Origin of the sequence: Dietzia cinnamea NBRC 102147, assembly GCF_001571065.1 — a bacterium.
Taxonomy (GTDB): domain Bacteria; phylum Actinomycetota; class Actinomycetes; order Mycobacteriales; family Mycobacteriaceae; genus Dietzia; species Dietzia cinnamea.
This window is the reverse complement of sequence record NZ_BCSW01000025.1, coordinates 1-44,738: the sequence shown is the minus strand read 5'-3', so window position 1 is coordinate 44,738 and position 44,738 is coordinate 1. Positions and strand designations below refer to the sequence as shown.

Here is a 44,738-nt window from a genome sequence, read left to right as displayed (position 1 = left end):
GAGGCAGTCGCCACGGCGGGTGAGCCGCCGGTTACCGCCCTCACCAGCGGCGGATGAGGGATGGTGAAGTCATGACAGAGATCCCGATCGAGCCCTCCGCCCATTCACTGGCCGATGTCATGCCGTCTGTCGCTGCGTCGCTGGGCTCCGGCCACCACAACCCGCTCGGGATCGCACCGGCTCACGACGCAGTCCTGGTCCTCGTCGACGGCCTCGGCGCCGAGCTGATCCGTCGGTACGCCACCGACGCCCCGACTCTCGCCGCCATGTCCTCCCGGATGATCTCCGCGGGCTTCCCGGCGACGACCGCGACCAGCCTGACGAGCCTCGCCGTAGGCGCTCCGTGTTCCAAGCATGGGATTGTGGGGTACAGCTTCCGAATCTCGGACGACGCCGACAACACCGCCGTCTCGTTCAATCCGTTGCGCTGGACCCTCGACTCGGCGGGCGGGCCGTCGGCGATGGATCGCTTCCCACCGCGGAGAATCCAGCAACGGTCGAGCCTGCTCGAACATCTCGCCTCAGACGGCATCGACGTCACCTACGTGATGCGTGAGGAGTTCCGCGAATCAGGACTGACCCGGGCGGCCTTCCGGGCGGACGGGGACTTTCGCTCTGCTGTCTCCCTCGACGAGGTGAAGCAGGGAGTGATCGACGCTGTGGGCCGCCCCTCGCGATCCAGGCGCTTCGTCTACGCGTACTACGGCGACCTCGACCTCATCGGACACATCCACGGCCCCGGCTCTCCGGAGTGGCTGGAGTCGCTCCGCGCTGTCGACGCCTTCATCGCCGACCTCGCCACCGATCTCCCCCGCGACTGCAGACTCATCGTCACCGCGGACCACGGAATGGTCAACGCCGAGACCGTCGTCGATATCGACCACACGCCCGCACTCCTCGCCGATGTCGAGATCGTCGCCGGCGAAGCTCGCGTCCGTCACGCGTACGCCCGCCCGGGCGCAGCGGACGACGTCCTCCACGCGTGGCGAGCCGAACTGGCCGGTCACGCCCGCGTGATCAGCCGCGAGCAGGCCTTTGACGAGCGTCTCTTCGGCCCCGATCGCACCTACGCCGACCGGCTCGGTGATGTCATCGCCATCGCGAGCGGCGGCGTCATCCTCTCGCGGTCGGAGCACGAGCCGATGGAGTCGTCCCTCCTGGGCCACCACGGCGCCAACACCGCGGCGGAGCAACACATCCCGCTCATCCTCCGGTGATCCCGGCGTCGGCGCACCACGCCGGCGTCAGCAGGTGACGAGAACAGACGGATCGCTGGTGATGTCCAGCCACCGACCGTAGGCCGGGGGCCCCGCCGCGCGGACATCCGCGCACAGTTCCTGCCGGGTGTAACCCGACGCCCGATAGACCGCGTAGATGACGTTGCCGTTCTCGTCGCGCGGCCGCAGTGACGGGCACGCCATGTCCGTGCGTAGGTAGGACGCTCCCGGATACCTGGCCAAGGCCGAGGCGATCTCCTGGGCGTACGCGCCCGGGGTGACCGCCGAATAGAGGACGACGATCCCCCGGCCGTCACACGCCGGTCGAGACATGGGCGTGTCGAGTCCCAGATCACCGACGGTCACGGCGGGTTCCGGCGCGGCCGACGCCCCCGGTGCCACCGGCGCCGCCTGTGGAGTCGGCGCGAGCGGCGAGCTGGGGGCCTCCGTCGACGGGACGACCGGACTCTCCGTCGCCACGGAAGCAGCGATGGGAGTCGCGCCGGGTGCAGCGGCGGGCTGATCGTCCCGCGCCGCGACCAGGTAGCCGACCCCCGCTGCGAGCACGAGGAGCAGTACCACGACGATCCCGCCCAGGATCCATACCGCGGTGTTCCGACGCGGCTCCCGGGTGTCGTTGAACGGCGCGTATCGCCAGTCATCGGTGTCCCAGCCGTTCCCGGGCGATCTCGTCATGTCCACCACCGTCGCCAGGGCCGTGTAACCGGCCACTCCCGCCTGAATGACGATCACTTTATCCACGGTGAAGCGGCGACACTTCGTTTTCGCGTCCGCGCAGGCGTGGAACCGAACCGGCGATCCCGCGCGTCGAACAGGGTGCACGGATAGGTCGCACAGAACCGCAGCAACAGCGACACCGACAGCAACAGAGACGTCACCACGACCAGCGAGGCGGAGATGAGAACGCAGGTATGAGTACGACGACGACGAGCGCCACCACAGCACCAGGCCGCTTCCACCGGGATACGCGGGCCCGTCAGGGGGAATCGGCGCGGCCGGTGGTCGAACCCACGGTGGGGCGACGATGACCGGGCCTCTCGATGTCACGCCGGCGGAACTGACGAATCTCGCCCGGCGCGTGGACGGATTCGGCGACCAGATCGGCGGGATCACCCCGGAGGGCGACCTCTCCACGCTGGCGAATGTTCTGAGGGGCAGCAGGGTCGCGGCTATCGCGAGCACGCTCGGCGCGCGGCTGAGTCAGTCGGCCGACAGGCTGAGCTCCGACCTGTTGGAGGAGGCGGGCCGCCTCCGGACCGCTACCGGGGTCATCGTCACGGCGGACGGCCACAACGCCGCGATGTTCGGCGGGAGGTGAACCGGTGCCGATACGAGTCAGCGACGCACTAGCGTGGCAGGTGGACGACGCCGAATCGCGCCTCAGCGCGGTCCGCGCGGGAATCACCGTGACGAATGACGTCGCGGCCCGCCTGCGCGACGATGCGGAGCGGGTGCTGGACGGGATGGAGGGTCAGTCCGTCGACGCGGCGCGCTCATCGGTTCAGGATCTGCGTCGGCGCACATTCGCACTCGGCGACGACCTGCGCAGCACCGCGAATCCCCTGTCGTCGTTCGCTCGATCCGTCGCCATCCACCGGGATCGGCTGAGGGCGGGCGTCGAGGCGGTACTCCGACAGGGGGCGACCCTCGCGGAGGACGGAAGCGTGGTGTGTCCTCCCGACATGGAGGCGACCCGATCGCGAGAACTCCGAGAGCTCGAAGTGACCATCAAGGACGCGCTCCGTGCGATCGACTCTCTGGACGTCGAGACTGCGGACACGCTCACCCGCCTCTATGAGACCATCGCCGACCACAGCAACAACGTCGACGCCAAGACGATCACCGTGGGCGTGGTGAACTCGGTGATGACGGAACCACTGGCCGCCGCGATCGCGGCCGGCGACGACGGACTGCGCAGCACCCGAGTCGTCGCCAAGGGGCTCGGCCCGTTCGGGTCGGCGCTGAGCTTCGTGGCCGGGGTGTACGGCGCGCCGGAGGACGAGCCGTTGACGGAGACGCTCGCCGCCGAGGGCGCCGGTCTCGGAGCGGGGCTCGCGGCGAGCATCGTCGGTTCCGCCGTAGCGGGTGGCGTGGCCGGAAGCATCGTTCCCGGCGCGGGGACGGTGGCCGGCGTACTCGGGGGCATCGTCCTCGGCACGTTTGCGAGCGCCAGGGCGTCCGCGCACGTCCGCGACCGATTCGACGACCAGCGGCAAGGCGGGTGAGGGTGATGTCCCAACCGGCACCGGACTCTGCCGCCCGGACCATCGAGTGGACCTACCGCGTCGCCCAGAACCCTCGGTGGCTGCTGGCGTTCGCGGCCCTGTGTTGGTACGCCGGGCAGGTCGTATGGGCTGCCACGTCGATCGACGTCTGGTGGTTTCTGGGTGTCATCACCCCGGTGCGCGCCGCGTACTCCGAGCGGCCCGACCTCGTGGAGCTCGCGTATCTTGGGTCCAGTGCGATGGTCGCCGTGCTCGTTCCGACCGTCACAGGTTTCGTCCACCTCAGGACTCCACCCCGGATCGATGAACCCCGAACACCGATTCCCGCATACGGGCACTGGCGCCTCCACATTCCCTTCGTGGTCGGGATCGCGCTGGGCTCATGGATGCTGATCCGCTGGTTCTCCGATCCCGACTACGACAACCTCTGGTCTCAGGTCTCGGCCTACGTGGCCCTGGCGATCGGGTGGGCGGGCATCGCCTTGGTCGGCTGGTCCCTCGTCGCCGGAGGTCACCGTCGCGCGCTCGTCTTCACACCCGGGGCGCTGCACTACACGCGCGGGTACTTCCAGGCCGCCATCCCGTGGGACTCCGTCACCGCACTCCGATCCGTGTGCGACGCCAACATCAAGAACGGGGGCCCCGGCGAGATTCACCGGCCCTCCCACCGCAATCTCCGCGCGGGGGTCCAGATGTTCGTTCGCGAAGGAGTGGAGACCAGAAGGAAGACCATGCTCTTCCGCATCGACGATCAGGACGTGATCGGCGTGGACTGCTCCGGTTACAAGATCGAGCCGAACACGCTTATCAACGCCATCTACCTCCTCGTGGAGAACCCCGGGCTCCGGCCACTGCTGGACACTCCCGAGTGCGCCGAGTTCTTCGTGGGTCCGGACTGGAACACGCGTCGGACGATGCGCGTCGGCGATCGTTGGGATCGGTCCACGGGCGAAATCGTCCGCGCCGACGACAAGGACACGCCATGACGACGCTCGCAGAGTTCCTCGAGGCCGGTGACCGCGTCCTCGAGCCGCTGGATGACGCCTCACTCGCCGGGCTCGACCCGGGTGCCGGCTGGCGACTGGTCGAACAGGCCGTGCCGGTGGGCAACGTCGCGATCTGGGCACATCCCGGGTTGTACCGCCAAGGATTCCAACCGACCGTTGTCCTCTCGCTCGCGCGGATCAGTCCCGCGATCGACCTCGGAACGCTGCTGGACCGGCTCGACGACACGGCTGCGACGCTCGAACGCTGGCGGGTGCGGGCCACCGACAGGGTGGTGGACGACCGGGGTCGACTGGTCTCGGACACCCTCGGCGAGTTCCGCGTGGGCCCTCACGAGCTCACCGCGTCGACGATCGCCACCGTGTGGCAGGACGGCGGCGCCACGGTGCTGCGTCAGGTGGTGGTCACGACCTTCACCGACCAGGTGACGACGCACTCGGACGTCCTGCGGGCGCTGGGCTGACAGTGATGATGTGTGTAGTGGTTCTTCGGGCGGGTCTGACTCACGGGCTGACCGTCGCGGTGGCTGACTAGAAGCGGATTTGTCGGCCCGCTCGGGGGATCGCTACGCACGCGACCGGACGGGCGTTTGTGACCTCATAGGAGCTTGGTTCAGAAGCCCCGCCACTGTCTTGTCCGCCCGCCTGGCCGGCGCGTGCTGCCCCACCGGGATCAACGAGAAAGGCAGCAGTGACCATGATGTCCGATCAGCACGTGCATGTCATCGCCGGAGTGGATACGCATGGCCAGACCCATCACGCGGCGGTGATCGACTCCCTCGGGCGGCATCTGGCCGACCGAGAGTTCCCGGCCACGGGTTCCGGGTACCGGCAGCTACTTTCATGGCTCGGCGGCCACGGCACCGTGCAGGCCGTTGGGGTCGAGGGCACCGGAGCCTACGGCGCCGAGCTGTCTCGGGTGCTGGCCCGGGCCGGACTACCGGTGGTCGAAGTCGACCGACCCGACCGCAAGACCCGGCGGATGAAGGGCAAGTCCGACCCGATAGACGCCTATGCCGCTGCTACCGCGGTCGCCTCCGGGCGTGCCACTGGCGTGCCGAAGACCCGCGACGGGATCGTGGAGGCCGTCCGGGCCTTGCGTGTGCCTCGGCGCTCCGCGGTCAAGGCCCGCACCCAAGCGATCAACCAGGCCAGGCAGCTGGTGATCACCGCTCCGGAGGAATTGCGAGCCCAGTTGCGTGGCCTGCCCGCCCGCGAGCTGGCCGCAGTCTGCGCCCGGTTCCGTCCCAGCGACCTCGCTAGTCCCCTCGGCGCGACCAAGGCGGCACTACGCATTCTGAGCCGCCGGATCCTGGCACTGAGTGAGGAGATCGCCGACCTCGACGTCGAGCTGAAAGCCCTGACCGCGCAGACGGCTCCGACCCTGATGAACCGCATGGGCGTGGGACCTGACGTCGCCGGGCAGCTTCTGGCCACCGCGGGCGACAACCCAGACAGGCTGCGCTCCGAAGCGGCGTTCGCGCACCTGTGCGGCGTGGCCCCGATCCCTGCCTCTTCAGGACGACGAGACCGACACCGACTCAACCGCGGTGGCGACCGGGCCGCGAACCACGCCCTGCATACCATCGCACTGAGCCGCATGCGATGGGACGAACGCACCCGCTCCTACGTTGACCGACGAACCGCGCAAGGCCTGTCCAAGAAAGACATCATGCGCTGCCTCAAACGCCACATCGCGCGCGAGATCTACCATGCCCTGATCAACGACCTACAGGCTCGCGACCCCGCCACCAAAGCACCGACCACCGCCGACCTCGACAAAGCCGCTTGACATCCATAGGAGCATCCGGGCGCGTCCACCGGATGCGGGCCGACGGGGTCGTTACTACGGTCGGGAGTATGCGTGAAGGCGCATAGCACGACCAGAGAGGAGCCCTAATATGAAGGCAGTCACCTGGCACGGCAAGCGCGACGTCCGCGTCGAGGACGTCCCCGATCCCAGGATCCAGGAGCCCACCGACGCGATCGTCAAGATCACCAGCACCAACATCTGCGGTTCCGACCTGCATCTGTACGAGGTCCTCGGGCCGTTCATGCACGAGGGCGACATCCTCGGCCACGAGCCCATGGGGATCGTCGAGGAGGTCGGCGCCGAGGTGACCGGCCTCAAGCCCGGCGACCGCGTGGTCATGCCGTTCCAGATCTCGTGCGGGCACTGCTACATGTGCGACAAGGGACTGAACACCCAGTGCGAGACCACCCAGGTCCGTGATCAGGGCATGGGTGCGATGCTGTTCGGGTACTCCGAGTTGTACGGCAGCGTTTCCGGCGGCCAGGCCGAGTACCTGCGGGTCCCGCAGGCGCAGAACACGACCATCAAGGTGCCGCACGAGCACGCCGACGACCGCTACCTCTACCTCTCGGACGTCCTGCCCACCGCGTGGCAGGCGGTGGACTACGCCGAGATTCCCGACGGCGGGACGGTCGTCGTGTTGGGACTCGGTCCCATCGGAGACATGGCGGCCCGGATCGCCGCCCACCACGGACACCGCGTCATCGGCGTCGATCCCGTCGCGGAGCGACGCGCACGCCAGGCGCACCGCGGCGTCGAGGTGATCGACCCGACCGACGTTCCCGGAGAGCTGGGCGACGTCATCCGCGACATGACCGACGGCCGCGGCCCGGACTCGGTGGTGGACGCCGTGGGCATGGAGGCGCACGGTTCCCCGGCCGCCAGTGCCGCACACGCGGCCGTGGGGATGCTGCCCAAGTTCCTCGGCAAGAAGGTGATGGAGAACGCCGGCGTCGACCGGCTCGACGCGTTCTACTCGGCGATCGACATCGTGCGCCGCGGCGGGACCATCTCGCTCTCCGGCGTGTACGGCGGCAGCGCCGATCCCCTGCCCATGCTGACGCTGTTCGACAAGCAGATCACGCTGAAGATGGGCCAGGCCAACGTCAAGCGGTGGGTGCCCGACATCATGCCGCTGCTGACCGACGAGGACCCGCTGGGCGTCGACGACTTCGCCACCCACCGGCTGCCGCTGGCGGACGCCCCGCGCGCGTACGAGATGTTCCAGAAGAAGCAGGACGGCGCGGTGAAGGTGGTCCTCGAACCGTGACAGAACTCGCGCGGCTCCTGCTGATCCGCCACGGACAGAGCATCGGCAACGTCGCCGACGACCGAGCCCGCGCCGCTGGCGCCCACCGCCTCGACCTGGACTACCGCGACGCCGACACCCCGCTGTCGGAGGCCGGGGTCGGCCAGGCCCGCGCGGTGGGCGCCTGGCTCGGCGAGCTGCCGGAGGAGCTCCGGCCCACCGTGTGGTTGACCTCGCCGTACCGCCGGGCGGCCGACACCGCGTCCCTCACACTCGAGGCGGCGGGCGGGGCGGCGGGCGCGCCGACTCTGCTCACCGACGAGCGCCTGCGGGAGCGCGATCTGGGGATCCTGGACGGTTACACCGGTGGGGGGATCCGAGAGCGTTATCCGGAGGAGGCCGAGCGGCGGGACCGGATCGGCAAGTTCTACTACCGGCCGCCCGGTGGCGAGAGCTGGACCGACGTGCTGCTGCGTGTGCGCTACCTGCTCACCGACCTGCGCCAGCAATACGCCGGCGAGCGGGTATGCGTGTTCAGCCACCAGGCGGTCATCATGTGCTTCCGCGTGGCCCTCGAGCGGATGGCCGAGCACGACGTGCTGACGATCGACCGCGAGGACCCGCTGCCCAACTGCTCGGTGACGACCTACCGGCGCGCCGACGACCAACTCACACTCGAGCACTACGCTGACACGACAGCTGTAGAGCGCGCGGATGCGCCGACGACGCATGAGACGCCGACGACGCAGGAGGAGGCGGCGACATGACGGGCGGCGACATGACGGGCGGCGGATCCGGTGGTGCGAGCGGGGCCGAGACGGTCCTCACGCCTCACCTCCTGCGGGACTGGCCACTGCCCGCGCCCGGCGGGGGCAAGGAGGGCCGCGGACGGGTGATCGTCGTGGGCGGCAGTCGGGCCACCCCGGGGGCGGTGAGACTGGCCGGCGAGGGCGCGCTTCGCAGCGGCGCGGGCAAGTTGCAGATCGTCACGGCCGAGTCGGTCGCGCCCGGACTGGCGATCCACATCCCCGAATCCAAGGCCGTCGGGCTGCCCGAACGCGAGGACGGGGAGCTCGCGGCGGTGGGCGCCGAGACGATCATCGGGCTCGCGAAGTCCTGCGACGCCGTGGTCCTCGGCCCCGGCATCGGGGACACGACCGCCGCGACAGACCTACTCGAAGAGGTGCTCCCCCGGCTGGAGACCACCCTGGTGCTGGACGCGCTCGGCATGGCGTACATCACCGAGCACCCCGACGGCCTCGAGCACCTCGGCGGCCGCGTGGTCCTCAGTCCGAACCCCAAGGAGCTCTCTCGCACCCTGGGGGTCGACCAGGACGACGTGGAGGCCGACACGCCCGCGCACGTCACCGAACTCGCGCAACGCGCCCGCGCGGTCGTCGTGTCCGGCACCTCGACCTCGTGGATCGCCGCCCCGGACGGCCGTCTCTGGCGGGACGAGTCAGGATCGTTCGGACTCGGCGTCTCCGGCTCCGGTGACGTCAAGGCCGGCATCATCGCCGGGCTGTTGGCCCGAGGGGCGGATCCGGCACAGGCCGCCGCGTGGGCCACCTACAGTCACGGCCGGGCCGGAGAGCGCCTGTCCGCCCGGACCGGCCCCACCGGCTTCCTCGCCCGCGAGCTGCTCCCCGAGGTGCCGGGGATCCTGGTGGAACTCTCGTCCTGAGCAGGACGTCGGGAGGGTGTCAGTCATGCAGGTCCGGCAGCGCGGGTTCCCGGTCGGCCGGTCGCGCCGGGTCGGGGGTCGGAACGCGCTCGTCGTCGTATACCTCCTCGCCCTCACCGGCGCCCTGACCGCCGCGTGCGGCGGACCGTTCCCCAGGGATACCGACGGCAGCCTCGACCGGATCACCGGGGGCGTGCTACGCGTGGGCGTGTCGGAGAACCCGCCGTGGACCGAGGTGTACGACGACGGGCGCGTCGCCGGGCGGGAGGTCGACCTGGTGCGTGGGTTCGCCACCGAGCACGGAGCCGACGTGGAATGGATCCCCGGTGCGGAGAGCGAACTCGTGATGGCGATGGTCCGCGGCGATCTCGACGTGGTCGTCGGCGGGCTGACGTCCGATACGCCGTGGGAGTCCGAGGCGGCGGTGACCCGACCCTACGCCGATGAGGTCACACCGGACGGCGACACCGAGCAGATGGTGATGGCCACGCCGCTCGGCGAGAACGCCCTGCTCGTGGCGTTGGAGACGTACCTCGCCGGCACCGGGGAGGCGTCGTGAGCGGGGAAGCGTCATGAGCGGGAAGACGGCGCTCGGAGGTCGGGACCTACCCGAGGAGCAGCAGGCCGCACTGCGACGCGCGATCCGGCTGGAGTGGGTGACCCTCGCCGTTCTCGCCGTGACGGTCGCGGCCGTGTACGCGGTGTCGGGCCAGTCGCAGGCGATGAAGGCGGCGTGGATCGAGGACTCGCTGTCCTTCCTGCCGCCGATCGCGTTCCTCGTGGCCGTACGCGTGTCCAGGATCCCGCCGAGCGCGCGGTTCCCGTACGGGCATCACCGGGCGGTCGACATCGGGCACCTCGTGGCCGGCGTGTCGCTTCTGGTCATGGGCGTGTTCCTCATCGTCGACTCGGGCACCGGGCTGATCACCGGCGAGCGTCCCCCGCTGGGGGTGGTGGAACCGGCGGGCACGTCATCTGGTCCGGGTGGCTGATGGTGGTGGTGATGGCGCTGTCGGTCATCGGGCCGTTCATCCTCGGCCGGATGAAGCTCGCACCGGCCGAGGCGCTGCACGACAAGGTGCTCTACGCCGACGCCGCCATGAACCGCGCCGACTGGAAGACCGGTCTGGCCACGATCGTCGGGGTGTTCGGGATCGGCCTGGGGCTGTGGTGGGCGGACGCGGTCGCGGCGCTAGTGGTGAGCGTGTCGATCGTCAGCGACGGCTGGTCCAACCTGCGCGGCGCGATCGAGGGGCTGGCCGACGCGCGCCCCACCCGCTTCGACGGCACCGACCCCCACCCGCTCGTCTACGAGATCGACGGACTGCTGGCCGAGGTCGACTGGGCGGTGGACCGCGGCGCGCGCGTGCGTGACGAGGGGCACGTCTTCCACGTGGAGGCCTTCCTCGTCCCCGCCGAGGGCCGGGAGGTCACCGTCGAGCGGCTGTCGGAGGTCCGGCGGGGGCTGGCGGCGCTGAGCTGGAAGATCGAGGACGTCGTGGTCACGGTCGTGCCGGAGGTACTGGACGCGCACCGGCCGTGCTGACGCGCGCACCGGCCGCGCACCGGCCGTGTACCGGCTGCGGATCGCCGTGCGGGCTGGCACTCTCGGGGCATGCCCACTCTCGACGACATCCGGACCGCCATCGACGCCGCCACCGATCCCGAGCAGCCCGCGTTGGAGCGGGCCCGCATGATCATTGTGGACAAGCTCGGCGAGCGCGACAGCCTGGGACTCGACGAGCTGATCGAGTCGGTGTGCGAGGCGTACGACGCCCACTCGGGCGAGCCGCTGCGGCTGGTCGACGTCGACCCGTCCGCCCCCGAGACCGACACGCCCGCCCTGCGGAACCTGCGCTATGCCCGCGCCGCGCGCATGGCGATCATCGCGCTGCTCGACGAGGGGACGATCGTGGCGGTCGAACCGCTGCCCGGCGACGGTGAGATGGTTCGCGCCACTGGCGAGGGGGACCCTGCGGGAGACCAGGACGACGACGAGGTCACCGCCGCCAAGGAGACCACCGACGCGGCGGCCGCGAAGGCCGGGGCCGAGGAGGTCGTCGTCGCGACGGGCCCGCAGCCGGAGGGGCGGCGGTTCTCGCTCGCCGACCGCTGACCGCCCCCGCCGGCGGAACCGAAACCTGCGGGGTGCTTTACAGGGTGACGGTCTCGTCCGGGTGGTCGGTGTCCTTGAGCGGCTTCTGCGCCCCGCCGGACAGGGTCGCCTCCCCGAGGCGGGCCTCCCTGTACCGCTCGGCCTGCGCCTGGGTGATGGGTTCGCGGGAACCGTCCTTGGCGTAGCACACCGGCAACCAGGCGCCCTCGTCGTCCAGGCGGGCGACGATCCGCTGGCGGAGGCGGAACGGCTGGATGGAGTCCGACCACGCGACCAGCAGGTCGAGGTTCCCGCCGCGGGCGTCGGGCGTCGAGTCGGTGATGCAGAAGTGCTGCACACTGCGCCACACCGCGAACTGCGCGCCGGACACCGACAGGGGATCGACGGTCGCGGCCTTCGGCGCGCGGGCGGACCGGGTGCGGGAGGCCTTGGCGGGCGCGGCGGGCGGGGGCGGTGAGGTGTTCTCCCCGGCCTCGACGCGGCGCCGGGCCTCCTCCATCCGCTGCAGTCGTCGCTCCGCCGCCGTGCTCTTCTCGCCTGAGTCCCAGAACCCCGTCATGGCAGACGACTTTACGCGGCCTGCCGTCTCGCGCCCGAGCCCGAACGCCCCCGTGGGGCGGACCTCACAGGTCCAGGCCGAGGTCCAGCACAGCGACAGAATGGGTAAGCCCCCCGACCGCGAGATAGTCGACGCCGCAGCGTGCGTAGTCGGCGGCCACGTCGAGAGCGAGCCCGCCGCTGGACTCCAGTCGGGTCCTCGGCGAGACCTTGTCGCGGCGCTGCACCGCGATCTGCGTCTGCCACACCGGGAAGTTGTCCAGCAGCACCAGGTCGACGCCCGCGGCCAGCATCTGGTCGAGCTGCTCCAGGGAGTCCACCTCGACCTCGCACGGTAGCTCCGGGAAGCGCTCGCGGACCGCCGTCAGCGCCGGGAGGACCCCACCGGCGGCGACGACGTGGTTGTCCTTGACCAGTACCGCGTCGCCCAGGCCCAGGCGGTGGTTGACCCCGCCGCCGCACCGCATCGCGTACTTCTGCAGCAGCCGCATTCCGGGCATCGTCTTACGCGTGTCGCGGACCGCGCAGTTCGTTCCGGCGAGTTCGTCGGCCCACGCGCGGGTGGCGGTGGCGACCCCGGACAGGTGGCACACCAGGTTGAGCACCGTGCGCTCGGCGGTGAGCAGCCCGAGGGTGGGCGCGCTGATCTCGGCCACGACGTCGCCGGCCGCCACGCGGTCGCCGTCGCGGGCGTGGAGGGTCACGGAGAACCCGGGGCCGCTCTCGCCGGACGAGCCGCCCGTGCCCCGGCCGATCACCTCGTCCAACACCATCTCGATCAGCGGCAGGCCCGCCACGACGCCGTCTGCGCGAGTCGCCAGCCGCGCGGTCGCCCGGGCATCGGCCGGCACCGTGGCCAGCGAGGTGGCGTCCGGGCCGTATCGCAGGTCCTCCTCGAGCGCGCGACGGATCGCGAGCACCGCGTCCGCACGGGTGTCGGGGTCGAAGAACTCGTCGTCGTCGACCCCGGCTGCACCGCTCGCCACCGTTCCGCGGTCCGACACGCCGCCCGACACGCCCGGGCGGCTCACTCCCCGGACCCCGGGTTGCCGATCGCGATCATCCGCTCGACCGACCCGCGCGCGGCCTCGGCGGTCACGGGGTCGACGTGGACCTCGTCGGCGCCCTCGACGAGGGCGCGTAGCAACGCGGCCGGGGTGATCATCTTCATGTACGGGCAGCTGGCCTGGTCGTTGACCGGCAGGAAGTCGATCTCCGGGGCGGCCTTGCGCAGCTGGTGGATCATGCCGACCTCCGTCGCCACGAGCACCTCGCGGGCGCCCGAGGCACGGGCGGCGTCGATCATGCCGCCGGTGGACAGGATCTTGACCTGATCGGCGGGCACCGCGCCCTCGGTGGCCAGGTGCAGCGCGCTGGTCGCGCAGCCGCACTCGGGGTGGACGAAGAGCTCCGCGCCCGGGTGGGCGCCGGCCTTGGCCGTGAGCTGGTCGCCGTTGATCGCGGCGTGGACGTGGCACTCGCCCGCCCACACGAGGACGTTGTCGCGACCGGTCTTGCGCCGCACGTGCGCGCCGAGGAACTGGTCTGGCAGGAAGAGCACCTCGCGGTCGGGGTCGATCGAGGCGACCACGTCCACGGCGTTGGAGCTGGTGCAGCAGATGTCGGTGAGCGCTTTGACCGCCGCGGTGGTGTTGACGTAGGAGACCACGACGGCGTCCGGGTGCTCGGACTTCCACTCGGCCAGCTGCTCGGCGGTGATGGAGTCGGCCAGCGAGCAGCCCGCGGCCTCGTCAGGGATGAGGACGGTCTTGTCGGGCGAGAGGATCTTGGCGGTCTCGGCCATGAAGTGCACGCCGCAGAACACGATCGTCGACTGCTCGACGGCCGCCGCGATCCGCGACAGGGCCAGCGAGTCACCGACGTGGTGGGCGATGTCCTGGATGGCGGGGATCTCGTAGTTGTGCGCGAGGATCACCGCGTCCCGCTCGGCGGCGAGGCGGCGGATCTCCGAGGCCCACTCGGCGTCCGGCTCGACGCCCGTGTACACGGAGCCGTCGTGACGGATCCTCGCGGCGAGCGGCGAGTCGAGCCGCCCGATCGTGGTGCCGGGCCGCGGCGCGACCGTCGTGCTGTGTCCTGTGGCAGTGCTCAACGCTGCCCCCTCCCGGGTGAAGTCTCACGGCGCCCTCCGGCAACCGCCCGGGGACGTTTTCGACTTATGATCGAATACATGAAGGAGTGTAACACCGGTCACGAGGTGCTCGTCGTGGTGAGCCAGGTGCGGCCGGTCTCCGAGGCCTCGACACCCGCCCTCCACGTGCTGCTCTGGCAACACTCCCTGGGGCCCGCCGCCGGCCGGTGGGCGCTCCCGGGCGGCGAGGTCCGTGACGACGAGGACCTGCGCGCCTCCGCCACCCGGCAGCTCGCCGAGAAGGTCGACGTGCGGTCACTGAGCCACCTCGAACCGGTCGCCGATTTCTCCGACCCGGCCCGCGTCCCCGGCCGGCGCGTGTTCGCCTCCGGCTTCCTCGGCGTGCTGCCCTGCGACGCCGCGCCGGCCCTGCCCGACGACACCGCGTGGTTCCGCGTGGACGAGCTGCCCGACACGGTCTACGACCACGCGGGCATCGTCGCACTGGCCCGCGACCGCCTGGCGGCCAAACTGTCCTACTCCAACCTCGGCTTCGCCCTCGCGCCCGAGGAGTTCACGCTGTCCTTCCTCGCGCAGCTCTACGCGGCCGCGCTCGGGCACCCGGTGGACCCGACCAACCTCCAGCGCGTCCTGACCCGCCGCCGCGAGCTCGAGGCGTGCGGGCGCAGCGCTCCCCCGGGCCCGTCGGGCGGGCGGCCGGCGGGGCTGTACCGGTTCGCCGAGAGGCGACTGCGCATCACCGACCAGTTCGCCACCCTGCGCCCGCCGACCGGCAGCGGGTGGTGAGTCCCGTCAGTCGGCGTGCAGGTCCGCCGACGGGTCGAGGTACGCCAGGGCGGCGACCGTGAACGCCGCGATCATCGTCCCCAGGGCCAGCCAGCCGACGCCGGGAGGGAACCAGTCCCACGCCGGGCCGGACAGGCCGTAGATCATCCGGTCGTAGAAGAGCTCCCCCGCCGCCGGGGCCTGACGCACCACCTGCCCGTACGGGGCGTCCTCCGGCGGCGCCGCGAGCACCCCGGCCACCGGGGACGCGGACATCGCGGCCGTCGTCGCCGCCAGCCCGGGCACGAGCGCGAGCGCGGGCACGCCTCCCGGCCGCCGCAGGCGGGGATGTCGGTGCCAGAGCACGAGCACCGCGCACACCGTGGCGGAGCCGGTGAGCACGACGAGCGTGAGCAACTGGCTGCCACCGTCCGCCCCCGAATCGGTCAGCCGCAGGCCGCGTCCGCCGCCGACGGACAGAAGCTCCGAGCGGGGGGCCGCGACGGCCCACAGCGTCAATGCCGCGAGAAACGGGGCGACGACGCCCAAGAGTGTGCCCGCCGCGCGTGGGGCGGTGCCGGGCGTGCGGTCGGACGAACGCACGACACCTGACGACGACGGGCCGGTCATGCGGCCCGACTGTACCAACGGCGGTGACGCCGACCCGCTGTGGTGTAATCGGACCCGGCTCCGCTCCCCCCGGCGTGGCGCCCGGATGCCGGGCCGGGGCCATCCGCGACCCCCGGACAAGACGTCAGGAAGTATCAGCCAGTGGCCTCCACCCCTGCTCCCGCGCCCGCCCCCCGGCGCCGCGGGACGAAGGCCTACCGGCACGACATCGACGGCCTGCGCGGCCTCGCGATCGCACTGGTCGTGGTGTTCCACATCTGGATGGGCCGCGTCTCCGGCGGCGTCGACGTGTTCCTCACCCTGTCCGGGTTCTTCTTCCTCGGCTCGCTCCTGCGCGGCGCCGGCGACCCGGACACGCCCCTCAACCCGCTGCCGCACCTCAAGCGCCTGGTCCGCAGGCTGTACCCGGCGCTGGTGGTGACGGTCGCCGCGACCGTCCTCGGCACCGTGCTCGTCAAGCCGCCCACCCAGTGGTCGGCGATCTTCGAGCAGACCGTGGCCTCGCTGCTGTACTACCAGAACTGGGAACTGGCGCTCACCGCCTCGGACTACGCGGCCGCCGACGCGACCATCTCGCCACTGCAGCACCTGTGGTCGATGTCCGTCCAGGGCCAGTTCTACCTGGTGGCCCTGGTGGTGGTCCTCGGCGTGAGCCTGCTGTGGCGTCGGCTCGTCCGCCGCGGCACCCCCAAGTGGGTCCTCGTCGGCATCGTGGCCGCGGGCACCGCCACATCGGCGTGGTGGGCCGTGCTCGGACAGTCCGCCAACCAGTCGTGGAACTACTACGACACCGGCGCCCGCATGTGGGAGCTGCTCGTCGGCGGCCTGGCGGCGATCGTCCTGGCCGGGATCGTCCTGCCCTGGCCCCTCCGCCTGCTCACCACCGCCACCGGCCTCTTCCTGGTGGTGAGCACCGGATTCCTCTTCGACGGCGCGGGCCACTTCCCCGGCCCGCTGGCCTGGTACCCCATCGGCGGCGCGCTGCTCATCATCCTCGGCGGCAACCTCCCGCCCGGCCTGCGCGCCACCCCGGCCCGGGACCCCATCACCTGGCTGCTGTCCGGCCGGCTGTTCCGGCGCCTCGGGGACATCTCCTACTCGCTCTACCTGTGGCACTGGCCGCTGCTCATCCTGTGGCTCTCCCACGACCGCGAGGCCGAGATCACGCTCGCCTCCGGCCTGGTGATCATCGCCGTGTCGATCGTGCTGGCGCTTCTCACGGAGAAATACATCGAGCGACCGGTGCGGATGGCCAGCCGGGCCCGGGGACGCACCACCCCGGCGGCCGCCGCCCGCGACCGGCTCCGGGGCGGCCCGGAACGCTCGCCCCGGGAGCAGAGACTGTTCGTCCGCGCGAGCGTCCTCGTCGTCGTCGCCGCCGTCGCCAGCGTGGCCACCGTCGGCTGGTGGGGCGCCACCTCCGGTTCCCGCTCGGCCGTCCCCTACGTCGACTCCCTCACCGACCCGGACCACCCCGGCGCGCGGGCGTTCCTCGAGGGAGTCCCCGCGCCCGACGACGTCGCGTACGTCCCCTCCCTGCTCCAGGTGGGCAACGACCTGCCCGCCAGCACCATGGACGGCTGCATCTCGACCTTCGAGTCCTCCGAGGTGGAGATGTGCGTCTACGGCGACGTCACCTCGCCCCGCACCATCGCGCTCACCGGCGGCTCCCACGCCGAGCACTGGATCAGCGGCCTCGACGAGGTCGGTCGGCACTACGGCTTCCGCGTGGTCACCGTCCTCAAGATGGGCTGCCCCCTCACCCTGGACGCCACGGTCTCCGACGGCGGCGAACAGCTCTACGAGAGCTGCGCCGAGTGGACCCCCGAGGCGCTGGCGGCGCTCGTCGGGCTGGACCCGGACTTCGTCTTCACCACCGCCACCCGACCCGTCGGCGTCGTGGGACCCGACGTCACCCCCCGCCAGTACGTCGACCTGTGGCGCGCGCTCGGCGAGCAGGGCATCGGGGTCATCGCCATCCGCGACACCCCGTGGCTCAACCGCGGCCGCGGCCCGATCCGCGCCTCCGACTGCCTCGGCGACGGCGGCACCCCGGCCGAGTGCGGCATGCCTCGCGAGCGCTCCATCTCCCCCGTCAACCCCGCCGCGCTCGCCGGCGCCGGCCTCGACTCCGTGCGACTGCTCGACCTCACCGACGGGCTGTGTGATCCCGAGGTCTGCCCCGCCGTGGTGGGCAACGTGATCGTCTACCACGACTCCCACCACCTGTCCGGCTCCTGGGTGCGCTCCGCGTCCGGCGAACTGGCCCGTCAGATGGGGCCCGCCACCGGCTGGTGGTGACCGGGACCTTCGCGTACGAGGGCCTCGCCGGGTACCGATAGGCACTACCCTTGGGCAGCGTGACCCAAGATGACGTGACGCAAGCCGCCCCGGAGCTCATCCGCGCCTGGCCGGGAACCCCTTACCCGCTGGGGGCCACCTACGACGGCACCGGCACGAACTTCTCCCTGTTCTCCGAGGTCGCGGAGCGCGTCGAGCTCTGCCTGATCGACGACGACGGCAGCGAACAGCGAGTCGAACTCGAGGAGGTCGACTACCACATCTGGCACTGCTACCTGTTCGGAGTGACCCCGGGTCAGCGGTACGGATTCCGCGTCCACGGGCCGTACGAGCCGGAGAACGGACTGCGGTGCGACCCGTCCAAGCTGCTGCTCGACCCGTACGGCAAGGCGTTCGACGGCAGCTTCGACGGCCACCCGAGCCTGCACAGCTACGACCTCGACAACCCGGACGAGCGCAACACCGACGACTCGCTCGGGCACACCATGACCACCGTCGTGATCAACCCCTACTTCGACTGGGGCAATGACCGGGCGCCCGGCCACGAGTACCACAACACGGTGATCTACGAGGCCCACGTCAAGGGCATGACGGCCACCCATCCCGACATCCCCGCCGAGATGCGCGGGACCTATGCGGGCATGAGCCACCCCGCGATCATCGACTACCTCACCGAACTGGGCGTCACCGCGATCGAGCTCATGCCCGTGCACCAGTTCATGCACGACCAGCCGCTCATCGACAAGGGCCTGCGCAACTACTGGGGCTACAACAGCTTCGGGTTCCTCGCCCCCCACAACGAGTACGCCTTCTCCCGCCAGCCCGGCGACGCCGTGAGCGAGTTCAAGGCCATGGTCAAGGCCTTCCACGAGGCGAACATCGAGGTGATCCTCGACGTGGTCTACAACCACACCGCCGAGGGCAACCACCTGGGGCCCACCATCGGCTTCCGCGGTATCGACAACCAGGCCTACTACCGGCTCGTCGAGGGCGACAAGCAGTTCTACATGGACTACACGGGGACCGGCAACACCCTCAACGTCCGGCACCCGCACTCGCTGCAGCTCATCATGGACTCGCTGCGCTACTGGATCCTCGACATGCACGTCGACGGCTTCCGCTTCGACCTCGCCTCGTCGCTCGCCCGCGGCCTGCACGAGGTCGACCGGCTGTCCTCGTTCTTCGATCTCGTCCAGCAGGACCCGGTGGTCAGCCAGGTCAAGCTCATCGCCGAGCCGTGGGACGTCGGTGAGGGCGGCTACCAGGTGGGCAACTTCCCGCCCCTGTGGACGGAGTGGAACGGCCAGTTCCGCGACACGGTGCGCGACTTCTGGCGCGGCGAGCCCGCCACCCTGGGCGAGTTCGCCTCCCGCCTCACCGGCTCCTCCGACCTGTACGAGGCCACCGGCAGGCGCCCCACTGCGTCGATCAACTTCGTCACCGCGCACGACGGTTTCACCCTCAACGACCTCGTGACCTACAACGAGAAACACAACGAGGCCAACGGGGAGGACAACAACGACGGCGAGAGCCACAACCGCTCCTGGAACTGCGGCGTCGAGGGGCCCACCGACGACCCCGAGATCCTCGCCCTGCGCCGCCGTCAGAAGCGCAACCTGCTCACGACCCTCATCCTCTCGCAGGGCACGCCGATGATCGCCCACGGTGACGAGATCGCGCGCACCCAGCACGGCAACAACAACGTCTACTGCCAGGACAACGAGACGTCGTGGATGAACTGGGACCTCGACGAGGAGCAGGAGGACCTGCTCGCCTTCACCCGCGAGCTCGTCCAACTGCGGAAGAACCACCCCGTGTTCCGGCGTCGACGCTTCTTCGGCACCCCGGTGCGCGGCGAGGAGGACCCGCAGGACATCGCGTGGTTCGCCCCCGACGGCTCGGAGATGACGAGCAAGGACTGGGACTCCGGCTTCGGCAAGTCCCTGGCCGTCTACCTCAACGGCGAGGGCATCCGCGAGCCGGACGAGCGTGGGCAGCGGATCATCGACGACTCGTTCCTCATGCTGTTCAACGCCCACCACGAGCCCATCGACTTCTCGTTGCTCGGCCCCGAGTACGCCGAGGCGTGGGAGATCGTCCTCGACACCACCCGGCCCGCCGGCGACCACAACGGGGACCTGCCCTCCGACGGCACCCTGGTCGTGGCCGGCCGCGGCACGGCCGTCCTACGGAAGCTGCGCTGATGGGCGACGCCGCGAACGGCGCGGGGTCGGGCCTGCGGGCCCGGGTCGACGCTCTCTCCAGCACCTACCGCCTCCAGCTGCGCACCCCCGCCTCCGACCCCGACGGCCGCGGCTTCACCCTGGCCGACGCCGAGCAGCTCGTGCCCTACCTCGCCGACCTCGGGGTGGGCGCGGTGTACCTCTCGCCCGTCCTGACCGCCACGCCCGGCTCGACCCATGGTTACGACGTCGTCGACCCCACCGAGGTCTCGCCCGAGCTCGGTGGGATCGACGCCCTGCGGTCCCTGCGCGCGGCGTGCCGCGCCCACGGGCTGGGGCTGATCGCCGACATCGTGCCCAACCACCTCGGCGTGGACGAGCCGGCCGCCAACCCCTGGTGGTGGGACGCGCTGCGGCGGGGCCCCGACTCGGAGTATCACCGCTTCTTCGACTTCGACACCGAGAAGGCCAACGGGGCCGACGGCAGGATCGCGATACCCGTCCTGGGCTCTCCGGAGGACGTGGCCGACCTCGTCGTCGTCGCCCCCGAGGACTCCCCGAGCGGCGAGGCCGAGCTCCACTTTTACGACCACCGCTTCCCCGTGGCGCCCGGCACCGGGGACGGCACCGCGCAGGAGGTGCACGACCGCCAGCACTACCGGCTCACCCACTGGCGCGAGCCGCTGCTCGGCTACCGTCGCTTCTTCACCGTCACCGGCCTGGCCGGACTCCGCCAGGAGGACCCCGAGGTCTTCGACGCCACCCACGCCGAGGTGCGCCGCTGGTGCGAGGAGGACCTCGTCGACGGCATCCGCGTCGACCACCCGGACGGGTTGTCCGACCCGGTGGGCTACGCGCACCGACTGCGGGACCTCGTCGGACCGGACCGGCTCGTGCTGGTGGAGAAGATCCTCGCGCCCGACGAGGTCCTCGAGCCCGCCATGGGGGTCGACGGCACCACCGGTTACGACGCCCTGCGGCTCATCGATCAGCTGCTCGTCGACGCCTCCGGCGAGGCCCGGTTGTCCGAGCTCGCCGCGCGGTACAGCGGTGACCCGGGCGACGAGGACCGGATCCACGCGCAGTCCGCCGAGCTCAAGAGACAGATCGCCGCCGAGGATCTCGCCCCCGAGTTGGCGCGGCTCGCCCGCGTCGTGCGCCACGAGGCCGCCGCCGGGCACGGGGGGTCGACGAGCGACGACGTCGAGGAGCGCGATCTCCGCGAGGCCCTGATCTCGGTGATCGCGCGTACGCCGTTCTACCGGGCCGACTATCCCGTCCTGCGGGGCACCCTCCCGGCCATCGTCGACGGCCTGCGCCGCGACCGGCCCGAGCTCGCGCCCGCACTGCGCCTCGTGGCCGGTGCACTCGCGCGCGGCGGCGAGGCGTCCACGCGGCTCGCGCAGGTCACCGGCGCCGCCACCGCGAAGGCCGAGGAGGATCGGCTCTTCTACCGCCTCGGGCGGCTCGTCTCGCTCAACGAGGTCGGCGGCTCACCCGGGCGAATGGGCATGGCCGTCGAGGCGTTCCACCTGGCGATGGCCGAACGCGCCCGCGCCACACCGCTGGCCATGACCGCGCTGAGCACCCACGACACCAAGCGCGGCGAGGACGTCCGCGCCCGGATCTCGGTGCTGTCCCAGGTCCCGGACGCGTGGGCCGACCTGGTCTCGCGCGTGTTCGAGGCCCATCCCCCGCCGGCCGAGGACGCCGGGTACTTCCTGCTGCAGATCGTCGTGGGCGTGTGGCCGGAACCGGGCGGGCCGACCGACGAGCTGCGTTCGCGTCTGCACGACTATGCCGACAAGGCCCTGCGGGAGGCCGCGGTCCACACAAGATGGACCGATCAGAACGCGGAGTTCGAGTCCGCCGCGCACGAGTGGATCGACACCCTACTCGGCTCCGGTTCCGCGCTCATCGGCCCGTTCGTCGAGCGCATCGCCCCGGCCGGACGCGACAACGCACTCGTCGCCAAGGCCGTGCAGCTGCTCTCCCCCGGCGTGCCGGACGTCTACCAGGGCACCGAGGTGTGGGAGGACTCACTCGTCGACCCGGACAACCGGCGGTTCGTGGATTACGGTCCGCTCCGCTCGGGCGCCGTCGCCCGTGCCGGCCATCCGAAGTTCGCACTGGTCCGCGAAGTGCTCAGGATACGCCGGTCGCACCCGGCGGACCTCGTCGGCGGGGCACACGTGCCGCTACCCGTGCACGGTCCCGCGGCCGCGGACGTCGTCGCGTTCACGCGGTCGGTCGACGGCCGCGCGGCGGTCGGGCTGATCGCCCGGCGGCGGACGGCGGTCCTCAGCGCCGGCGATCTTGGAGGCACCACCGCCCTGCTGCCGGAGGGGACGTGGGCGGTGCGGCCCGGCGGGGCTCCGATCTCCGGCCGCGTCGACCTGGGCGAGTTGCTCAGCGCCTTCCCCGTCGTGGTGATCGTTCGCGAGGACTGAGGCGGGTCGACTGGCGTGTCGGGTCCGTCCGGTCGGGCTGGGTGGGGTCGAGCTGGGCCGGGTGGGCTGGGTCAGCCGCGGCCCAGCAGCCTGTCGGTCTCCCGCCGCTCGCGCTTGGTGGGCCGGCCCGCGCCGCGGTCCCGTCGCGGTTGGGAGGCCAGGACCTCCTTGGGCGGCGGCGGGGGCGAGTGGTCGATATAGCAGGTCGCCGCCACCGGAGCCCCGACCCGCTTGCTCACCGTCTCGACCACCTCGAGAATGCGAATCCGGCCGAGCGTGCCCGTCACCTGGACCCGGTCGCCGGGCACGACGTTCTTCGACGGTTGCACCGCCTCGCCGTTGACCTTGACGTGGCCACCCCGACAGGCGGCCGCCGCCTTGGTCCGCGACGGGAACAACCGCACCGACCACGTCCACGCGTCCACCCGCACACCCATGGCCCGAGGATAACCGCGCCCGAAGCCTCCACGCGGCCCGCGCAGTCTCATGACGGCGTTACGCCCTTCGATCGGTGATCCGCCCCTCGGATGACGATCTGCACTCGGAGTTCCTAGGGCAAATCGATCTGCGGAGGGCGGATCGAGGTTCGAGGGGCGGATTGTGACGGTCAGCCGCCGTAGTCAGGCGGCGGCCGGGTACATCACGCTCCGAAGGCGCTGCACCAGGAGCCGAGGCTTGTCGAGATCCGCCCAGCGCCAGTGGAGCACCCGGTAGCCCAGAGCCATGAGCGCGGCATCTCGATCTTTCTCCACACCCAGTCGGCGCCGGGCCTCTGTCGCATCCACGCCATCGAGGTACTTGCCGAAACCGTCGCATTCGCCGATCAGACCGAGCTCCGGCCAGAGAAAGTCCACGCGAGCGACGAAGTTGCCGTGGGTATCGAAGATGTCGACCTGTGTCTGAGGCTCAGGAAGACCGTAGTCCGCGAAGATCAGGCGACTGCGGGTCTCCGCGACGCTCTCGCTGCGGGCATCGACTCGCGCCAGCGCGGCCCGCGCGCGTTTGACACCGGATTTACCGGCCGCGCGGCTCAGCGCGTCGTCCACCGACGCCGCAGTGACCGCCTCCGCCTTGAAGGCCGCATCTGCGACTGCCACGCTCGCCGGTGGTGCGCACGCCCTGGCCACGTCCACGATGGTGCGTTTTGGGCGGGTCACGCGGAGCCCGTCGACCACGTGGACGTCGTCTTCCGCCAACGGGGTCACGTCATGCCTGGTCAGCCTGGTGGTACGGGATCTCTGGGCGTACCCGGCGCGGGACAACGACACGGTTCCGAGTGGCAGATCCCAGCCCGGCAATCCGAGGACGAGTGCTGCCGACCAGTGGGTGAACACCGGGCATCCGAGGGCGCGGTCCGCCGCCAGCACCATGAGCAGGTGCCGCTCCTCTCGCCCGAGCTCTCGCGTGGACCGGTCGACGTAGAAGCCGGGCCGCAGGCGGATGAGATCGCCCGAGGTGACCGCTCTACCGAGCGACTGGGTGCTGAAGCCGGCCGCCATCAACTGCTCAGTCGTGTGGAGAAGTGCTCGCAGGTCATCGAAAGTAGCCATGGTCAGATCCTCGGTGCTCATCTGGCCGGTTCCGGCTCATCCCGGTGCTCGACTCGTTCTCCTGTGGATCACGCCGGCGACTGTGACTGCGTGCTCGCAGCCAACTGACCTGCCTCATCGCCGCTGTCGGGGCGGCGAGTGGACGAGTTCCCGCCGGGCGATCCGGATCCTCACGACTTGCTTCCGACGGCCGAAAGTCCCGTCAGAGTGGACATCCAGCCGTAGCCGGCGTGAGCCTCCGATGCGGCCGTGGGCGTTCTGCCCCTCGGATCGCGAGTTGCTCCAGGAGTTCCTAGGGCAGGTGACGATCCGAGGGGCAGATCGTCGGGGGGCCCGAGCCGGGGCGCCATGGGAGACTGGGATCACACCACCCCGCAGCTCGCTGGAGGACCCATGACCGACGCCGCCTCGATCGCTCCGGCGACACTCGACGCCGCCGCCACGCTCGAGCGGATCCTCGACGAGCGCTACAGTTGCCGCGGCTTCACCTCGGAGCCGGTGCCTGAGGAGACGATCGAGCAGATCCTGCGGATGGCCCAGCGCACGGCATCGTGGTGCAACTCGCAGGCCTGGCAGGTCGACCTCGTGACCGGGGACGCGACGGCCGCGTTCAGCACGCACCTCACCGAGCACGTGTTGGCCAACGACATGCGCTCGGATTTCCCGGCGCCGGAGCGGTACGACGGCGTCTATGGGGACCGCCGGCGGGCCAGTGGCTACGGCCTCTATACCGCGCTGGGCATCGAGCGGTCGGACCAGGAGGCGCGACTGCGCCAGATGCTGGAGAACTACCGCTTCTTCGGCGCCCCCCACGTCGCGATCATCACCTCGGACGCGGGCCTGGGCACCTATGGGGCAGTCGACTGCGGCGGGTACGTCTCGACGTTCCTGGCCGCGGCCACCTCACTCGGCGTGGCGACGTGCGCGCAGGCCGCGATCGCCCTGTATTCCGACGCTGTCCGCGAGCACCTGTCGATCCCGGCCGACCGGCTCATCGTGTGCGGGATCGCCTTCGGCTACGCGGACGAGAACCACCCGGCCAACACGTTCCGCGCCGAGCGCGCGGACCTGGGCGACGTCGTGCGCCGCCACGGTTAACCTGCATCCAGCCGTTCGGGCCGGCGAGCGGCTGGCGACGGCTCAGTACAGCTCGCGCTTCTGGTCCGGCTTGCCGGAGATCGCCTTGCGGACCTTGTTGCCGTGGTAGATCGTCAGAATCCCGGCGATGATCGCCACCAGCGTAAAGAACGAGCTCGCGAACAACGCGATCGGCAGCGACACCACAGTCACACCCAGCGCGATCGCCGTGTTCCGCGCATCCTTACGGACCTGCTGCTTCTGGGCCTCGATCGAGTTCGGCTGGTAGGGCTGCATGCTCATACGTTCAGGATTCCATATCCGGGCGTGTCGCCGCGGTCTCGGTGGTCGCGACCCCCGCCTCTGACCACTCGGCGCCCCCGGACGTGCGGGCGGCGAGGATCGGCCCGATCACCCCGAACTCCCCCGCCACCGTCAGCCCGACTCGACGGCCGTAGTCCACGTCGAGCACGCGGACGCCGGCCGAGCGCAGCGCCGCCTCGAGTCCACCGGCGACGGAGTGGTCGACCACGGCCTTCCACGCGGGGGTCCGGGTCACCTCCACGACGCGCCCGTCGGTCCACGCCTGCTCGACGGCATCGCTCACCGCGGCGGAGTAGGCGCGGGCGAGGCCGCCGGTGCCGAGCTTGGTGCCGCCGAACCACCGGACGACCACCGCGCACACGCCGGTCAGCCCGCTTCCCCGCAGGACGTCCAGCATGGGGGTCCCGGCGGTGCCGGAGGGTTCGCCGTCGTCGTTGGTCCGCTCGATCGGGCCGGCCCCGGGGTCGCCCACGATGAAGGCACTGCAGTGGTGGCGAGCCGCCGGATGCGCGGAGCGGAGGTCGGCGATCAGGGCGCGGGCGTCCTCCTCGTCGTCGCACCGTCTCAACACCGCCACGAACCTGGAGCGCTTCTCCTCGTACTCCCCCGTCACGTCCGGACCGGCGGAGAGCCTGAGCACGGGCGGCAATGCGGTCATGCCCCCAGTATCGCGCCCGGTGGCGGTGACGCGGCGCGGCGGTCCGACCCGACCCCTCACCACGGGCACCGGTTTTCCCTACGCTGGGTGATGTGACCTCTCCGAGCGCATCGACCTCGTCCACAACCACCGGCGCCGACATGTTCTCCGTGTGGGCGCCGGAGGCACGCGCGGTGGGGCTGGTGCTGGACCACCCCGACGCCGATCCCGTCCCCATGCGGCGTGCCGCGGACGGCTGGTGGACGTGCGGCGTTGCCCGGGAACAGGGCAGGGACTACGGGTTCGTGGTGACCGGCGACGACGACGAGGTCGGTCCGCCGCGTCCCGACCCGCGGTCGACGCGTCAGCCGGACGGGGTGCACGGGCTGTCGCGGGTCCACCGCCTCGACCCGTCCCGCTGGACGGACGCGGCGTGGACCGGCCGGCAGCTGGCCGGGTCGGTGATCTACGAGATGCACGTGGGCACCTTCTCGACCGGCGGGACGCTGATCAGTGCGATCGAGCACCTCGACGAGCTGGTCGAGCTGGGCGTGGACATGGTCGAGGTGATGCCCCTGGGCGCGTTCAACGGCGAGTACGGCTGGGGTTACGACGGCGTGGCGTGGTTCGCCGTGCACGAGCCGTACGGCGGGCCGGACGCGTTTCAGCAGTTCGTGGACGCCTGCCACGCGCGCGGCCTGGCGGTGTGCCTGGACGTGGTCTACAACCATCTGGGCCCGTCGGGGAACTACCTCCCGGAGTTCGGGCCGTATCTCTCGGCCGCGGACGGGCCGTGGGGGTCGGGACTGAACCTCGACGGCGAGCACTCGGGCGAGGTGCGGCGCTACATCATCGACAACGCGCTGCGCTGGTTCGACGAGTTCCACGTCGACGCACTGCGTCTCGACGCCGTGCACGCGCTGCACGACGCGTCGGCCGTGCACCTGCTGGAGCAGCTGGTGGTGGAGGTCGAGTCGCTGTCCACCCATCTCGGGCGGCCGCTGTCGCTCATCGCGGAGTCCGACCAGAACGATCCGCGGACCGTCACCGCGCGGGAGGCCGGCGGGCTCGGACTGGACGGGCAGTGGGTCGACGACGTGCACCATGCCGTCCACGCCGCGGTCTCCGGAGAGCGACAGGGCTATTACGTGGACTTCGGGTCGCTCGAGTCGTTGCGGCAGGTGCTCACGGGCGCGTTCCTGCATGCGGGAACCTATTCGACCTTCCGGGGTCGTGTGCACGGGCGGCCGCTGGACGTGGATCGGGTGCCGGGTAGTCGGTTCGTCGCCTACACGCTGACCCACGACCAGGTGGGTAATCGCGCGGCGGGCGATCGGCCGTCGATGAATCTCACGCCGCAGCAGCAGCTGGCCAAGGCCGCGATCGTGCTGTGTTCGCCGTTCACGCCGATGTTGTTCCAGGGCGAGGAGTGGGGTGCGCGGACGCCGTTCTGCTTCTTCACCTCGCATCCCGAGCCGGAGCTGGCCGAGGCGGTGCGGCAGGGACGGACGCGCGAGTTCGCGGCGATGGGTTGGGATCCCGACACGGTGGCGGACCCGCAGGATCCGGAGACGTTCCGCCGCTCGGTGCTCGACCGCTCGGAGCAGGCAGCCTATGAGCACGCTGAGATCCTGCGCGTCTACCGCGCGCTGATCGCCCTGCGCAAGGCCGAGCCGGAGCTGAGCGATCCGTGGCTCGCGCCGGTCCGTGTGGAGTGCGGTGTGGAGGCCGACGACGACCGCTGGCTGGTGGTCCATCGTGGATCGTTGGCGTTGGTGGTGAACCTGGGCACCGAGCCGTGCCGGGTCCCGCTGGCCGGCGAGGCGGTGCTGGCCTCTGCTGCGGTGGTCGACGCCGAGTCGGTGTTCTGCCAGGCGTTCGGGTTCGCGGTGGTGCGGACACGCTGACGCCCGGTCGGGTCAGGTCAGGTATTCGTACGCCGCAGTACCTGGCTCGAGACGCTCGCAGTCGATGCGGGAGGCGTCCATGCGCTCGAGCAGTGAGTGCAGACTGGTGGCCGACCCGAGCTCGATACCCACCAGCGCCGCACCGAACTCGCGGTTGTTGCGCTTGAGGTACTCGAACTGCGTGATGTCGTCCTCGGGCCCCAGAACCTCGTCGAGGAAGCGACGCAGCTGGCCCGGCTCCTGCGGGAACTTGACCAGGAAATAGTGCTTGAGGCCCTTGTGGACCAGGGACCGCTCGATGATCTCGCTGTACCGCGAGACGTCGTTGTTCCCGCCCGAGACGATGCAGACGACAGTGGCGCCCTCGTCGATATCGAGCTGGTGGAGGGCCGTCACCGCCAGCGCGCCGGCGGGCTCACAGATGATCCCCTCGTTCTGGTACAGCTCCAACATCTCCGTGCACACCGCGCCCTCGTCCACCGTGAGGACCTGGATTTGCTCGGTCATCGAGGAGATGACGCTGAACGGGAAGTCACCGAGCCGGGCGACGGAGGCGCCGTCGACGAAGGTGTCGACCGTGTCGAGGGTGACGGGCTCCCCCGCTTCCAGAGCCCTCGTCAGCGACGGGGCGCCAGCGGGCTCGACGGCGATGATCTTGCAGTCCGGCGCGTACTCGGCCAGATAGGTCGCGATGCCCCCGGCCAGCCCGCCCCCACCGACCGGGACCACCACGGCGTCGGGGACCTCGTCGAGCTGCGCGAGGACCTCGGCGGCGATCGTGCCCTGCCCGGCCATCGTGTCGGGGTGGTCGAACGGCGGCACCATGGTCGCTCCGGTGCGCGTGGCGTCCGCGCGGGCAGCCGCCTGGGCGGCGTCGAAGTTGGCCCCCGTCACCACGAGCTCGACCCAGCTGCGGCCGTGGGCCAGGATTCGGTCGCGCTTCTGCTTGGGCGTGTTGGTCGGCACGTAGATGCGGCCGTTGATCCCGAGGACCCGGCAGGCGAACGCCACGCCCTGGGCGTGGTTGCCGGCGCTGGCGGTGACCACGCCCGCGCTGCGTTCGTCGCCGGTCAGCTGCGCCATGAGGTTGTACGCACCGCGGATCTTGTAGGAGCGAACCGCCTGCTGGTCCTCCCTCTTGAGCAGGATGCGCGCGCCGGTCTGCTCGCTGAGCCGCTCGCTGACCTGCAGGTCGGTCGACCGGATGACGTCGCCGATCCGGCGGGCTGCGGCGTCGATGTCGTCGGTGGTCACGACCTGGGTGGGCGCGGGTTCGGTGGCGGTCACAGCCACCAGTGTCCCACCGCCTCCGCGATCACCGCCAACCGGTCACCGCGTGGCCACCCGGCGAAGCACGCGTGCACCGCGGTCCGGTCAGCCCGCGAGGCAGCCGGCGCCGAGTAGCGCCTTGAGGTCCCCCATGAGGGAGGACGACGTCTCGACCCGCAGTTGATCGTCGAGCCGCAGGACTGTCGAGGAGCTGCCGTTGACCAACCGCAGATGGACGTCGGAGGGGCCGGGGTGGCGGACGAGGACCTGCTTGAGCGCGGTGACCGTCTCGATGGTGCACATCCGCGTCTGCAGCGTCAGCGCGAGGGGCGCGCCGTTGCCGCCGACGACCAGGTCCGGCACCTCGAGGGTGTCGCCGAAGACCGACACGCGGTCCTCACGGATGTTGATCCTCGCTTTGACCAGCACGACCGCGTCCTCGGCGATGTCCAGTGCAGCGATCCGGTAGGTCTTGGGGAAGAACAGCACCTCGACGCTGCCGTTGAAGTCCTCGATCGTCACGATCGCCCACGGCTCGCCGTTCTTGTTCACCCGCCGGTCGACCCCGGAGATGATCCCGCCGATCGTCACGGCGGTGCCGTGGGCCAGCTCGCCCTCATGGATCGTGGCGATGTTCGTGTCGGTCTTGGCCTCCAGTGCGGCCTCGAGCCCGTCGAGCGGGTGGCCGGAGACGTACAGGCCCAACATCTCGCGCTCGAGGGCCAGTTTCTGCTTGGTGTCCCACTCCTCATCGGGCACGCGGACGGCGAACACGTCACCGAAGCCGGCGTCGGCCGCGGTGTCGTCTCCCCCACCGAAGAGGTCGAACTGGCCGACGGCCTCGGCCTTCTTGGTGGACATCACCGATTCCACGGCGTCGGCGTGGACCAGGAACAGGCCCTTGCGCGGATGGCCGAGCGAGTCGAAGGCGCCGGCCTTGATGAGCGACTCGGTGACCTTCTTGGTGCAGGCGGTCTGGTCGATCTTGGCGAGGTAGTCCGAGAAGTCGGTGAACTCGCCCTTGGCCTCACGCCCGGCGACGATCGAGTCCACGACCTGTGCGCCGACGTTGCGCACGGCACCCAGGCCGAAGCGGATGTCCTCGCCGACGGAGGCGAAGTTGGTCAGCGACTCGTTGACCGACGGCGGGAGCACCCTGATGCCCATCTGCCGGCAGTTGGACAGGTACAGGGCGGCCTTGTCCTTGTCGTCCCCGACGGAGGTGAGCAGCGCGGCCATGTACTCGGCCGGGTAGTTGGCCTTGAGGTAACCGGTCCAGAAAGACACGAGGCCGTAGCCGGCGGCGTGCGACTTGTTGAACGCGTACGAGGCGAAGGGCTCGATGGTGCCCCACAGCGCGTCGACGGCCTCCTTGGAGAACCCGCGCTCGAACATACCGCCCGAGAACTTCTCGTACTCCGCGGCCAGGACCTCGGCCTTCTTCTTACCCATGGCCTTACGGAAGCCGTCGGCCTCACCGGCCGTGTATCCCGCGAGCTCGCGGGAGATGGCCATGATCTGCTCCTGGTAGACGATCAGGCCGTGGGTCTCCCCGAGGATCTCCTTGAGCGGCTCCTCCAGCTCAGGGTGGATGGGCACCAGTTCCTGCTTGCCGTTCTTGCGGTCGGCGTAGTTCCAGTGCGTACCCATGCCCATGGGGCCGGGCCGGTACAGCGCGAGGGCGGCCACGATGTCGTTGAAGCCGGTGGGCTTCATCCGCTTGAGCAGCTCGCGCATGCCGCCGGAGTCGAGCTGGAACACGCCCAGGGTGTCACCGCGGGCGAGCAGATCGTACGTCGCCTGGTCGTCCGTGCTCAGCGTGTCGAGGTCGATCTCCTCGCCACGGTTGAGCTTGATGTTCTCCAGGCAGTCACCGATCACCGTGAGGTTGCGCAGGCCCAGGAAATCCATCTTGAGCAGGCCGATGTCCTCACACGACGGGTAGTCCCAGCCGGTGATGAGGGCTCCGTCCTGCGCGCGCTTCCACATGGGGATCACGTCGAGCAGCGGCTCGGAGGACATGATCACCGCACACGCGTGAACGCCGGCCTGACGGACCATGCCCTCCAGCCCGCGGGCCGTGTCGTAGATCCGCTTGACGTCGGGGTCGGTCTCGAGGAGTTGGCGCACCTCGGCGGCCTCGCCGTACCGCTCGTGCTTGGGGTCGGTGATCCCGGACAGCGGGATGTCCTTGGCCATGATCGGCGGCGGCAGCGCCTTGGTGATGCGGTCGGCGATCGCGTACCCGGGCTGGCCGAAGTTGACGCGGGCGGCGTCCTTGATGGCGGCCTTGGTCTTGATGGTGCCGAAGGTGATGACCTGGGCGATCTTGTCGGCGCCCCACTTGTCGGACGCGTAGCGGATCATCTCGCCGCGACGCCGGTCGTCGAAGTCGATATCGATATCGGGCGCGGACGGCCGCTCGGGGTTGAGGAACCTCTCGAACAGCAGTCCGTGCTCGATGGGGTCGATGTTGGTGATCTTCAGCGCGTACGCCACCAGCGCGCCGGCGGCGGAGCCTCGGCCGGGGCCGACCTTGATGCCGATCGAGCGGGCGTGCTCGATGAGGTCGCCGACCACGAGGAAGTAGCCGGGGTAGCCCTTGCCCTTGATGACCTCGAGCTCGAAGTTCGCACGCTCGATGTACTCCTGCGGCACCCCGTCGGGGAAGCGCCACTGCAGACCCTTGTGGACCTCCTTGGCCAACCAGGTGTCCTCCGTCTCGCCCTCGGGTACGGGGAACTTGGGCATCCGGTCGCGCGGGGTCCAGATGTCGTCGTACGGCTGGACACGCTCGGCGATCCACAGCGTGTTGTCGCAGGCGCCGGGGACCTCGGAGTCCCACTGGGCGCGCATCTCCTCGGCGGACTTGAGGAAGTAGCCGTCCCCGTCGAACTTGAAGCGGTTCTCGTCGGCCAGCGTCTTGCCGGTCTGGACGCAGAGCATGGCCTCGTGGGCGTGGGCCTGCTCGCGGGTGACGTAGTGGCAGTCGTTGGTCACGAGCGGCGGCATGCCCAGGTCCCTACCGAGCTTGAGCAGGTCCTCGCGGACCCGACGCTCGATGTCGATCCCGTGGTCCATGAGCTCGAGGAAGAAGTTGTCCTTGCCGAAGATCGACTGCCACTTCTCGGCGGCCTCGTAGGCCTCCTTGATGTGGCCGAGGCGCAGGCGGGTCTGGATCTCGCCGGAGGGGCAGCCGGAGGTGGCGATGATCCCCTCGGAGTACTCGGCGAGGATCTCCGCGTCCATGCGCGCCCACTTGCCCAGCTGCCCCTCGTACGAGGCCAGCGAGGACAGCCGGAACAGGTTGCGCAGGCCGGTGGCGTTCTCGGCGACCATCGTCATGTGCGTGTAGGCGCCGGAGCCGGCGACGTCGTCACTCTTCTGGTGCTTCTCGCCCCACAGGATGCGCTTCTTCTCGAACCGCGACTCCGGGGCGACGTACGCCTCGATCCCGATGATGGGCTTGACCCCGGTCTTCTTGGCCTGCTTGTAGAAGTCCGAGGCGCCGTACATGTTGCCGTGGTCGGTCATCCCAACGGCCGGCATACCCAGACGTGACGCCTCCGCGAACAGCGGGTCGATCTGCGCCATCCCGTCGAGCATCGAGAACTCGGTGTGATTGTGCAGATGCACGAACTGATCGCCCACGAAAGCACTCCTCCTACGGACTCGTCCGCCACAGTCTAGGTCGGATCACCGACAGTCCTCGAACCCCCAGGACGGGCCGCGCGCGGCGTGCGACCGGCCAGCGTGAACGCGATGACGGCGGTCCAGATGAGCGCGAAGCCCACCCACTGGACGGCGTCGAGTCGCTCGCCCACGACGAGCAGTCCCCACGCCATCTGCAGCACCGGGACGATGTACTGCAGCATGCCGACGGTGGCCAGCGGGATGCGCTGCGCGGCGACGGCGAACAGCAGCAGCGGCACCACGGTGACGAGGCCGGAGGCGGCCAGCAGCGCGGAATGCCCCGCACCGTGCCCGGTGAAGGTGCCCGCGCCGGACGCGCCCAGCCAGACCAGGAAGGCCACCGCGACGGGCGTCGTCACCGCGACCTCGCCGAGCATCCCGGTCACCGGATCCACGCGCAGCTTCTTCTTGAACACGCCGTACAGACCGAAACTCACGGCGAGGATCACCGACAGGTACGGGAAGTGACCGTATCCGGCGGTGAGGACCCCGACGGCGACGACGGCGAGGGCCACCGCGAGCCACTGTGGGCGGGTGAGCCGTTCGCGGAAGACGATCACGCCCAGCAGCACGCTGACCAGCGGGTTGATCGTGTACCCCAGTGCCGCCTCGGTGACCCGCTCGGAGTTGACCGCGTACACGTAGACGCCCCAGTTGGCCGAGACGAAGGCGGCCGCACCCCCGATGCGGGCCCAGGAGGTGCGGTCCATGGCGCGCACCCGCCCCCAGCCGCGCAGCAGCGTGACCACGATGGCCATGACGACGAACGACCACACGATCCGGTGCGCGAGGATCTCGACCGCCCCGGCGGGCTCGAGCAGCGGGAAGAAGGCGGGGAAGAAGCCCCAGAGCGTGTACGCCGCGACGCCGGCCGCCATGCCGACGGCGACCGTCCTGTCCTTCTCCCCTGCCGCCTCACCGTTCACCGGCGCAACCCTAGCGCCGGTCGCCCGCGGTGGCCGGTCAGGCGGGGGGTACGGGGGCGGCGTCCGGGAGCGGCAGGGCCGAGTCGACCTGCTGAGGCAGCAGGGGCCGGACGGCGAAGCGCCCGTACACCGCGTCGGGGGGCAGCGCCTCCACCGCCCGCACACCGCGGTGGTCGGCCACCGCGCGCAGCTGTCCGGTCGTGCCGCGCACGAGCAGGCCGATGATCGCGGGCTCCCCCGCCCGGATGCGGGACGCGGTGAGCGCGGCGGCCGCGGCGGCCCGGTCCGATCCCGCCGGGGCCGGATCGAGCCGCGCGGCCGCCTGCTCGAGGCCCCGGCCGAACACCGCCTCGCGCCCGGCCTCCCCCGCCACCGGCTCGGCCAGCGCCACGTCGGAAACGGGCATCGCGACCCCCTCGACCGGCACCTGCACGGACAGCCCCGAGACGCGCGGCAGACCCCGCACCGCGCCGGCGGCCTCGGCGACCGACCACGCCTCACCCGCGCTGACGAGGGCCCAGCGGTGGGCGTCGGGGTCGCGGGCGCGGCCCTCGTCGTCGTCGCCATCATCACCGGATCCCCCCGGGACGTCCGTCCCGCCGCCCACGGTGACCAGTGAGGCGGCCGCGCGGTCGAGGTAGTCGCCGACGCGCTCGCCGGGGTCGGGGCCCAGGGCGTCGCTCATCACCCCCGGGCTCCGCGGGAGCTCGGTGCGCAGCGCGGTGAGGATCGTCACCAGCGCCAGGACGACCACCACCCCCACGCCGGCGGCCCGCAGCAGCCGCGCGGCGCCGGTCATGCGTCGCGGAGGACGTCGATCGCGTGCTGCAGGTCGTCGGGGTACCGGCTCGCGAAGTCCACGCGCGCCCCCGTGCCCGGATGCTCGAAGCCCAGGCCCACCGCGTGCAGCCACTGCCGCTCGAGCCCCAGCCGCCGCGCGAGGACCGGGTCCGCGCCGTACGTGAGGTCACCCGCACACGGGTGGTGCAGCGCCGAGAAGTGCACGCGGATCTGATGGGTGCGCCCCGTCTCGAGCTTCACCTCGACCAACGTCGCCGCCTGGTGCGCCTCGAGGGTGTCGTAGTGCGTGATCGACGGCTTGCCGTCGGAGGTGACCGCGAAGCGCCAGTCGTTCGACGTGTGCCGGCCGATCGGCGCGTCGATCGTCCCCGAGAGCGGATCGGGGTGGCCCTGCACCAGCGCGTGGTAGGTCTTGTCGACAGTCCGGTCGCGGAACGCCCGCTTGAGCAGCGTGTACGCCCGCTCCGACGCCGCCACCACCATGAGGCCGGAGGTCCCCACGTCGAGGCGGTGGACGATCCCCTTGCGCTCCGGCGGTCCCGAGGTCGAGATGCGGTACCCGGCGGCGGCCAGGCCGCCGATCACCGTGGGACCGGTCCACCCGACCGAGGCGTGCGCGGCCACACCGACGGGCTTGTCGACGACGACGATGTCCGCGTCCGAGTACACGACCGCCATCCCCTCGACCGGCTCGGCGACCACCGCCGGCTCGGCCCGCGGCTCCGGCATCTCTACCTCGATCCAGGACATCCCGGTGAGCTTGTCGGACTTGCCCACGGTGCGGCCGTCGAGCAGAACCTTGCCCTCGCCGGCCAGGTCCGCCACCGCGGTGCGCGAGATGCCCAACAGCCGGGAGACGCCGGCGTCGACGCGCATGCCGTCGAGACCGTCCGGCACGGGGAAGTTACGCAGCTCACCCATCGGCCGGGTCCCCCTTGGCGACGGGGGCGGCGTCGTCCGACACGCGCGAGCCGTCGAAGTCGATGTTGCGCAGGACCGCCACCGCCACCACGATCACACCGGCGACCAAGCAGGAGTCCGCCACGTTGAACACCGGCCACCAGCCCACGGACAGGAAGTCCACGACGTGGCCCTGCAGGATCCCGGGCGCCCGGAAGTAGCGGTCCACGAGATTGCCGGCGGCGCCGCCGAGGATGAGGCCCAGCCCCCACGCCCACCATGTGGAGTGGACGCGGCGGGAGAACCACAGCAGCCCCAGCACCACGACCGTGGCGACGACGCTGAGCACGACCGTCGACTCCGTACCCATCGAGAACGCGGCGCCGGGATTGCGCAGCAGCACCAACCGCACCGTGTCACCCACGAGCTCGATCGGGCGGGCGTTCTCCAGGTTGGCCACCGCGAGCACCTTGGTGACCTGATCGATCAGGACCACCACGCCCGCGATCGCCAGCATGACCGCCGGCCCCGCGCGGAAGTACCCGGGCGCGGTGGCCCGAGGTCCGGGTGTGCTCGCTCCCGCGGCGTCAGGCCGCGTGCCGTCGGTCTCCGTCATGCCGCCCAGTATCCCTGATGATGTCGCCGACCCGACGGCTGCGGGTGGGCGACCCTCTAGGCTCGGGGCGTGGACCCGCGATCGACCGTCATCCCCGGCCCCTCCCGAACCACCCGCCGCGAGCGTGGCGGCGACCGAGGACGGGGTGGCCGCGGCGGCTCCGGTCGACGTCTCCTCGCGGCCGCGCTCGCGGCCACCCTCGTAGTCGGTACCGCCGGGTGCGCCGACGACGACGCCTCTGACCCCGCCGCCTCGGGGCAGGCGACGACCACCGGGGCGGGCGCCGCTGCGGACCCGGACGCGCAGGCGCTCGAGCCCGAGGTGAGCGTCGACCCCGGACCCGCCCCCACCGTGGAGCTGGTGGACGCCGGGCAGGGCGAGCGGCGGGTACTCGCCTACGCCCCGTCGCTCGAACCGGCGGTCGTGGCCGTGACCCGTGCAGCCACGTCCCGCACCGAGGTCCCGGGTTCCGAGCCGAGGGTCGACGACACTCCGGAACAGACACTCACCCTGGAAGGGCGTTCCGAACCGGACGTCGACGGCGCCCAGCGGGCGACCGTCACCGCGCGCGAGTTCACCTCCGTCGACGACCGCCGGTCCGCGCAGTTCGCCACCGCGCCCGGTTTCACCGTCACCTGGACCCGCAGCGCCGACGGCGTCATCCGCGAGCTCTCACTGGCGGCACCGGCGGGTGCGACCGACGCCGCTCGCGCCGGCGTCGAGATCACCGCCAACGCGATCTCGGACGCGACCGTCGCGTTCCCCACCGAGGAGATCGGCGTGGGCGCCCGGTGGACGGTCACCCGGCAGGTCGACGACGCGGTCGCCCCGACCCGGGTCACCACCTACGAGCTGGTGGACCTCGACGGCGACGTCGCCACCGTCCGGTCACGCACCGAGGCCCCCGATCCGCAGGACACCCTCACCGCACCCGCGCCCGACGGCGGGCCGGGCGTCACCCTGGACGTGGAGTCCTACGACGTCTCCGGCTCCGGCGAGCTGACGGTCGACCTCCGGGCCGCCCTGCCGGTGGGCGGGACGACCGAGTCCTCCACGCGGACCGCCTACGTCGACCCGGATTCCGGACGACGGTCGACCTACGAGGAGGACTCGGAACTGAGCTTCCGCACGGTGGACTGACCGCCGGCGCGGCGCCCGGCGGTCGCCCGGATCAGGCCGCGGCGCAGGTGGCCGGCGGCTGGAGCCCGGCGTTGGTGATCAGCGCGCAGGCGAAGGACTTCTGCAGCTGCCACTGGCCGTTCTGGTTGATGAACTGCGCCTGGACGTTGATGTCCTCCTGGCCCGGCTGGGTGATCACCGCGTTGGCGATGAGCGTGCCCGGGATGTCGCCCTCCGCCACGCCGGTGATCGTCACGCCGGCACCCTGCTCGGCCTTGAGGGCGGCGATCTGGTCGAAGATCTCGGGCGCCTCGGCACCCCCCTCGACGAGGTCGACCTTCTCCTCCACCGGAACGGCGGGATCGGACGCCCGGTCGAGGAGCCCGGTCAGCTCCGCGGCGGTGGGCACGGCGGCGGTCTCCTGCGCACTCGTGGTGGGCGCGGGTGCGGTCTCGCGCTCATCGCCTCCACCCCCACAGGCGGCGAGGCCACCCATGGCGAAAGCGGACAGGGAGAGAGCGGCGATGGTCCGTCGAAGACTCACGCGGGGGTCCTTTCGTCGAGATGTGGGGCACCGGGCATCCGGCGCCGAGCCGGTCCCGGCTCCGAACCGTGTCACCGGCCCAACGAACACTGGTCGGTCATTGTTCCATCGTCGGCGGCCCGGGTGTTTGACGACGAGCCGCCCGCACAGCACTGTGGACCGGGTGACCAGCGGCCAGACCAGCACCGATACCCCCCACATCGTGATCTGCACCACCGGCGGCACGATCACCGCCTCCACGACGCCCGAGGGCGCGGTGGTGGCCGGGGACTCCGATCCGGCCACGGCGGCGATGCTCGACGCGCTCCGCGCCGTGCTGCCCGGCGAGATACGGGTGAGCGCCCGCGCCGTCCTCGACGCCGACTCCTCCACCTTCGGACCCGCCGAGTGGGACCTGATCGTCGACACCGTCGCGGACGTCCTGGCCGACCCGGAGGTCTCCGGGGTGGTCGTGACCCACGGGACGGACACCCTCGAGGAGACCGCCATCGCGCTGGACCTGCATCACGCGGACCCGCGGCCCGTGGCGCTCACGGGCGCGCAGCGTGCCGCCGACCACCCCGAGGCCGACGGGCCCGCGAACCTGCTCGACGCGGTGCTGTTGGCCGCCGACCCGGTCTCCCGCGATCTGGGGGTGCTGGTGGTGCTCGGGCGGGCGATCCTTCAGGCCCGCGGGGTGCGCAAGTGGCACACGACCGATTCCGTCGCCTTCGCCCGAAACTCCCCCGAGCACCCGGTGGAGGACCTGCCGCCGGAGCTCGAGCGCCCCACGCTGACCGGGCGGGCCCGGTTCGCCGACACCCGGGTGGACGTGGTCGCCTGCCCGCCGGGCTCCGACGCCGCGGCGGTGAACGCCTGCGTCGACGCCCGCGCGCGCGGGCTGGTCCTGGAGGGTTCGGGGTCGGGCAACCTCCCGCCCCTGGTCGCCGACGCGGTGGCCCGGCTCGCCGAGGACCGGCCCGACATCGTGGTGGTGGCCTCCAGCCGGGTGCCGCGGGGCGAGGTGACCGCGACGTACGGCGGCCGGGGCGGCGGTGCCGAGCTCGCGGCCCGCGGGGTGCTCTCCGCCGGCTACCTGCGCTCGGGGCAGGCCCGTGTCCTGCTGGCCGCTCTCCTGTCCGTCGCGGAGGGGGCGGAGGCCGACGTCGACGTCGACGCTGACGCTGACGCCGAGACCCGCGCCGACACTGATGTCGATGCCGCGGCGCGGGTCCGCCGCGAGTGGTCGAGGTTCCACCTCTACAACTGACGAGCAGGCCCCGAGCAGCCCGAAAACCCCTCACCGCCGCGGGCCGTTGGCGGCGCGGGCCGAGCGGGAGAACAGCCGCCCGTCGCCATGGCGTCTCGCGCGCACCGCGGTGGGGGCGAGACGCCATGCCGGGGGGCGGCTGAGTCCGGGGCGAGCATGCGCGAACGCGAGGCGCCATCGGCAGGAGCGGCTGCGAACCGGGGCGCGCACGCGCGAACGCGAGACGCCATCGCCGGGAGCGGCTGCGAACCGGGGCGGGCATTCGCGGGCGCGAGACGCCATCGCCGCGAGCGGCTGCAGCTGGGCCGGGCGGCTGGCGTGCGAGGGGTGTCACCAGCCCAGGGAGTCCAGGGGGTCCGCGGGCTCGAGCGCCGGATCGTCCTCGGCGAAGGTGCGCATCCGGCCCGGCCCGGTCACCGCTGTCTCGAACCGCACAGAGACCCGCCCGTGCCCCGAGCCCTGCACCCAGCCGTGTCCGAACTCCGGGTGACGCACGTCCGCGCCGGTCTCGAACCGACGGTCCTCGCCCCGACGCCACGCCCCGATCGCCGGGAGTTCCCCCGCGCCCGTTTCCGCGGCAGCCCCCGCGCCCGCGGGCCCCGACCCGGCATCGGCCGGCTCGGACTCCTCCGTGGTCACGGTGGTGCCCACACCGACGATGTCTGGCAGGTCCTCGTCGTCGTCGACCCCCGCCCCCGGCCGCACGCCCAGGGTGAACTCCTGCTCGAACAGCGCGTCCTGGTGGAAGTCCGTCAGGCCCGCCACCCCCACGCCCAGAAGGCGGATCGCACCGAAGTCCACCGGATCCGGCGCCAGGGACCTGGCCACCGCGATGATCGTCTCGAGCGAGGTCGTGCCCTCCGGCAGCGTGTACGAGCGGCTAATCGACGTGAAGTCCGAGCGCTTGACCTTCACCGTCACCGTGCGGGCGGCACGCCCGTCGCGCAGCAGCCGCCGGTGCGCGGCCTCCGCCGCCCGTCGTACCGCCGCGGTGACCTGACCGGGCGTGGTCAGGTCGGCGGCGAACGTGCTCTCCGCGCTGATCTGCTTGGCCTCGGCCCGCTCGTGCACCGGCCGGTCGTCGTACCCGCGGGCGATCCGGGCGATCGCCGGGCCCACCGTCTTGCCAAGCGCGTGGGCCACGTCGTCGTCGTCCATCGCGGCCAGGTCGCCGATCGTCGTCACCCCGAACTGCGCGAGCCGCTCCCCCGCCACCGGGCCCACGCCCCACAGACTCCGGACCGGCAGCGGGTGCAGCACCCGCTCGTGATCGCGGCGCGCGACCACCGCGACCCCGTCCGGCTTGGCCAGCTCGGACGCGATCTTGGCGTACTGCTTGCCCGCCCCCGCACCGACCGAGGCCGGCAGCCCGGTGGCCTCGCGGATCGCCGCCCGCAGATCCTGCGCCCACCGCCGGGTGCGGTCCACGTCCGCGCCCCGCAGCCCGGGCGGCTCGAGGAACGCCTCGTCCACCGACACCTGCTCGACCACCGGCGCGTGCTCGGCGAACACCTCGAACACCCGGCGGCTCAACGCGCGATACACCGGCATCCGCGGCGAGACGAACACCGCCGACGGGCCGACGAGACGCCGGGCCTGGTGCGACGGCATCGCCGATCGCGCCCCGAACGCCCGCGCCTCGTACGAACACCCCGCCACCACGCCGCGGCCGCCCTGCCCGCCCACGAGCACCGGCCGACCCCGCAGGGTCGGCCGGGTGAGCTGCTCGCAGGAGGCGAAGAACGCGTCCATGTCGACGTGCAAAACCCAGCGGTCCTGTCCGTCGGTCACCGCCGCCTCCGTCGGCTCACGATCGCGTCCGTCAGGGGTCGGGTCCGGGCCGATCAGACCCGCGCCAGCGTCATCCGGACGCCCTCGGCGAGCTCCACCGCGTCCCCCTCGGCCGCGTCCAGGCCGTCCACCACCGCGAAGTCGGTCGCCAACACCTCGGCGGCGATGAGCTGCGCGTGCCGATCGGCCCACTCCCGGCGATCGGCCGGCACCGCCATCCGCACACGGATGCGGTCGGAGATGTCGAACCCGGCCGCGCGGCGCGCCTCCTGGATCTCGCGGATGCGGTCCTTGGCCCAGCCCTCCGCCTCGAGCTCCTCGGTCACCGTCAGGTCCAGCACCACCAGGCCGGTGCCGCCGGGCAGCGCGGCAGTCGACTCGGGATCGGCGGCGACGAGGCGGTGCTCGTACTCGCCCTCCTGCAGCTCGATGCCGCCGGCGGTGACCACCCCGTCGACCTCGGTCCAGTCGCCGGTCTTGGCGGCCTTGATGCAGGTCTGGACCTGCTTGCCGAGCCGCGGGCCGGCGGCTCGGGCGTTGACCGCCAGCTCCATCCGGCCGTGCGCGGCCACGTCGCTGGTCAAGTGGACATCACGGACGTTCACCTCGTCGGCGATGATGCCGGTGAACGGCTCGAGCCGCTGCGCGTCCGGCATCGCCACGGTGAGCGAGTTCAGCGGCAGACGCACCCGCAGGTGCTTGGCCTTACGGATCGAGGACACGGTCGAGCACACGTCGCGCACGGCCTCCATCGCCTCGACCAGCGCGGCGTCGCGGGGCAGCTCGTCCGCGGCCGGCCAGTCCACGAGGTGCACCGACTCCTCGCCGGTGAGCCCGGTCCACACGACCTCGCTCATCAGCGGCAGCAGCGGCGCAGCGAGCCGCATGGTCGTCTCGAGCACCGTGTACAGCGTGTCGAACGCGTCGCGAGAGTCCCGCCCGCTGTCCTCGCCCGCCCAGAACCGGGACCGCGACCGACGCACGTACCAGTTGGTCAGCGCGTCGGCGAACAGGCGCAGTTCGTCGCACGCGGCGGCGATGTCCGTGGCGTCCAGTGCCTCGGTCATGGCGTCGCGGGTCGAGGCCAACCGGGACAGGATGTAGCGGTCCAGCACGTGCTGGGAGTCCGTCCGCCACGTCGCCCGGCGGGAGGCGTACAGCTGGAAGAAGCTGTACGAGTTCCACAGCGGGAGCATGGCCTGGCGGACGCCCTCGCGGATCCCCTGCTCGGTCACCACGAGGTTGCCTCCGCGCAGGATCGGCGAGCTCATGAGGAACCACCGCATGGCGTCCGAGCCGTCACGGGCGAACACCTCGTTGACGTCCGGGTAGTTGCCCTTGGACTTGCTCATCTTGAGCCCGTCGTTGCCCAGGACGATGCCGTGGGCGGCGACGTGCGTGAACGCCGGGCGGTCGAACAGGGCGGTGGCCAGCACGTGCAGGGTGTAGAACCAGCCGCGGGTCTGCCCGTTGTACTCGACGATGAAGTCGCCCGGGTTGTGGGTCTCGAACCACTCCTTGTTCTCGAACGGGTAGTGGACCTGCGCGAACGGCATCGACCCGGACTCGAACCAGCAGTCGAAGACGTCGGCGACGCGCCGCATGGTCGACTTGCCCGTCGGGTCGTCCGGGTTGGGTCGGGTCAGGTCGTCGATGTACGGCCGGTGCAGGTCCGTGGGCCGGACGCCGAAGTCCCGCTCGAGCTCGTCCAGCGAGCCGTACACGTCCACGCGCGGGTAGGCCGGGTCGTCGGACTCCCACACCGGGATGGGCGCGCCCCAGTAGCGGTTGCGGTTGATGTTCCAGTCACGCGCCCCCTCGAGCCACTTGCCGAACTGGCCGTCGCGGACGTGCTCGGGCATCCACGTGATGTGCTCGCGGTTGAGCTCCACCATGCGGTCCCGGAACGCGGAGACCTTGACGAACCACGCGGGCAGCGCCATGTAGATGAGCGGCTGGCCCGAGCGCCACGAGTGCGGGTAGGAGTGCTCGATGGTCTCGTGGCGGATCAGTCGGCCCGCCGATCGCAGGTCGCGGGAGATGGGCGCGTTGGCGTCAAAGACCAGCTGCCCCGCGTACGGCGGCACCTCCGAGGTGAACTTGCCGTCCGGGCCCACCGGGATCACCAGCTCGATGCCCGCGGCGTCGCAGGCGTCCTTGTCCTCCTCACCGAAGGCCGGGGCCAGGTGGACGATGCCGGTGCCGGACTCGGTGGAGACGTAGTCGGCCGAGAGCACGACGTGCGCGTTCGGGTGTCCGGCGAAGAAGTCGAACGGCGGAGTGTAGCGCAGGCCCACCAGCTCGGAGCCCTTGACGACGGTCTCGACCTCGGCGTCGTCACCGAACTCGGCCGCGTAGACGCCGCGGCGCGCCTCGGCCAGTACGAATACACGGCCGGCGAAGGGCCCCGAATTGACCCGCACGACCGAGTAGTCGATCTCGGGGTGCACGGCGGCGGCGAGGTTGGACGGCAGGGTCCACGGCGTGGTGGTCCACACGAGGGCCTCGGCCCCGTGGAACGGGCTGTCCTGCGGCGCCTCGAGCGGCAGCCCCACGGTGACGGCCGGGTCCTGGCGCATCTTGTAGGCGTCGTCGAGCCGGGTCTCCTGGTTGGACAGCGGCGTCTGCTCGTACCAGGAGTACGGCAGGACGCGGAAGCCCTTGTAGACGAGGCCCTTGTCGTACAGCTGCTTGAAGGCCCACAGGACGGACTCGGTGAAGTCGATGTCGAGCGTCTTGTATTCGTTCTCGAAGTCCACCCAGCGCGCCTGGCGGTGGACGTACTCCTCCCACTCGTCGGTGTACTGCAGCACCGACTTCTCGCAGGCGGCGTTGAACTCGGCCAGACCCATCTCGAGGATCTGGGACTTCTCGGTGATCCCGAGCTGCTTCTCGGCCTCGAGCTCAGCGGGCAGTCCGTGGCAGTCCCAGCCGAAGCGGCGCTCCACCTTGTAGCCGCGCATGGTGCGGTAGCGCGGGATGACGTCCTTGACGTAGCCGGTGAGCAGGTGGCCGTAGTGGGGCAGGCCGTTGGCGAAGGGCGGGCCGTCGTAGAAGACGTACTCCTCCGCGTTCGCCCGGTTGCGGATGGACTCGCGGAAGGTGTCTCGCTCGTCCCAGCGGGCGAGGACCGTCTCCTCGAGGGCCGGGAACGAGGGGGTCTGTGACGTGGTACCACCGGTGAGGTCGACGATCGGGTACGCGCTGCCGGTGACACCGGCCTCGCCGGACGCCGGGTCGGCGGATTCGCGGTTCACGGGCTCGGTGCTCATGGTGGGGCGGACTCCTCACATAGGGGGCCCGCACGAGTTCGCATCCGTGGGGCCGGTCAGGCCTGCGCTCGGGGACGATCCGGCGGCGCCCAGCGCGCCACGGTCCGCGGTACCACCCCGTTTGGCGACGACGTGCGACGCCCACTCGTGGGTCGGGCTGTGACGGGCTCCCCCGTTCGGTTCTACTGAGCGGGTCCCGAAGCGGGACCGCGCCGTTCTTCCGAGCGCTCCCCGGTGATGGCCGGATCATCGCGCGTCCGACTCGGGGCCGGACAGTGTCCAATGTTACCCATCCGCCCGGACGTCCGCCTCTCCCGAGGGCCCGCGGGTGCGAGTGTCACGGTCCCCGCGCCCCTTGATGAGGTCGATCACCAGCAGCAACAGCCCCAGGGCTCCCACCCCGATGCATGCCCAGGCCCACCCGATCTGACCGGTCGCGACCGCGGCGACGAGAAAGCCGAATCCGAGGATCGTCAGTCCGAGCGCGGCGACGAGCATTCGTGCCTCCTGGGGGCGGTGCGTGGTGGCAGGGGATGCGCCACGCACTGTGGTGCGCACCCCTTGCCGTCGAATATACGTCGGTCCCCGCACCCTGGGCAGGGGCGGGGACCGTTCACGCCGCGCGGATCGGGCGCGTCACGCGTGAGGGGTCAGTCGGCGCGGTGGCCGCCGTCCTTCTTGGCCGCCTGGTCGGCGGCGCCACCGGCATCGGCGGGGGCCGCCGGGGCGGCGGA

At 71.1% G+C, this 44,738-nt stretch carries 41 protein-coding genes; 22 read left to right on the top strand and 19 right to left on the bottom strand.

Features of this window, described 5'->3' with window-relative positions; all coding sequences use genetic code 11:
* The first annotated feature begins 71 nt into the window (after window positions 1-71).
* Entirely contained in the window at window positions 72-1,217 is a 1,146-nt protein-coding gene (locus tag DCI01S_RS10360) for an alkaline phosphatase family protein (RefSeq protein ID WP_061229140.1), read from the top strand.
* A 27-nt stretch (window positions 1,218-1,244) separates the two neighbouring features.
* Here the strand turns inward: DCI01S_RS10360 and DCI01S_RS10355 are convergent, their stop codons facing one another.
* Entirely contained in the window at window positions 1,245-1,970 is a 726-nt protein-coding gene (locus DCI01S_RS10355; protein ID WP_232303116.1) for a serine/threonine protein kinase, read from the bottom strand.
* Between the two features lie 292 nt (window positions 1,971-2,262).
* Here DCI01S_RS10355 and DCI01S_RS10350 point away from each other — a divergent pair, with 292 nt between their 5' ends.
* From DCI01S_RS10350 to DCI01S_RS10300, 12 genes are all read left to right on the top strand, one after another.
* Window positions 2,263-2,556 (top strand): hypothetical protein, encoded by a 294-nt coding sequence (locus tag DCI01S_RS10350; protein WP_061229139.1) that lies wholly within the window; start codon window positions 2,263-2,265, stop codon window positions 2,554-2,556.
* 4 nt (window positions 2,557-2,560) lie between these two features.
* Entirely contained in the window at window positions 2,561-3,463 is a 903-nt protein-coding gene (locus DCI01S_RS10345) for a hypothetical protein (RefSeq protein WP_153038744.1), read from the top strand.
* 5 nt (window positions 3,464-3,468) lie between these two features.
* A complete protein-coding gene (locus DCI01S_RS10340) occupies window positions 3,469-4,449 on the top strand; it encodes a hypothetical protein (RefSeq protein ID WP_156482575.1) in 981 nt (326 codons plus the stop codon).
* A complete protein-coding gene (locus tag DCI01S_RS10335; RefSeq protein ID WP_061229136.1) occupies window positions 4,446-4,931 on the top strand; it encodes a hypothetical protein in 486 nt (161 codons plus the stop codon). Before DCI01S_RS10340 ends, DCI01S_RS10335 begins: the two co-directional genes overlap by 4 nt.
* Before the next feature lie 236 nt (window positions 4,932-5,167).
* Entirely contained in the window at window positions 5,168-6,259 is a 1,092-nt protein-coding gene (locus DCI01S_RS10330) for an IS110 family RNA-guided transposase (protein WP_218001317.1), read from the top strand.
* A 109-nt stretch (window positions 6,260-6,368) separates the two neighbouring features.
* The gene (locus DCI01S_RS10325; RefSeq protein WP_061229134.1) at window positions 6,369-7,550 is read left to right on the top strand and encodes a zinc-dependent alcohol dehydrogenase; all 1,182 of its coding nucleotides are present in this window, start codon (window positions 6,369-6,371) and stop codon (window positions 7,548-7,550) included.
* Entirely contained in the window at window positions 7,547-8,296 is a 750-nt protein-coding gene (locus tag DCI01S_RS10320) for a histidine phosphatase family protein (protein WP_061229133.1), read from the top strand. Before DCI01S_RS10325 ends, DCI01S_RS10320 begins: the two co-directional genes overlap by 4 nt.
* The gene (locus DCI01S_RS10315; protein ID WP_082767742.1) at window positions 8,293-9,213 is read left to right on the top strand and encodes an NAD(P)H-hydrate dehydratase; all 921 of its coding nucleotides are present in this window, start codon (window positions 8,293-8,295) and stop codon (window positions 9,211-9,213) included. The genes DCI01S_RS10320 and DCI01S_RS10315 overlap by 4 nt, the downstream gene beginning before the upstream one ends.
* Before the next feature lie 25 nt (window positions 9,214-9,238).
* Window positions 9,239-9,772: a transporter substrate-binding domain-containing protein gene (locus DCI01S_RS10310; protein WP_061229132.1), complete on the top strand. Its 534-nt coding sequence runs from the start codon at window positions 9,239-9,241 to the stop codon at window positions 9,770-9,772.
* Between the two features lie 13 nt (window positions 9,773-9,785).
* Complete coding sequence (locus tag DCI01S_RS18160) at window positions 9,786-10,205, top strand: cation efflux transmembrane domain-containing protein (protein ID WP_368664638.1); 420 nt, start codon at window positions 9,786-9,788, stop codon at window positions 10,203-10,205.
* 11 nt (window positions 10,206-10,216) lie between these two features.
* Window positions 10,217-10,759, top strand: coding sequence for a cation diffusion facilitator family transporter (locus tag DCI01S_RS18155; RefSeq protein WP_368664637.1), 543 nt, complete (start codon window positions 10,217-10,219; stop codon window positions 10,757-10,759).
* Between the two features lie 69 nt (window positions 10,760-10,828).
* Window positions 10,829-11,329, top strand: coding sequence for a hypothetical protein (locus DCI01S_RS10300; RefSeq protein ID WP_061229131.1), 501 nt, complete (start codon window positions 10,829-10,831; stop codon window positions 11,327-11,329).
* 37 nt (window positions 11,330-11,366) lie between these two features.
* Here DCI01S_RS10300 and DCI01S_RS10295 read toward each other — a convergent pair whose 3' ends face one another.
* The 3 genes from DCI01S_RS10295 to nadA form a co-directional block, all read right to left on the bottom strand.
* The gene (locus DCI01S_RS10295) at window positions 11,367-11,888 is read right to left on the bottom strand and encodes a hypothetical protein (protein WP_061229130.1); all 522 of its coding nucleotides are present in this window, start codon (window positions 11,886-11,888) and stop codon (window positions 11,367-11,369) included.
* 64 nt (window positions 11,889-11,952) lie between these two features.
* Entirely contained in the window at window positions 11,953-12,873 is a 921-nt protein-coding gene (gene nadC / locus DCI01S_RS10290) for a carboxylating nicotinate-nucleotide diphosphorylase (RefSeq protein WP_082767743.1), read from the bottom strand.
* Between the two features lie 41 nt (window positions 12,874-12,914).
* Entirely contained in the window at window positions 12,915-13,946 is a 1,032-nt protein-coding gene (nadA, locus tag DCI01S_RS10285; RefSeq protein ID WP_174521550.1) for a quinolinate synthase NadA, read from the bottom strand.
* A 132-nt stretch (window positions 13,947-14,078) separates the two neighbouring features.
* Between nadA and DCI01S_RS10280 the strand changes: the two genes are divergently transcribed.
* Complete coding sequence (locus DCI01S_RS10280) at window positions 14,079-14,786, top strand: NUDIX hydrolase (protein WP_061229144.1); 708 nt, start codon at window positions 14,079-14,081, stop codon at window positions 14,784-14,786.
* A gap of 6 nt (window positions 14,787-14,792) precedes the next feature.
* Here DCI01S_RS10280 and DCI01S_RS10275 read toward each other — a convergent pair whose 3' ends face one another.
* Entirely contained in the window at window positions 14,793-15,395 is a 603-nt protein-coding gene (locus DCI01S_RS10275; RefSeq protein WP_061229128.1) for a hypothetical protein, read from the bottom strand.
* Window positions 15,396-15,536: 141 nt separating this feature from the next.
* Between DCI01S_RS10275 and DCI01S_RS10270 the strand changes: the two genes are divergently transcribed.
* From DCI01S_RS10270 to treY, 3 genes are all read left to right on the top strand, one after another.
* Complete coding sequence (locus tag DCI01S_RS10270; protein WP_061229127.1) at window positions 15,537-17,696, top strand: acyltransferase family protein; 2,160 nt, start codon at window positions 15,537-15,539, stop codon at window positions 17,694-17,696.
* 74 nt (window positions 17,697-17,770) lie between these two features.
* Window positions 17,771-19,900, top strand: a complete 2,130-nt coding sequence (gene glgX, locus DCI01S_RS10265; RefSeq protein ID WP_061229126.1) for a glycogen debranching protein GlgX — start codon at window positions 17,771-17,773, stop codon at window positions 19,898-19,900.
* Window positions 19,900-22,329 (top strand): malto-oligosyltrehalose synthase, encoded by a 2,430-nt coding sequence (gene treY, locus DCI01S_RS10260; RefSeq protein WP_061229125.1) that lies wholly within the window; start codon window positions 19,900-19,902, stop codon window positions 22,327-22,329. The genes glgX and treY overlap by 1 nt, the downstream gene beginning before the upstream one ends.
* Window positions 22,330-22,400: 71 nt before the next feature.
* Here the strand turns inward: treY and DCI01S_RS10255 are convergent, their stop codons facing one another.
* Both DCI01S_RS10255 and DCI01S_RS10250 read right to left on the bottom strand, forming a co-directional pair.
* Window positions 22,401-22,766 (bottom strand): RNA-binding S4 domain-containing protein, encoded by a 366-nt coding sequence (locus DCI01S_RS10255; RefSeq protein ID WP_061229124.1) that lies wholly within the window; start codon window positions 22,764-22,766, stop codon window positions 22,401-22,403.
* A 183-nt stretch (window positions 22,767-22,949) separates the two neighbouring features.
* Window positions 22,950-23,879, bottom strand: a complete 930-nt coding sequence (locus tag DCI01S_RS10250) for a type IV toxin-antitoxin system AbiEi family antitoxin domain-containing protein (protein ID WP_244881699.1) — start codon at window positions 23,877-23,879, stop codon at window positions 22,950-22,952.
* Window positions 23,880-24,272: 393 nt separating this feature from the next.
* On the opposite strand from DCI01S_RS10250, the gene DCI01S_RS10245 reads away from it, so the two are divergent.
* The gene (locus tag DCI01S_RS10245; protein ID WP_061229122.1) at window positions 24,273-24,977 is read left to right on the top strand and encodes a nitroreductase; all 705 of its coding nucleotides are present in this window, start codon (window positions 24,273-24,275) and stop codon (window positions 24,975-24,977) included.
* A 42-nt stretch (window positions 24,978-25,019) separates the two neighbouring features.
* On the opposite strand, the gene DCI01S_RS10240 is transcribed toward DCI01S_RS10245, so the two are convergent.
* Together DCI01S_RS10240 and DCI01S_RS10235 are read right to left on the bottom strand one after the other, a co-directional pair.
* On the bottom strand, window positions 25,020-25,259 hold the full coding sequence (locus DCI01S_RS10240) for a hypothetical protein (RefSeq protein WP_061229121.1): 240 nt from the start codon (window positions 25,257-25,259) through the stop codon (window positions 25,020-25,022).
* A gap of 4 nt (window positions 25,260-25,263) precedes the next feature.
* Window positions 25,264-25,938 (bottom strand): IMPACT family protein, encoded by a 675-nt coding sequence (locus DCI01S_RS10235; protein WP_061229120.1) that lies wholly within the window; start codon window positions 25,936-25,938, stop codon window positions 25,264-25,266.
* 140 nt (window positions 25,939-26,078) lie between these two features.
* Here DCI01S_RS10235 and treZ point away from each other — a divergent pair, with 140 nt between their 5' ends.
* Window positions 26,079-27,824: a malto-oligosyltrehalose trehalohydrolase gene (gene treZ, locus DCI01S_RS10230; protein WP_232303120.1), complete on the top strand. Its 1,746-nt coding sequence runs from the start codon at window positions 26,079-26,081 to the stop codon at window positions 27,822-27,824.
* Between the two features lie 12 nt (window positions 27,825-27,836).
* On the opposite strand, the gene ilvA is transcribed toward treZ, so the two are convergent.
* From ilvA to lspA, 6 genes are all read right to left on the bottom strand, one after another.
* A complete protein-coding gene (gene ilvA / locus DCI01S_RS10225) occupies window positions 27,837-29,111 on the bottom strand; it encodes a threonine ammonia-lyase IlvA (RefSeq protein WP_082767741.1) in 1,275 nt (424 codons plus the stop codon).
* Between the two features lie 87 nt (window positions 29,112-29,198).
* Window positions 29,199-32,744: a DNA polymerase III subunit alpha gene (gene dnaE, locus DCI01S_RS10220; RefSeq protein ID WP_061229117.1), complete on the bottom strand. Its 3,546-nt coding sequence runs from the start codon at window positions 32,742-32,744 to the stop codon at window positions 29,199-29,201.
* Window positions 32,745-32,779: 35 nt separating this feature from the next.
* Window positions 32,780-33,712 carry an EamA family transporter RarD gene (gene rarD, locus DCI01S_RS10215; RefSeq protein WP_109149080.1) on the bottom strand — a complete coding sequence of 311 codons (933 nt, stop codon included), beginning with the start codon at window positions 33,710-33,712 and terminating at the stop codon, window positions 32,780-32,782.
* A 37-nt stretch (window positions 33,713-33,749) separates the two neighbouring features.
* Window positions 33,750-34,511 (bottom strand): hypothetical protein, encoded by a 762-nt coding sequence (locus DCI01S_RS10210; RefSeq protein WP_063935653.1) that lies wholly within the window; start codon window positions 34,509-34,511, stop codon window positions 33,750-33,752.
* Window positions 34,508-35,434 carry an RluA family pseudouridine synthase gene (locus DCI01S_RS10205; RefSeq protein ID WP_061229116.1) on the bottom strand — a complete coding sequence of 309 codons (927 nt, stop codon included), beginning with the start codon at window positions 35,432-35,434 and terminating at the stop codon, window positions 34,508-34,510. The genes DCI01S_RS10210 and DCI01S_RS10205 overlap by 4 nt, the downstream gene beginning before the upstream one ends.
* Entirely contained in the window at window positions 35,427-36,029 is a 603-nt protein-coding gene (gene lspA / locus DCI01S_RS10200) for a signal peptidase II (RefSeq protein WP_061229115.1), read from the bottom strand. The genes DCI01S_RS10205 and lspA overlap by 8 nt, the downstream gene beginning before the upstream one ends.
* A gap of 69 nt (window positions 36,030-36,098) precedes the next feature.
* On the opposite strand from lspA, the gene DCI01S_RS10195 reads away from it, so the two are divergent.
* A complete protein-coding gene (locus DCI01S_RS10195; protein WP_167349555.1) occupies window positions 36,099-37,169 on the top strand; it encodes a hypothetical protein in 1,071 nt (356 codons plus the stop codon).
* Between the two features lie 31 nt (window positions 37,170-37,200).
* Here the strand turns inward: DCI01S_RS10195 and DCI01S_RS10190 are convergent, their stop codons facing one another.
* Window positions 37,201-37,692: a WKL family lipoprotein gene (locus DCI01S_RS10190; RefSeq protein ID WP_061229114.1), complete on the bottom strand. Its 492-nt coding sequence runs from the start codon at window positions 37,690-37,692 to the stop codon at window positions 37,201-37,203.
* A 163-nt stretch (window positions 37,693-37,855) separates the two neighbouring features.
* Here DCI01S_RS10190 and DCI01S_RS10185 point away from each other — a divergent pair, with 163 nt between their 5' ends.
* Window positions 37,856-38,941 (top strand): asparaginase, encoded by a 1,086-nt coding sequence (locus tag DCI01S_RS10185; protein ID WP_232303119.1) that lies wholly within the window; start codon window positions 37,856-37,858, stop codon window positions 38,939-38,941.
* Between the two features lie 330 nt (window positions 38,942-39,271).
* Here DCI01S_RS10185 and DCI01S_RS10180 read toward each other — a convergent pair whose 3' ends face one another.
* The 3 genes from DCI01S_RS10180 to DCI01S_RS10170 all read right to left on the bottom strand — a co-directional run bounded on the left by DCI01S_RS10180 (window position 39,272) and on the right by DCI01S_RS10170 (window position 44,502).
* The gene (locus tag DCI01S_RS10180; RefSeq protein WP_061229112.1) at window positions 39,272-40,732 is read right to left on the bottom strand and encodes a DNA polymerase IV; all 1,461 of its coding nucleotides are present in this window, start codon (window positions 40,730-40,732) and stop codon (window positions 39,272-39,274) included.
* A 53-nt stretch (window positions 40,733-40,785) separates the two neighbouring features.
* Complete coding sequence (gene ileS / locus DCI01S_RS10175) at window positions 40,786-44,004, bottom strand: isoleucine--tRNA ligase (protein WP_082767740.1); 3,219 nt, start codon at window positions 44,002-44,004, stop codon at window positions 40,786-40,788.
* A gap of 285 nt (window positions 44,005-44,289) precedes the next feature.
* Window positions 44,290-44,502: a hypothetical protein gene (locus tag DCI01S_RS10170; RefSeq protein WP_061229111.1), complete on the bottom strand. Its 213-nt coding sequence runs from the start codon at window positions 44,500-44,502 to the stop codon at window positions 44,290-44,292.
* A gap of 35 nt (window positions 44,503-44,537) precedes the next feature.
* On the opposite strand from DCI01S_RS10170, the gene DCI01S_RS17735 reads away from it, so the two are divergent.
* Window positions 44,538-44,738 (top strand): hypothetical protein (locus tag DCI01S_RS17735; protein ID WP_218001316.1); only part of this gene is annotated, 201 nt, incomplete at its 3' end.

What these genes read in the sequence shown, in the direction of transcription:
- DCI01S_RS10360 (WP_061229140.1), top strand. Translation starts at nt 72, where the DNA reads ATGACAGAGATCCCGATCGAGCCCTCCGCCCATTCACTGGCCGATGTC.
- DCI01S_RS10350 (WP_061229139.1), top strand. Translation starts at nt 2,263, where the DNA reads ATGACCGGGCCTCTCGATGTCACGCCGGCGGAACTGACGAATCTCGCC.
- DCI01S_RS10340 (WP_156482575.1), top strand. Translation starts at nt 3,469, where the DNA reads ATGTCCCAACCGGCACCGGACTCTGCCGCCCGGACCATCGAGTGGACC.
- DCI01S_RS10335 (WP_061229136.1), top strand. Translation starts at nt 4,446, where the DNA reads ATGACGACGCTCGCAGAGTTCCTCGAGGCCGGTGACCGCGTCCTCGAG.
- DCI01S_RS10330 (WP_218001317.1), top strand. Translation starts at nt 5,168, where the DNA reads ATGTCCGATCAGCACGTGCATGTCATCGCCGGAGTGGATACGCATGGC.
- DCI01S_RS10325 (WP_061229134.1), top strand. Translation starts at nt 6,369, where the DNA reads ATGAAGGCAGTCACCTGGCACGGCAAGCGCGACGTCCGCGTCGAGGAC.
- DCI01S_RS10315 (WP_082767742.1), top strand. Translation starts at nt 8,293, where the DNA reads ATGACGGGCGGCGACATGACGGGCGGCGGATCCGGTGGTGCGAGCGGG.
- DCI01S_RS10310 (WP_061229132.1), top strand. Translation starts at nt 9,239, where the DNA reads ATGCAGGTCCGGCAGCGCGGGTTCCCGGTCGGCCGGTCGCGCCGGGTC.
- DCI01S_RS18160 (WP_368664638.1), top strand. Translation starts at nt 9,786, where the DNA reads ATGAGCGGGAAGACGGCGCTCGGAGGTCGGGACCTACCCGAGGAGCAG.
- DCI01S_RS18155 (WP_368664637.1), top strand. Translation starts at nt 10,217, where the DNA reads ATGGCGCTGTCGGTCATCGGGCCGTTCATCCTCGGCCGGATGAAGCTC.
- DCI01S_RS10300 (WP_061229131.1), top strand. Translation starts at nt 10,829, where the DNA reads ATGCCCACTCTCGACGACATCCGGACCGCCATCGACGCCGCCACCGAT.
- DCI01S_RS10295 (WP_061229130.1), bottom strand. Translation starts at nt 11,888, where the DNA reads ATGACGGGGTTCTGGGACTCAGGCGAGAAGAGCACGGCGGCGGAGCGA.
- DCI01S_RS10280 (WP_061229144.1), top strand. Translation starts at nt 14,079, where the DNA reads ATGAAGGAGTGTAACACCGGTCACGAGGTGCTCGTCGTGGTGAGCCAG.
- DCI01S_RS10275 (WP_061229128.1), bottom strand. Translation starts at nt 15,395, where the DNA reads ATGACCGGCCCGTCGTCGTCAGGTGTCGTGCGTTCGTCCGACCGCACG.
- treY (WP_061229125.1), top strand. Translation starts at nt 19,900, where the DNA reads ATGGGCGACGCCGCGAACGGCGCGGGGTCGGGCCTGCGGGCCCGGGTC.
- DCI01S_RS10255 (WP_061229124.1), bottom strand. Translation starts at nt 22,766, where the DNA reads ATGGGTGTGCGGGTGGACGCGTGGACGTGGTCGGTGCGGTTGTTCCCG.
- DCI01S_RS10250 (WP_244881699.1), bottom strand. Translation starts at nt 23,879, where the DNA reads ATGGCTACTTTCGATGACCTGCGAGCACTTCTCCACACGACTGAGCAG.
- DCI01S_RS10245 (WP_061229122.1), top strand. Translation starts at nt 24,273, where the DNA reads ATGACCGACGCCGCCTCGATCGCTCCGGCGACACTCGACGCCGCCGCC.
- DCI01S_RS10240 (WP_061229121.1), bottom strand. Translation starts at nt 25,259, where the DNA reads ATGAGCATGCAGCCCTACCAGCCGAACTCGATCGAGGCCCAGAAGCAG.
- DCI01S_RS10235 (WP_061229120.1), bottom strand. Translation starts at nt 25,938, where the DNA reads ATGACCGCATTGCCGCCCGTGCTCAGGCTCTCCGCCGGTCCGGACGTG.
- treZ (WP_232303120.1), top strand. Translation starts at nt 26,079, where the DNA reads ATGTTCTCCGTGTGGGCGCCGGAGGCACGCGCGGTGGGGCTGGTGCTG.
- DCI01S_RS10210 (WP_063935653.1), bottom strand. Translation starts at nt 34,511, where the DNA reads ATGACCGGCGCCGCGCGGCTGCTGCGGGCCGCCGGCGTGGGGGTGGTG.
- DCI01S_RS10205 (WP_061229116.1), bottom strand. Translation starts at nt 35,434, where the DNA reads ATGGGTGAGCTGCGTAACTTCCCCGTGCCGGACGGTCTCGACGGCATG.
- lspA (WP_061229115.1), bottom strand. Translation starts at nt 36,029, where the DNA reads ATGACGGAGACCGACGGCACGCGGCCTGACGCCGCGGGAGCGAGCACA.
- ileS (WP_082767740.1), bottom strand. Translation starts at nt 44,004, where the DNA reads ATGAGCACCGAGCCCGTGAACCGCGAATCCGCCGACCCGGCGTCCGGC.
- DCI01S_RS10170 (WP_061229111.1), bottom strand. Translation starts at nt 44,502, where the DNA reads ATGCTCGTCGCCGCGCTCGGACTGACGATCCTCGGATTCGGCTTTCTC.